This window comes from Brevibacillus sp. NPDC003359 (genome assembly GCF_042878995.1).
Lineage (GTDB): Bacteria > Bacillota > Bacilli > Brevibacillales > Brevibacillaceae > Brevibacillus.
The window spans coordinates 1-53,093 of record NZ_JBIAOR010000024.1 but is presented as its reverse complement, the minus strand read 5'-3'; the positions used below and the strand labels follow the sequence as shown (position 1 = coordinate 53,093).

Genomic DNA, 53,093 nt, shown 5'->3' with positions numbered 1-53,093 from the left:
GATCAAACTCTCCAATAAAGTTTGTTACTGGTTCAAAGCTGGCAAATCATTTAATGATAGACTCATTAACGCTTTCGCTGTTCAGTTTTCAAAGAACATTTTCACTAGCACTTCAAAAGTGCCGGAATCACAATATACCATGCACGATTGTTTCAAGTCAAGCGGTAATAATCGGATTGCATCATAATTTCAATTTTGTTTCGCCCTTTTTCAAAGGCGGATCACTAATATAACACGAGCTGTTCGCCTCATCAAATGAAATAATTGGAAATAACGTTTCAATCGTCATCTCCCTCGATCGCTAATCGCTGAAAACGACGAAAAACGCCCGAATTTGGACATTTGGACGTTAATTTAAATAAAATATGTTATCGGGCCCCACTCTAGTATAAAGTGATTAGCTCAAATTCATTAGTGTCGAATATTTCTTCAAGAGATTTCTCATTAATCTTGACTTGTTCCAAGAGCTCGATTGGGTTTCAGCCATTTCGTAAAAAGTAGACCAAATTCCGCCCCGAACCGCAACCAGCATCGAGTATCCTCATGTCCTTCGTAACCCGTCCCTTTAACAACTGATCAAACAAGTAAATATCCATATCGCCAAACTGCTCGGCCAGATTCATGTTTATCACATCCTTTATCCGCTTTTTCTCCAGAGTACCAATTCGCTTGTCATCTTCCAATGATGCCCACTTGGAATGGATGTACAAAAATGATAGTTGACACCTATCGACTACAAGCGTAATCTTTGAAGCATAACCAACGACTACAAATGTAATCGAAGGAGGAGTCTAACTTGGACGAGCAACCGCGAATCTCGGATGCCGAGTGGGAGATTATGAAGGTCATCTGGGCAAAGTCACCCGCTACAGCAGCCGATGTCATTCATGCCCTGCGAGACAATAAGACGTGGAAAGACAAAACAATCAAAACCTTGCTCAGCCGCCTCTTGCAAAAGGGCATTCTCACCTATGAGCAGGTCAATCGAGTCTACTATTACTCTCCTGTTCTTACGGAAGAAGAGTGCAAACGCCAAGAGCGCCAATCCTTTTTGCAGCGCGTGTACGGCGGAGCCTTAAAGCCCATGCTGATTCACTTTTTAAAAGAAGAAAAGCTCTCCTCCCAAGAGATTGACGAGTTGAAAAAAATCCTTTCGGAAAGGGAGAAATAAGCTGGTGGACTGGCAATGGCTCACACTCACCCTCAATCAAGCGTTTGCGTGGACACTGTATAACTCCATCGAGGCCAGTCTTCTTGTGATCCTGATCCTTCTCTGCCAGCAGTTAGGCAAAAATCATTTCCCCATCCGCTGGCACTACGCCGTATGGTTCCTTCTTCTCTGGAAGCTCGCGGTTCCTTGGTCGCTAGACAGCTCTATCAGTTTGTATAACTGGCTGCCTGCTTCGTCCTGGATATCCATGCAGGAGCTCCGACCACCAGCGGAAGCCATTGGTTTCACTACAGAGGCTTTGAATCCGCCTCACGCTACCCTTCTACCAGATATCTCTCTAGCAAACGAAGCAAGCTTTTCCTGGATCAGCCTGCTTTCCCTCGTCTGGATCGGCGGTGTCGTTATTTTCGCTATCACCATGACTCTCAGTACATACCGATTGCTCTCTCAGCTAAAAAACGATGCGTTTTTACAGGATGAAGCCATTTTGCGCGTCTTTTCCCAATGTAAAAAACAGATGGGCATCACCAAATCGATTCCCTTACGCATGAGTCATCGCATGACAAGTCCTGCCTTGATGGGGATCTGGCGACCGCAAATCTGGCTTCCGGAAAATCTTTTGGACCAGTTCGATGAGCATGAGCTGCGCCACATCTTTTTGCATGAGCTGGCGCATTGGAAAAGACAAGATATTCCTGTGAACAGCATCATGAGCGTGCTTCTGATCCTCAACTGGTTCAACCCGCTGTTATGGTACGCTGCTTCCCGCATGCGTAAGGATCAGGAAATGGCTTGTGATGCCTTGGCTTTGACTTATTTGCAGGAGACAGAGGTACCTCGCTACGGATACACCATGATCAAAATGCTCGAGCTGTATGCCTGTCCCAAACAGATTCGCTTCACAGCCGGGTTCTCCAGCTCCAAAAAACAAGTGAAAAGGAGAATAGAAATGATTCGTCACTTTAAAAAACGGGCTTATACGTGGACAGTATCTGGAATCGTGGTCGTCTTAGCTTTAGGTGTCTTCACTTTGACCGATGCAAAAAAAGTACTAGGGAATGAGGTCACCTTCGCCGTACCAGCGGAAGGGGAAATGCGAAGCGCAACTGATCATGCCAGCCTCTCAATCATCAACACCCTGAACACTCCTGTAAAAGCAGCCGGGTCTGGTAAGGTGGTCAAGGCTGAATACGATACAAAAACGGGGAAAGGCAACCAGGTCATTCTGGAGCATGAAGGCGGGTATCAAACGGTTTATTCCCACTTGGAAAAGCTGGAGGTCACCGCTGGAGCTACTGTGACCCAAGGTCAGCTCATTGGTCTGTTAGGAAGTACGGGACGCAGCACAGGACCGCATCTTTCTTTTCAGGTTATCGAAAATGGTATACCTGTTGATCCTATGAAGCACTTAGAGGATGTAAGGACACAATAGTAGAACTAATAAACCCCATCAGGACAAAAGCTCCTAATGGGGTTATATTTTGAAATAAAAATAAGGAGTCTCGTCATGTCGAATCTTTTCAGGTTTCTATTAGAGTTGATCCGAGTCATCATCATCTTGTTTGCAGGCTTATGGTTGCTGTTTTTTGTTGAATCGAAACTGTTCTTGATAACACTAGAGGGAACTCCGTTTTTCCTGTTGTTTTTTGCGAATTTGTTGCTGATCCTTGTGCTCTACAGAAACAAGCTCCAGTTTAGCGGCTGGTATAAAGGCAAGGAGGTAAAGCGTCTATCGCCCCAAACAACCAACGTCTTGATCGTACTGGCACTCCTTGCATTTGTATCGTCTCTTTTTCTCAAGAGCAGCTGGTAGGAAATTTAAATCATTACAAACCAAAATGCTGTTTCGCCAGCTCTTTATATCGTTCATCGTCAATTGTCTCTTTTGTCATGACCCCATCCGCCCATTGCGTAAAAGAACTGTTCGTCAACGTAACATTGCCTCTCTCCGTCAACTGTGTAAGCAAAGGGCTTTTGTTAAAGGGAGACTGCTCATGCTCCGCGATAATCGTCTGAATCTCGTTTAATTCCGTTTCATCCGTTACCAGCTTCTGCGAATCAAACGTATAACCGATCCTCCAGTCCGTATCCTTGTGCCGCAGCTTCATTTCGAGTACATAATCCCCATGCTCCGTCTGCTCTTTCTTGATCTGAAACTCACCATTGCGCGAAGAGACGGTCTCTCCGGTTAACGGAACAGGCTTCAACGGCAGGTTCGAACCAAAGCCCGTATCGAGCAAATACGTTTGTCCCTCATAGGTAAGCAAAATCGTGGCATGCGTTCGGCCAATGGTGTAATATGCGCCAACGTCATGCCTGTAAACAACTCCCCGTATCAGCTTGGCGTCAAAGCCATTTTCCAGCAAGAAGAAATACAGCATCGCATTGAGTTCGTAGCAAAGACCACCTTCATTTCTGACCAGTATCTTTTCCATGACGGACTGTTTCGAGATTACGTATGTTCCCTCTTCCACAATGCACAGGTTTTCAAAAGGAATCGCCAATGCTGTCAGATCAAGCAGTCGATCCAATGTATCGAAGGTAATCGTTTCACTTTCTGACATGCCGATTCTTTTCCGAAATAAGGCATTCAGCTCACTCATGCTTCTTCCCCCCAATAGGTTCTCCCACAAATATTCGCCAGGCTCCTGCCCGAATCCTTATATACCGAGCAGCTTCAGCTTCCGATACAAGGTGCGCAGCCCGATCCCGAGTTCTTCCGCCACTCGCTGCTTTCCTTTCAAATCGCTGCCGTGCTTTTGCAGCGAAGCGCGAATCGCGTCCGCTTGTACATCCGCGACCCTCGCTTTGATATCTGGCCCTGCATGTGAAAGCGCCACTGGAGCACGGGCACGAAGTCGCGGCGGCAAGCTGTCGACAGTCAGTACCGTGTCTTGCTCCATGTTCATGGCGTATTCGATGGCGTTTTCCAGCTCGCGCACATTGCCTGGCCAGTGATAGTGCGTGAGAAGGTTGATCGCCTCTCTTGCTATCCCGAAGAAGGTACGCCCTGCTTGCTCCCCGTACTTTTCCATAAACGAAACGGCCAAGAGCTCGATGTCTTCCTTTCGCTCTGCGAGTGATGGGACGTGGATCGGAATGACGTTCAACCGATAGTACAAGTCGGCACGAAATGCTTTTTTCTCCACGAGCTCCTCCAGGTTTTGGTTGGTCGCCGCGATGATTCGCACATTGATTGGAAACGACCGCGTGCCTCCAATGCGTTCCACGACCTTTTCCTGCAGGACACGCAGCAGCTTCGTTTGCAAGGAGAGCGGCATATCGCCGATTTCATCCAGAAAAAGCGTACCTCCCTCGGCCATTTCGAACCGCCCGGGCTTTCCTCCCTTTTTGGCTCCAGTAAACGCACCGTCCTCGTAACCAAACAATTCGCTTTCGAACAGATTTTCCGGAATGCTGGCACAATTGATTGCGACAAACGGATAGTAGGCTCGCATGCTTGCCTCATGAATCGCTTTTGCCAGATGGCCTTTGCCTGTCCCTGTTTCGCCGGTAATCAGTACTGTAGAGCTGCTGTTACTGATTTTCCTCGCCATTTCTTTGACCTGTTTGATGGCTGGACTATTTCCTATGATTTGAGCCAGGCTATCTGCTTTGCCAGATAAACGGCTCCCTTCAAGATCCATCAAACGCGGAACCGTCAGCGATCCCCTCTGCACGCGAAGCACGCCGCCAATGAGCTGATTGTTGACGATGATCGGCGTGGCCTCGGTCGGAGCATCCAGCTTGTCTACGAGACAATTGGCGATTGGCAAGGAATGCGCGGCCATCCCGGATAATGACGGCAGCAACATCCGTGAAACCTCCGCTGGTAGCAGTTCATGCTGGGACAGCAGTCTACGAGCGCTGGCGTTCGTGTGAATGACATTGCCACTTCGGTCAAATGTGAAATACGCATCGGCTACGGTATCCAGCGCTCCCTCTAACAGCCGCATGGAATCATCAGATGATTCGATCTGTCTCGTCGCATGGGACTGTACAATCGCCGTAATCATCTCGCTTACTTCTGTTAGGATTTGTTTGTATTTCTCTGTATGCTTGGACAGGCGATTTTGACCTTCCTTCGTAAAGGATGTGAGGGAAACGACCCCGATTGCATGATTGGCTACCTTAATAGAAGAGAGTAGCTCTACTTTGGCGGGGCAACTGTCGAGAAATCGGCATCCTTTGCACATCTCCATAGAGCCTGGTTTGTCTACCACATACTGTCCTTTTGCCAACACGAATTCAATCGAGGGCACATGCACATTTTCGCCTTTTTGTTTCAAGTAGCGTTCCGTACTTACGACCAATAGACCGCGCTCGTCAATCACCGCAGCATCCACGTTCAATATATCTGAAATGCCTGTAATAACCTTTTCGATGGCTGGTTTGCACAGATCCAACGAAACCATGGATTTCCTCCCTGCTTAATGTCCTTGCTCTCTATTTTATGAAATATTTAGATAGTTCACAAACATTTTACCACTGATAGTTGCCAATAATGACAACTCGTTGCCACTTTTGTCACCGCCATGACGGCACGACACACAATCGGAACCTCGTAAAATCAGCTTTTTTGCGAGTAAACAAGGAGCATGTAAACTCAGCCGAGTCCATTCCGCACTTGGCACAGTGATTGCATTATAAACGTTTCATCTAGGGGGAGTGATCAACCATGGTAAACACGAACGAAGTATTCCATTTGCAAGGAAAGGTAGCCTTGGTGACAGGTGCTGCTTCCGGTATCGGACTTGCAACAGCGAAAAGACTGGCACAATTCGGGGTAAACGTCATGCTGCTTGATATTAACGAAGAGCTCGGAGAAAAGGCAGCCCAAGAAATTGTAGCGGAGGGCGGCTCTGCCCGTTATTTTACATGCAATGTAGTTTCCCAACAGGACTGTCGTGAAGTAACGAAAGCGATCGAGGAGGCTTATGGTCGCATCGATATTTTATTCAACAATGCAGGCGTGATCAGAAGAAAGACAGTCGTCGAGCTGGAAGAGGACGATTGGGATCTGGTCGTCGATGTATCCTTGAAGGGGGCTTACAACCTCTCGAAATTCGTCATTCCTGTCATGGCGAAAACAGGCGGAGGCAGCATCATTAACACAGGCTCTGGCTGGGGCATCAAGGGCGGTGACAAGGCTGCGGCCTACTGCGCGGCAAAAGCAGGCGTCGTCAACCTGACGCGGGCAATGGCGATAGACCACGGTCCGGAAAACATCCGTGTGAATTGCGTATCACCCGGCGATACCGACACACCTCTGTTGCGTGAAGAAGCGCGCCAGCTGGAAAAAGAAGAAGGAGCATTCCTCGTCTCCTCCGCCCAAGGGCGTCCGCTGGAGCGTCTCGGTTCTCCGCAAGATATTGCCAATGCTGTTCTGTTCTTTGCCAGCGACCTGTCATCCTGGGTGACGGGTTCCGTACTGGTCGTCGACGGCGGCGGTTTGGCTTAAATTATCGCAATTCAGACTGAATATTCCAACGAAGAGATGGAGGAACCATGAGATGAGCGTACAGCGTTATGCCCACCCGTATATTCCGAATTCTGCACCTGAAGTCAAAAAGAAAATGCTTGCTGAAATCGGCTTTGCCAGCATCGAGGATATCTATGCCGATATTCCCGGAGAGCTGCGCCTAAAAGAAAAAATGAACATCCCGAAAGCAATGACCGAATACGAGCTGGAGCGCCACGTCAACAAGCTGATGAATAAAAACCAAACCACGCAGGAGAATATCAGCTTCCTCGGCGCAGGCTGCTGGCCGCATTTTGTTCCGGCTGTCTGTGATGAAATCAACTCCCGCGCGGAATTTGTGACGGCGTATGCTGGAGAGCCTTATGAAGACAAGGGGCGCTTTCAGGCGTTGTTCGAGTACCAAAGCCTCGTAGCAGAGCTAGTCGATATGGATGTCGTGAACGTTCCGACCTTTGACTGGGCACAGGCTGCTTCTACTGCTCTGCGCATGGCAGCACGCATAACCAAACGCACGGAGCTTCTGATCTCGAAAAACATCCATCCTGACAAGCTCTTGATCATCAAAAACTATACGTCTCCTGATCTTACCGTCACCTTGATCGATTTTGAGAACGAAACAGGCACGCTCGACCTCACTGATCTAAAAGCAAAGCTCGGTGTAGATACAGCAGCGGTTTACTTCGAAAACCCGACCTTCCTCGGCTCCGTGGAAGTAAATGGACAAATGATCGCAGACTTGGCTCATGCAGCCGGTGCCATTTGTGTAGTCGGCGTCGATCCCATTTCGCTCGGCGTTATGGAATCTCCGGCGAATTACGGCGCGGACATCGTGTGCGGAGATTTGCAGCCGCTTGGCGTACACATGCATTACGGCGGCGGGCAATCCGGCTTTATCGCGACGCATGACGATCCGACCTTCGTCATGGAATATCCGTCCCGCTTGTTCGGAATCGCTCCGACAGAAGTCGAAGGCGAGTACGGCTTCGGAGACGTCGCGTACGACCGCACTTCTTTTGCCAAACGTGAAAAAGGCAAGGAATCCGTCGGAACGCAAACCGCGCTATGGGGTATTACCGCAGGCGTGTACTTGGCGACGATGGGACCTGTGGGCATGGAAGAAGTCGGCCAAGGAATCATGCAGCGCTCCCAATACGCAGCCAAGCAGCTCTCTTCCATTCCCGGCATCGAGGTCAAATTCGCAGCTCCTTTCTTCAAGGAGTTCGTGATCGACTTCACGCAAACAGGTAAAACCATCAAAGACATCAACGCTGTCCTTCTCGCCAAAGGAATTTTCGGCGGAGTTGACTTGACTGAACACTACCCGGAATTGGGTCAATGTGCGCTCTACTGCGTCACGGAGGTTCATACCCAGGAGGATATTGATACGCTCGTTGCTGCCGTAAAAAGCATCTTGTAAAAAGACCATTGAAAAAGGAGGAAACCGACCATGAAAACATCCGAAGGAACCATCGACAAAATGAAACGGATTCCGAGAAACCATAAGGTGCGCCGCTTCCACCAAGCAAAATGGGATGAGCCTGTCATTTTCGAGCTGAGCCAGCCCGGCGAGCGTGGCGTCGAGGTACCACCCGTCGAACCACAAATCGTGGAGACCGTAGGCGATGGCATCTCTTCGCTGCCAGACAGCCTCCGTCGGAAAAAACGTCCGAATCTGCCTGAGATCAGCCAATACCGTATCATCCGCCATTACTCCCGCATTTCGCAGGAGGTGCTGGGGTCCGATTTCAACGTAGAGATTGGGCAAGGCACCTGCACGATGAAATACTCTCCGAAAATCAATGAACGCTTCGTGCGCTCGCCGAAAATGGCGGAGCTGCATCCACTGCAAGACGAGTCCACTGTACAAGGGATGCTGGAGATGACGTATCAGCTCGATCTGTACTTGCGCGAGATTTCGGGAATGAACAAATTCTCGTTCCAACCGGGCAGTGGCACACAGGCGTTGTTTACCCAAGCCTCTATCGTGCGCAAATACCATGAATCTCGCGGCGAAGGGGAGCAGCGCAACGAGTTTATTACCACCCATTTTTCCCACCCGTCCCAAGCAGCGACCGCCGCAGTCAAAGGCTTCAAAATCATTTATGTACCTGCCGACGAAAACGGCTACCCTGATCTGGAAGCATTAAAGGGACTTGTATCGGAGCGAACCGCTGCCTTTGCCGTAGCAAATCCTGAGGATACAGGCATTTACAACTCCCGCATCAAGGAGTTCACAGACGTCGTCCACGCAGCAGGAGGGCTGTGCTGCTACGACCAAGCGAACGCCAACGGCTTGCTCGGCATTACACGCGCGCTGGAAGCTGGCTTTGACATGTGCTTCTTCAACCTGCACAAAACCTTCTCTGTCCCACACGCTTGCGGTGGACCTGCAACAGGAGCCATCGGTGTCACTGCCGAGCTGGAGCAATTCCTACCAGGCCCGATCGTAGACTTCGACGGAGAGCGTTACTTCTACAAGCGTGATCTGAAAAACAGCATCGGGAAAGTCCGCAGCTTTTACGGCGTACCACCCGCTGTCCTGCGCTCCTACGCTTGGGTCCGTGCGCTTGGCGCTGACGGCTTGAAGGAAGTTGCCGAAATCGCTTGCCTCAACAACAACTATCTCTATCACAAAATCCTGCAAATTCGCGGTGCGAGCGCGCCCTATATTCAAGGCCGACGTCTGGAGCAGGTTCGCTACAGCTGGCAGCAGCTAAAAGAAGACACGGGCGTCACCACGTACGATGTTCAGCGCCGCATGGTCGACTTTGCCCACCATTACTGGACCAGTCACCACCCATACGTCGTACCGGAGCCGTTTACGCTGGAACCGACCGAGTCCTACTCCATGGCAGAGCTCGACGAATACATCGCAGCACTGACCCATATTTCGCAGGAAGCCTATGAGAATCCGGAGATTGTAAAAACAGCGCCGCACAATAGTACAGGTCACCGTGTCCTAGAATCCGTGCTCGATGATCCTGATCAATGGTGCATCACCTGGAGAGCATATTTGAAAAAGACGGCACAAAATTAGTTCACGCAGGGGCAAGGGCGACACGTACGCCCTCTCAGACGATGAGGAAGGCATTCTCGCGATCGAAGAGAACAATCCGAGCTGGGGCAGCAAGCATTACGTCGAGTACCAGGACATTCGCGACATCAATGTACCGTGCATCAACATCGGCCCGTATGGGTACGATGCGCATAACCGTTTTGAACGGATGGAGATCACGTATTCTACCGAGGTTGTCCCTTCTGTGACGAACGAGATTATCAAGCGGCTATTGAAATAAGGAAAACGCCAGCACCGAATGAAGCGGGTGCTGGCGTACTTTTTTTGTATTAGAACTGATTCGGGAACTGCTTAATGATGCCCGCCGTCAGCACATCCGCCAACGAGATGATGTGATCCTCACCTTGGTCAAAAGTAACAATGTCTGCTTCCCAGTCCTTTTTCAATCTCGCCTGGAGATTTCCAGTGAGCAGCTCCAAATGTTTGTACAGCAAATCTTTTAGTTCCTTTTCGGTCCAATTGGGATTGGCGCTGCTTAAAAACTTGGCGATATCATCTGCATTCCGGTACCATTCTTTATTTAATTTTGCCACGCTTGCCTGATCGCCATTTTTTGCTGCATCGATAATTTTGCCTGCAAGGACGATATGCTCAGTGAGAAGCTTGCCGAGCTTATTGCCCGCTTCCTCTCCATAGAAAGGCTTGATCGCATTTCCGATATCCGTCTGTTTTTTCAAAAGCCGTGCCAGTACCTTGTCTTTGTCTTCCAGCCCTGCTAAAGCACTGACCAGATAACTCCTCGTCCATAGTACATGGTCGATCCAAAGCTTTCTCATATCGCCCTGCAACTTAACTTCTTTTGGCTTTATGCACTCCCCTTGCTGACCGTTTCTTTGTGCTTCCTTGGCTACAGCCATGATCGGTACGCCTAGCAAGGTAAGGCAAATCATCAACAGTGTTACTTTCCTGAGTATTGGAGTCATTTATTCCTTCTCCTTTTCTGGTATGTAATGAATCCCGCTGTTATTTTGAGCAAATTTGGCTTTTTCATGCGTTCAACATATCAGCCCTGCAAATTGACACTTGTACGAGGCATCCTTATAGTTGTCATTAGCAACAGTTGCTCTGACTACCTAACGTAGGAGGTTTCGCAATGAAATTGGATGAATATATCGGCGTCATCGTGAAACGTACAGATTTAAAACTGAACAACTATTATCAAAAAGTATGCAATCCGTATAACATCACCATCGATCAGTGGATGATTTTTGTCGTGTTATGGGAAGAAGAAGGTCTGACCCAGAACGAGTTGGCAGAACGCACCTATAAGGATAAAACGAATATCGCGCGGATGCTCTTTCTCATAGAAGAAAGAGGGTTCATTCATCGCGAAACAGATAAAAAGGATCGCCGCTCCCTTCGTGTCTATCTGACGGAAAAAGGGCGACTTTTAAAAGACGAGGTCCTTCCTCCCTCCATTGAAGCATATGAGAAAACCATTGCAGGATTGACCGAAGAAGAAGTGAACCAATTTCGAAGAACACTCAATATCATTTATCAGAACGTGAAAAACTTGTAAAACAAAACATATTGCAGGATATATTCTTTTGTATATAATTAGTTGTTGTAACAACAGTTTTTATGACAACTTTCTAGACAAGATATATACAAAAAGGAGTGAAAATGATGAGCACAGAAGGCATATGGAGCACGCATTACCGAGCTTTGACGATCGGTATTATTCTGGTGGTGACAGCTACAGCATTTGAAGGCTTGGCTGTCACGACAATCGCCCCCGGTCTTTCCCGAGAGCTACAGGGTGAGGATCTGTATGGGTGGGTATTCAGCGCTTATTTGTTGGCTCAGCTGATTGGAACCGTGGTCACAGGTCAATTCGTCGATAGAAAAGGACCTGCCCAGCCTTTCATTGTCACAATCGTGCTCTTTGCTGTTGGCATTGTAGTTGCTGCAATTGCGCCAGATATGCTTACTTTACTGCTTGGGCGAGTGATGCAAGGATTCGGAGCCGGTGCCTTGGTCAATTGCGTGTATACCATGATTACTTTGCGTTACCCCGATTCCCTGCGCCCGCAAATTCTTGCTGTATTCTCCAGCGCTTATATCCTTCCAGGCCTGTTTGGACCGTATGTCGCCGGAATTATTGCTGAACAGTTGTCGTGGAGATATGTCTTCTGGTTGATCCTTCCCTTTATCTTTCTGTCTGCACTCTTAACCACCCCCTCTTTCCGAGGCTTACAACCATCAAAAGCAAGCGTGGCAAACAATCGTAGTCTTCTTCTGCCTTTTTTCTTGGCCATAGGGACTGGAGCCTTGCTTTTTGGACTCGGCAAAATTCCCTCCATCTACGGTTTTCTGCTATCCATCGCGGGTTTGCTCACCCTGAGTGTCCCATTGTATAAGCTGATACCTAAAGGAACGCTCCTCGCACGCTCAGGCTTACCTGCTGTCATCGCGTCTCGGGGTCTTTTTGTCGCTGCCTATTACGGCACACAAACGTATCTCGTCCTTGGACTCACTTCGATTTTAGGATTAACTGCCGACAAAGCTGGTTTAGCTGTTGCCTCCGCAGCAATCAGTTGGTCGCTGGCAGCCAATGTACAAGCAAAGCTGGACAAAAGAGACCAAGGAGCAGGTCGAAAAAAACGAATTATCACTGGTCTCGTCATTATGCTTATTGGAGTCGCCTGCACCGTACCACTGCCATTGATTCAACAAGACCTTTTCGGTATCGTGCTCGCGATTTTTAGCCAGATCATTATGGGTTTCGGAATCGGTTTGGCTCACCCGACAAGCGGCGCCATTGCGTTTTCGCTTGCAAAACCTGGTGAAGAAGGAAAAGTATCTGCTGAAATATCTATCGCTGATACGTTTACGCCTGCGATTGTCATTGGGATGGGAGGAGCCATCGTATCTGTGATGACTACATTTGAATTCTCACTTTCTGTTGGCATTACCGCTTCCCTGCTCCTTCAAACGTTCATTGTCATACTAGGGCTGGTATCTGCTGCCCGACTGGCAACACGTTCCGTACCTGTTCAAGAAAAAAGGACACCTTGGGGTAACTTCACGAAAAGGGAAAAATCGTAGGCTAAGGATTAAGTCATTTTCGATAGACTCCATTGACCAGTGGTGCCTCACGCTCTGGATCAGGCGGGTAGCTTCGGCAGTGCTTAACCGTAAACACGATTTATGCTGGCGGTAGCCGCAAATAAACTGGTAATATATGTTAAAATCCTTATTGAAATTTCATAAAATATACAGGGGGAGAAAATGAATATTAAGAAACCTTCGATTGTTGAACGATCTCTTCATACGCTTCTCCTTCTGTTCATCGTTCTCCTTAGTGGGTGTAGCGCGGGTAGTTCATCAGAAACAGTGAAAGTTTCTAAAGAGAAGTCATATGTCAGCGTCTACGACTATTTCGAGGAAATTACAGGGGAGAATTTGAAAACATCCGTGCTTCAAATAACAAAAAACAGTAATACCGCAGAACTCACGTTACGAATCTCAATTTCGGACGATTTGAAAGAAAAAATGATGCATACGGAAAAACCCTTTTACTTTTCGTTTGCAGATATGCCAGGTAACGAGACCATTAAAAATTTGCTTGCTGAGACTCCTTCACACGTTCAAATTGAGTTAAACAGTAAAGAGAATCGGTATACGATTTCGCAACAGCTAAAGCTAAAAGAAAATTTGACAGAAGCTGATACCCAGGCGCTATTGTCTCCTGCTAATTACCGATTTCAGGTCATAAACGAAGAAAAGCTCTCTGTAGCTAGTTTTATGGGCTTAGAATATTCGCTACTTCCTGAAGATAATCAGAAGTAGTAAAATCGCTTGTTACGAATTGTACCTCTTGTGGCAAACGTAGCCACACCCCGCATGTATTTTTTTGGAGGGACCGCCAACATTGTAACAATTTTGTACGCTAAGCCCTGGATGACAGAAAAAACGCCGGTATCCTGTACGCTAAGGATTGCCGGCACTATCAATTGGGGGATTCTTTTTGGGCTACAGCCGAAATACGTATAAAAATGGGTAACTCTATGACCCTGTTTTTAATGGTGCGCGCCCAGCAGGATGACCTACACAAAGATGGTAATACAAACGGGAGTAATGGTTGCCAGACAGCAAGTTCACTCTTTTGGAGAATTAGAAATCGAATAAATACTTACAGTTTCAAAATACAAATTCTTCATCTCATCCTCTTGTATACTTGGTTTAAGTTCTTTAAACCAATCTGCTTCTAAATCCTCATCATTAAGTACGGTTCCTCTCCAAAGGGACAATCCCAATTGCGGAAAGGTATATGAGTAGCCTAATGAAGCATCTTCATTTCTATCGAACGGTGAAATCTTATCTAGTATTTCTACGAGCTTGCTTGCTTTCGTATTAAACACATCAATACCTCTAAACAAACAATAGTAATAGTCTTTCAATGAATTGGAGATATGAATATGGGACACTTTTATACCTGCACCATATTCGCATTGAACATCTTCATAAAAATACGGTTCAATAGATTCATTCTTACTCAACTGAACATATCTCTCGACTTCTTCTTTAGTCATTCCAAGCTTAATTACATCTATTGAGTGCCCTTCCTCAATAATTAAATTTTTCATATTATCCCCCTAGTATCTTGGTAACGGAAAATCTGAACACAACCTTAAACTATTAGATGAGTAAGGTTGTGTTCAGATTAATGTTACTTTTATGTTACTTTACACCCCAAAATTGTAGTGCCAAGTAGGATGACGCAACAATATAATCGTTATACTTATCTGTTAAGTTATTATATTTCCCTTCTCGGTCTCTTACTCCTTTTAGACCATCCACTTCTAGCACACACCGCCTATCAAAATCGTCAGTAGAATGTATCCAAACCATATCCCCATGGTTCACTCCCCCTTTACGATTCACTGATCCTCCATATTTTACTAAACCATAAAATCACTTGTCCTTAAAAAAAGGTGCCCTCAAGTAGTGATATCTACGTGAGGACACCCTGCTCTATTCAAATCAACTTCCGTATAACCTTTACCCAATGATCTTGGTCTTCTTCGCATTCTCCATCGACTTTTCAATGAGTCCGCTCAACGGACGCTTCAGTGCGAGCGCCACAAACAGGCTGATACCGATAAAGCCGGATAAGACGAGTATATCCCGAATCGCCGTTTGCCAGAGAATGCCGCCCACCCCTTCACGCAAAAGGCTAATTGCATACGTGAAGGGCATGTATGGGTTCAGCGCTTGGAAAAACGGTGAAGTCATGCTGATCGGGAACGTACCGCCCGAGCTGGAGAATTGAAACACCATGAAGATGATCGCAATGCCTTTGCCCACGTTGCCGAAAACGGATACCAGCGTGTACGTAATCGTGACGAACACCAGGCTGACCAGCATACCGAATAACACAAACGGAGCTTTATCCGCTACATAGGCCCCGAGGATGTAAATATCACCGAGCGTGACAAACAACGCCTGAAGTAGCCCGATTGTCACAAACGTTCCCAAGCGGCCCAGGTACAACTGATACGGCTTGTATACTCCGCCTGGATTTTCCGCATTCGGCTTCAGCAGGGAAATCAACAAGGTTGCGCCTACCCAGAGAGACAACACACCATAAAACGGCGACATGGCCGAACCGTAATTCGGTATCGGGTATAGGCGGTTTTCCTTGATCTGCACGGGGCTTGCGAGGAATTCGCTCTCTTTTTTAATGTCGCCGCGCAATAGCTTGGCAAGATCGGCGAAGTTGTTGTTCGCCTCGACCTCTCTCAGCTTGTCGGCCGCCTGTCCAATGGCACTCTCCAGCTTGGGCAAATCATCGCGAACCAATGTGGCAACTCTGTGGACTCCTGTCTCCACCTCCGGGAGCTTGTAGCGTACAAAATCAGCCAGCTTGGTCAAATCCGCCTCCGCTTTGGGCAGATCGTTCTGGACGAATGCCGCTGCCTCGTCGAGCTTTTTCCCGATGGCAGGAAGATTACTCTTCAGGAATGGAGCTGCTACGCGAATGGCATTTGCAAAAGCATCCGACTTGCTTCTGAGCGTCTGCGCGAGCTCGTGGACTTGCTTCTGTATCTGCGGCATTTCCTGCTGGATTCGCTTCAATTCTGCCAACCCCAGCTCCAAGCCCGTCTTTGTCTCTTGGAGAATCGATTCAATATCCGGAAGTTTTTCTTGGGCCTTATGCAGTAGATCGGCGGATTCTCCCGTGATCACCTTCAGCTTTTCAATGCCCTCGGATATTTTCGGGACGATTTCGCTATCGTAACGGGACAGGATATCTCCCAATTCCGCGCTGGTGTTTTTCGATAGCTGATTCAGACTCTCGACCAAGTCCTTCGCGGGCTGCTTGCCGTTTTCCAGCGCGCTAGATATCATGCCGAGAATCTCAATTTGTCGGTTCATTCTGTTTTCAATCGTGCGCAGCCTCTCTGCGAAATGACTCAGTGGCTGTCCGGGAATATAGCTGTTTACTTTCTCTACAAGCGATGCGGTATGCCCCAAAACATTTGCGGCTCTGGCTAACCTGTCTTTCACGGCATTTACTTCACTCGCAGTAGGCAAGCGATCCGGATTGATTTGCAACAGTCTGTCTGTGAGTTGTGTGAGCGCGTCCGTGGCTTGCTGGGCTAACATGAGATTTTGCTTGATCACCGGTGCAATCGTTTCAAAGGCACCATCATGCTTCGCAAAAAAGTCATTTAGCTGATCGGCAACAGCCGCACCCTTATCAGTCAGATCAGCGATACGCGGCAACGCATCTTGAGCAGCTGAAACGATCTCAATGGCCTGACTCGCCTTTTCTGTAGCCGTAGTCACAGCGTTTGCGACTTTATCAAAATTTTGATCCAGCTCTTCAATTCGTCCGACGGCTTGCTCAATCACCGGCAGTTTGTCTTCCATCGCGATAATGACCGACGACGCCTCATTGATCTTCGGCCAGTTTTGCTGAATTTTGAGCACTGCCTGCCCAGCTTGATTGATCTCCGGGATTCTTTTTTCCACTTCCAGAATGATCTGCGCTTTCTCGTGAATCTCGGGAAGCTTCTTCTCAATCTCCAATACTTTTTGCCCTGCAGCACGAATCTCAGGCAGGCTTTTTTCCAGTTGGAAAACGCCACTCTCGATTTTGCGGATGGTCGGCAATTGCTCTTCGATTTTTATGCCGATCTCTGTAAGCTTCGTCAACAAGGCTTCACTGACACTTTCGGTAAAACTCTCGTTGATCTGCTTGGCAATCGCTGAAACACCTGACGAGGTGATTTTGGGTGCGACGGCGTTCACTTTTTCATTGACCGTATAGATCACTTCGGGCTTGTTCAGGTTGCCATGGACAATTCCCGTGATTTTTGTGGAAAAGTCCGCCGGGATCAAGATGCTGGCATAATAATCGCCTCGCTCTACGCCCCGCCTGGCCTCTTCTTTGTCCACAAAGGTCCACCCTAGTTTCTTGTTGTTCTGCAAGCTCTTCAAGAGCTCGTCTCCGATGTTGACCTTTTGATCGCCAACCGTGGCTCCCTGATCCTCGCTCGTCACCGCCACCTTGACACCTTGCGTATTGGCGTAAGGGTCCCAGACCGATTTGATGTTGATCCAATCGTATAAACAAGGAAGGAGAATGATGGCGATGATCAGAAAAATCCCAGTCGGGACCTTGAAAATGTTAATCCAGTCCGTTTTGTAAATCTTCCATATAGACCGCATGTATGTACCACCTAGTAAGAAAGAATGGATGAATCTTTACACTCACATGACAGTTTACCATGGAAGGAAATGATCGGGAATGAGCTGTCAGTAGTATCATGAGCTGCTGCACGCCAATTTATGAAGGACAATCTTCACCGCGCTGGACTCACCCTATCTGCACTTTTTTGATCCTCCTAAGATGACGGACGATTTCAAATTGACAGTCTCTCATGTAGAATAACCCTAATGAGCAAAGGGAGGCGACATCTGTGAACGATCAAGATTGGTCTTTGCTGGAAGCGATCTATGACGAAAAAAACCTGACGAGAGCGGCTGAAAAGCTGTTCATTTCCCAGCCTGCTCTCACCTATCGGATTCAACAGATTGAGCAGGAATTCGGGGTAAAGGTCATTTTTCGCAGTAACAAAAAAATTAGCTTCACTCCGGAAGGCGAGCACCTGGTGAAGTACGCCAAGAAAATGCTGCTGGAAAAACGCAAAGTGAAGGATTATGTCCTGAATATGAGCAACGATGTTCAAGGATCGCTTCGGATTGGTTGTTCGAGTAACTTTGCCCTCTACAAATTGCCTCCCCTTATCAAGCAATTCCTCGTCCTGTACCCAAAGGTAGAAATCAATGTAAATACAGGATGGAGTTCAGAAATCGTCAAGTTGCTGCAAAACGAGGATGTCCATGTCGGCATCGTAACTGGCGATTACAAATGGATGGAAGAGAAAGCCCTGATAACAGAAGAGACCCTGTGCGTCATCTCCAAACAGGAAATCCGTTTGGAGGATCTCCCGAGATTGGCTCGCATCAGTTATGTGCCAGCCAAAAGCCGTTTACATCCAACCAATCCGCTCATATCCAAAACGATTGATAACTGGTGGCTGGATCGTTTCAGTGAGCCTCCCTTCATTATTATGAACGTGGACAAGGTGGAGACCTGCAAGGAAATGGTCGCAAATGGCTTGGGCTACTCGATCGTTCCAGGTGGCGCCATCACCGACAAAGATGATTTCTACACCATTAACCTGCATTTCAACAATGGCGAAGCGCTTTTGAGGAGAACGTGGATGCTTTACAGGGAGTCTTCCCTGGAGCTTTCTACTGTTAAGCACTTTGTTGATTATGTGAAAGCACAGCACATCAAAAAGACCGAGTAGCCTCTCCATCCGGCAAACTCGGTCTTTTTTCGTCGATCCCTTATTGATATAAATGACAGGCTACATAATGCCCGTTCACATTCGTCCATTTTGGTCTTTCCGTACGGCAGATTTCCATGCATTCTGCACAACGCGGATGAAACGTGCATCCCATGGGGGGATTGGCTGGACTCGGGACATCTCCCTGCAAGACAATTCTCTCTCGTTTGACCAATGGGTCCGGAACGGGAACAGCAGACAGAAGTGCTTTTGTATACGGATGCAGAGGAGAATCGTACAGCTCATGCTTGCTGGCCAATTCCACCATTCGGCCCAAATACATGACGCCGACGCGGTCACTAATATGCTTGACGACACTCAAGTCGTGGGCAATAAACAAGTACGTCAGGCCAAACTGTCCTTGCAAATCCTGAAGAAGATTAATCACCTGCGACTGGATGGAAACATCGAGGGCCGAGACAGGCTCGTCCGCCACGATCAGTTTCGGTTCCAATGCCAATGCTCTGGCGATTCCGATACGCTGCCGTTGACCGCCACTGAATTCATGGGGATGTCTCTTGGCATGGTAGCTGCTCAACCCGACAACCTGCAAAAGCTCATCGACGCGCCGATCCTTCTCCTTTCCTGAATAGAGACGATGAATTTCCATGGGCTCCGCAATAATTTGACCGACAGTCAAGCGCGGATCAAGTGATGCATACGGGTCTTGAAATACCATTTGCATATTTTTACGCAATGAACGTAGTTCGCTCGGACGCATGCTCACCAGGTTTTTTCCTTCGTAGATCACTTCGCCTTCTGTAGGCTTTAACAATTGCAGCAGCGTCCGACCTGTCGTTGATTTGCCGCATCCGCTCTCCCCTACCAGTCCTAGCGTCTCTCCCTGATAGATTGTAAAATCCAAACCATCAACGGCCTTGACCTGATGGACTACCCGCTTGAGCATGCCTTTTCTGATCGGATAGTACTTTTTCAGATTCCGAACCTCGATAAATGGTGTTTGCTGCATTACTGTTCCCCCTTCGACTCATAGAGCCAGCATCTGCAAAAGTGCCTTTCTCCGATCTCAGCCAGCTCCGGCATGCCCTCTCTGCAAAGTTCCATCGCGAATTCGCAGCGAGGAGCAAATGTACAGCCTTTGCGCAGGCTTCCCGGTATGGGGACGCTTCCCTTAATCGAATACAATCGCTGCTCTTGACCATCCAATCGGGGAATCGACTTCATCAACCCTTGCGTGTACGGATGCTTGGGGTTGGTAAACAAGGTCACGACATCTGCTTCCTCCACCACTTTTCCCGCATACATGACAATGACACGGTCACACATCTCCGCGACCACACCCAAATCGTGGGTAATCATCATGATCGCAGTGCTGTGCTTGTCCTTTAGCTCCCGCATTAAATCGAGAATCTGCGCTTGAATGGTCACATCCAGAGCCGTTGTCGGTTCGTCGGCAATCAGCAGCTTGGGATTGCAGGACATTGCCATCGCAATCATGACCCGCTGCCTCATTCCTCCGGATAATTGATGAGGATATTCATCGACGATTTGTTCAGCGCGGGGAATACCGACCAGCTTTAACATCTCAATCGTTCTCGCTTTAGCTTGCTGTCTATTGTATTGCATATGGATTTCGATCGCCTCACCGATTTGCTGTCCGATGGTAAACACCGGATTAAGTGAGGTCATCGGTTCCTGAAAAATCATCGCCATGTCGTTGCCCCGGACCTTTCTGATGTCCTCATCGGACAAGGCGAGAAGGTCCTTTCCTTGAAAGGTAATGGAGCCAGCCACTACTTTTCCCGGCGTAAGCCTCATAGCTGTCAGGGACGTTACACTTTTGCCGCAGCCTGATTCTCCGACGATGCCGACGGTCTCCCCTTCGCAAACCGTGATGTCCACACCGTCTACCGCAGGCACTGTCCCTTCCTCGGTTTGAAAGTATGTCTTTAATCCCTTGATTTCCAGCAATTTTGGTTTCAACGCTAGCCCTCCCCTGCACAGATGTTTACAGCTTCATTTTGGGGTCGAGCGCATCGCGTAATCCGTCCCCCAGCATATTGAATCCCAGTACCAGGAACATGATGGCCAACCCCGGCATGGTACTTACATGGGGCGCTACCCGCAAATATTCTCTTCCTGTGCTGAGCATGGCGCCCCATTCCGGTGTCGGAGGCTGAGCCCCCATCCCGAGAAAGCTCAGGCCTGCTGCCGTAATGATCGCGGTGGCAATACGCATCGTAGACAAGACGATAATCGGTGAGATGCTGTTGGGAATGATGTGCTTCATAATAATGTGCAAATGGCTCCCGCCCATTGATTTGACTGCTTCAATGTATTCCTTGTCTTTAATCGCAATGACAGAACTGCGGGAAAGTCGGGCAAAGGTCGGCACAGAAAAAATACCGATGGCGATCATCACGTTCACCATCCCAGGTCCCAGCACACTGACAATCGCCAAAGCCAGCAAGAAGCTCGGAAAGGCCATAAATATATCCATCAGGCGCATGATCAACGAATCTGCCCATCCTCCGAAATAACCGGAAATGGTACCAAGTGCAACACCCAATACAACCGCGATGAGCACGCCCACAATTCCTGTCATCAACGAAATCTGGGTACCGTGAATGATCCGCGAAAGAATATCCCGTCCAAACTCGTCCGTACCCAGCGGATGACTCCAGCTAGGCCCCGCAAGCATAATCTCCATGTTTTGCTCGATGGGGTCATACGGGGCAACCCACTGGGCAAACAAGGCAACCACCACACAAAATACAACCATCCAAAACCCGACCAACGCGCGTTTGTTTTTCTTGAAGCGGCTTAGCATCAGCTTCCACTGTGACCGGCTGGCATAGGTCTGCTCTACCTTGCCTTCTTCCGGTTGAAGTGCCAAATCCATCTGACTCATGGTGTGCTCCTCTCTAGTCGTATTTCACTCGCGGATCAACCAAGCTATAGCAAAGATCCACAATCAGATTGACCACCACAAAAATGGCTGCGACAAACAAAATGCTTCCCTGGATTGCCGGATAATCCCTGAATTGAATGGATTGAATAATAAAGCGTCCCAGTCCGTTAATCGAAAACACCGTCTCGGTCAGTACCGCCCCGCCCAGCAGAGTTCCGAATTCCAACCCAATTATTGTAATAATGGGGATCAGTGCATTTTTCAGCGTGTGCTTGTAAACGACGAGCTTTTCCTTTACTCCTTTTGCCCTCGCTGTGCGAACGAAATCCTGATTGATCACTTCGAGCATGCTGGAGCGGGTCAAGCGTGCCAAAATAGCAGAGGAGGACAGCCCCAATGCGACGGCAGGCAAAATAAAGTGACTGAACCCGTCATTCCCGCCAGAGGGGAGCCAGTTCAAATAATAGGCAAACAATAGAATCAGCATCAGGCCAAGCCAAAAGACAGGCAAAGAGATGCCAAAGAGAGAAATCATCATGGTCGTATTATCAATCAGGCTATTCGGTCTCGTTGCAGAGAAAATCCCTGCAAACAAACCAATAACGACCATGACAACAATCGCCATGACAGTCAATGTAATCGTCGAGGGGAAGCGACCCAGTATCTCATCTAGAACAGGACGTTCAGAACGTAGCGAGGTACCCAAATCTCCCTGCAAAAGATTGTAGACGTACTTGCCGTATTGAACATACAAGGGTTGGTCAAGACCCAGACTTTCCCGTACAACAGCCACCTCTTCGGAGGATGCTTCTGGCCCCGCAAGCATGCGGGCCGGATCACCTGGCACAGCATGAACCATCAGAAAGGTAAGAATCGAAACCCCGATTAAAGTCGGTATCATTTGCAATAACCGTTTGATTACGTAATGAAACAACTGGATGCCTCCTCATCTAAGAGGAAGAGGATGGTTGTCCATCCCCCGCCTCATCCATTCGTTATTTTTTGTCTGCTTGGCGCAAAATCAGCCGCTCTGTGTTGGAGCCATAGACACCTTCTACATTTTTGCGGACACCAATGAACTGATTCATCTCTACCAGGAATATCCACGGAGCCTCTTCCTTGATAATCTGCAACGCTTGTGCGTACAGTTTTTTGCGCTCTTCTTCATTGGTAGTCTTCATCCCTTTGTCCAGCAAAGCGTCAAGCTCTGTATTCTTGAACAAGGTTCTGTTGTTCGTCCCCTCCGAAGAGAAGTTCGGACGCAATCCCCAGTCCGCATCGTTTGTTGGGACAGCCCAGCTTAGCAGGAATAAGTCGTAGCCTGACTTCGGATCGTCAATGGCATCCTGATAGGCGCCCCATTCCCATTTGCGGAATTCTACATTGAATCCGACTGCTTGCAAATTCGCCTGGACAAACTCGGATAGCTGTCGATCCATCAGATAGCGCCCTTCCGGAGTCCAGAGCTTGATCGTCGTACCCGGCTTGACTCCAGCCTCCGCCAACAGTTGCTTGGCCTTTTCCGGATTGTATTCATACGTTCCAGCAGGTGAGAAGCCCCAGGTGAGTTCGGAAATCGCTGCTTGTGTCGGCTTGGCATTGCCCATCATGATTTTATTGACAATTGTTTCCTTGTCGACTGCATAGTTCAGCGCTTGTCGTACTTTTACATTGTCAAAGGGGGCCTTTTGTGTGTTCATCCCCATGTACAAATTGCGATTGCTCGGATACATGTTCACTGTGAGCTGATCGTTGCTCTTCAGCCGTTCGATATCAGTTGCAGGAATTGGGAGAATGACATCTGCTTCGCCTGTTTCCAGCATCAATGTACGTGCTGCATTTTCCACCACCGGCTTGATCGTGATCGATTTGAGCTTTGGCTTCTCTCCCCAAAAATCCGGGTTAGCCTCCAGAACGAGCTTTTCTCCCGAAACCCATTCCTTGAATTTGTAAGGGCCGGAACCGACTGGCGCTTTACTGACCCCTTTGCCCTTTTCTGCAATATTTTTGGGACTGTGAATCCCTCCATTTGGATGAGCCAGCGTAGCTAAAATCGGTGCATACGGGAATTTCAGATGAAACGTTACTTTATTCTCGCTCTCCACTGTTACCTTGTCGATGAAGTCGGCAAAAAGGGAGCGCCTTTTCAGTCTATTGTCTTTATTCAGTATTCTCTCGAAGCTCGTTTTCACTGCTTCTGCATTTACCGGCGCCCCATCCTGGAATTTGGCTCCTTCGATCAGAGTGAACGTCCATACTTTTCCGTCCTCCGAAGAGCTCCATTCCTTTGCCAGCTCGGGGACGATTTTCATGTCCTTGTCAAAGGTAACCAGCTTGTCGTAAATCAGTTCAGTCGCATGCAGGGATATCCCATCTGACGCATCCTGCGGGTCCAGGCTGAGCGGTTCTGATCCCAAAGCGACCACCAGATCCTTTGGCCCTTCCGCTGCTTGTTCTGTTCCCCCAGAAGCATTGTTCCCACAAGCGGAAAGCACCACCATGAGTGAAGCAATCATGAATGAAATCAGTTTTTTCAAACAAATCTCCCCCTGTTTTATTTCTCAAGCACAACCTGTTGCCCCTTGGCTACCTGGAACTCGTCCTGAATTTCCTTCAGTATTTCTGGATGGGTAATCAAATCGTAGCTTGCTCCCGCTATTGCTTTTGCAGCGGCGATAATGGCTGCATATCCATCTGGACTCTTGCCTGCCTCTACCCACTCCCTGGTATGATTCGATACACCGAATGGAACAAAAGAAACGCGCAGGCATGCACCCGGAACACGATGAGTCACTGTACTGAAATCGGTAGATCCCGTGCTTTGACGCGGCGGTGTAATTTCTCTGGCTCCCGCCTGCCGTGCATGATCCAAAAGAAGGTCATTCAGACGCTGCACATTCAGCTTGTTGTCCAGTGCTTTTCCTTCGTGAATCGTCAGTTTGGCTCCGGTTGCAAGAGCCGCTCCGCGGGCAACATTGTAGACCCGTTCCACGACGGAGTTCAGGTAGGCCCGATCAGCAGCTCGAATAAGAAATTTGGATGCAGCCCGCTCTGGAACAATGTTCGGCGCCGTTCCGCCATCGGTAATTATACCATGCATTTTTACATCAGAACGTACGTGCTCCCGCAAATATTCAATTCCATTAAAAGTAAGCAGCACGGCATCCAAGGCGCTAATTCCCTGCTCCGGGGCGACTGCAGCGTGAGACGGCTTTCCTTCGAAAACAAACTCCACAGCGTTAATGGCGAGCGACTTTCCGTCCACTGTTGTCCGGTCTCCACCGTGCATCATCATGGCGACATCCAGACCGTCGAACAAGCCGGCTTCCGCCATAGGCACTTTGCCGCTAGTCGTTTCTTCCGCAGGCGTACCGTAAACGATGATCGTTGCGGGGAGGTCACCGAGATTGTTCCGAAGCGCGATAGCTGCTCCCGTAATGGACGCGGCTTGCAGATTATGACCACAACCATGCCCCAGCCCTTCCAGAGCGTCGTATTCACATATCAAACCGATCACTGGCCCGCCTTCTTGATTCGTGTATCTCGCCGTAAAAGCAGTTGGCAAACCGGCAACACCTTTTTCGATCTGGAATCCACACTCTGCCAGCGTACTGGTCAAAAGGTCAACAGCCTTAAACTCTTGATGCCCCAGCTCAGGGTTGTCATGGATATAATCATTGATGCTGATCAAAAGCTCTCGCAAATGATCGACTGTTTTGTAAATGCTCTCTTTTGCTGGAATCACACTATCCCTCCATTGCTTTTGTTCCTCTTTGATAACGTTTTCAATCCGGTTTATGTTAAAACTACTACGACTGGTGAGCAGCCGTACAATAGAACGCCTTTATGGCTGTCTTTTAAAAATTTTATGGTTTGCCAAAGTCCGATCTACAAAAAAAAGCCCAACCATCACTGGTCAGGCTCTTCCTAGTAAATCGGTAAAACTATTTTCTCACTTTCAACGTGTACTCGCTCGTATGACCATCGTTTTCGGCAACAATCGTCACTGTGGTTTTGTCCGGCGTATCCTCATGGACGGTTACCAGACCATCCTCGCTAATCTCAGCATATTCTGCTTCCACGACACTGTAAGTGGTTCCTGTGCTTTCTTTGGTCATATCGCGTCGACTGCGGTCCGTCATGGTAGCCGACACGCTCATTTGAACCGTACTACCAGGCTTTACTGTACTCTTTTTGGCGGACAGGTTGATACTCTTGACCTCTGCAATCGTGAACGTCACTTTGGTCGATTTTTCTCCGTTGCTCACCTTGATTGTAACTTTCTTACCAGGTCGCGCATCCTCGGAAATTTCGATCAAGCCGTTTTCATCAACGTTGACGCTGCTATTGTCAGATTCATAGACAGTACCGCTCTCTTCATCGGTCAGATCCTGCTCAGTGCGGTTCGAGAACCATCCGGTTACCTGGAGCTGGAGACTCTCACCCGGCAACAAGGATGCCCGGCTTGGTGTCACGTTCACTCTTTGCAGACCTGTATTTGCTACCATGTAGATGCCCGGCTTCTCGATTTCGAAGCTTGCGCGGTCACCCGTTTTGATGACATCTACTGATTTGCCTTTGGAGGTCTCGAGGACGTTCCATACTCGCTTCGATTGATCATAGTACTGAGCCGTCAAATATTTTTCCTTATGCTCGTACGGCAAAATCATGCGGACAGTCTCGCTGTCAAAGCGTTTCAATTCCTTGTTGTCTGCTTCCAGGCGAACTTCGTACATATCGCTGACATTGCCCGTCTTCGAAGGCTTTTTGATGTCGTCCGGTTTCGAGAGCTCGACGTTGATATCCGCAGCTTCATACTCTTCGAGAAGCTTGCTTGACAGCCAAACACCTGCGTCTTCCTTGTTCACCAGCGCTACATTGATTTGCTTTTGTGCCAATGCATGTACGATATCACTGTTCAGTGTCATCGAAGATTTTTCTTCTTCCTTCGATTTTTTCGCTGCACGCACTTCATGACGGTCGCGATCCATGCGAATCTCGATTGTCTTCTCCAAGTCAAACAGTGATGCCTGCTTGTCCAGTGCTGTCCCGATAGCCTCTACTGCTTGGGCAAAGCGTTCGATCTGAGCGACTACCTTTTCCGTATCTTCACTATCGTCTGCTTCGATTGTACTGACTTGTGTCAAAAGTTCCGCGATCGGTTCTTTCAGCTTTTTCACCCCTTTTTCGGAGAGATCGTCTTTATCCAGCTTGGCAATCGTCGTCTCCACTACATGAGCCATGACTTTTACTGCTTGCTCCCATTGTTCTTGATCGTTTTTCTCGATCTCATCTACAACTGGCAAGAAAGCGTCCTTCAACAGAGAGTAAGTCTGTTCTAACACTTGATCCTCATCGACGATATCCTCTTTCCATTTGGAAACCATCGCCATAAGCACGGTATCCGTTGCATCGGAAACCAAAGCAAGATGCGTAGAATCACTGAGCTTGTCGTCCTTGATCAGCTTGGTCAATTGCTTGATCGCATTCTTTGCCTGCTCCTCTACCACATCCTCATCCGTTGCGTTCTTAATGGCTTCAGCAGCGGCACGATTGGCTTGGCGCAACTCCTCATCTGGCGTGAGTACAGGCGGATCTACCGGTGGTGTGACTGGTGGCACTTCGGTAAACGCATCCTTCAGTGCTGTTTGAGCAAAGTCCTCTGACTCTGTGTCCTTTTGCTTGGAGAAAGCGAGAACTTTCGTCGCGCCATTCGGGATCGCCGTACCATTCGGGATCGCGTAGACGACCTTATCGCCAGTCTTGGCTACAGATGCAATGGCAGACTGCCCGGACAGCTTACCCTCGTCGTTCCCCCAGTAGAGTACATACTCGTCAATGTTCGTTTCGTTTGCCGCAGGAGTGATCGTGACGTCACCGCCAATCACACCCTTATTTGTGTCCGCATCGGTAAAAGATACAGCCTGTGGTGCTTGTGCCTGCGTTTCATCGACAATCGTAAAGGTCACGCGGCCAAGCTCCAGATTATCGTTATCTGTGCGATATTCTGCTTCCCCGACATAAACCGCATCGTACTTGCCCGGAGCGAGCTTCAAATCCTTAAAGGAGACCGTTCCGTTTGGTTGCTTCACGCCGCTCGTTTTTTGCTGGGCGATTGCTTTTACATTTTTGCCCAACTTCGTGCCTGTAGGGAAAATACCGATCCAGTCTTCTCTTACCGAGCTCGTGTAGGCAACCTCAATCGCTTCTGACGACAGGTACTTCTCTTTCACCATATGAACCTTAGGATTGCTCAGGGTCAAATCTGGATCGGAAGAAGGGTCTACCACTGGAATTTTCTCTGAAAGATCAATTTCATATTGTGCGTTGGCGATCCATGTGTCGTCTTTAAAATCTCTACCTTTTACCAGGACTTTATCTCCGTAGACTTCCACGAAAAAGCCTTGGCTTCCGTCCTTGCCTGTATTCGCATCTGTCCACAAATAGGAGGTCGCACCTGCATTAAACATCGTGGCGTATTTGGCGTTGTACATCGTATCCTTCGCACCCAACTCCCAGTGTGTATGTCCACTGAACAGGAAGGCTCCAGGATGCTTAGCCAAGATCGTTTTCAATTCCGTATCTTGTCTGACACCATACCAGTAATTGCTTTTGAGATAGCCATCATTGGCACCGGCTACCGTATTCTTCAGCGGCTGGTGATGGAAGATGAACGTCGGCTTGCCCCCAGACTCAGCCAGCTTCTCGTCCAGCCATTTCAACTGCGTTTCCGACAGGTAGGAGAAGTCCTTCAGCCCTTTTTCCGTGCCAAGGAAAATGAACTGGTAGCCGTTAATCCACACATTGTAGTAGCTGGACTTCATGTTGGTGTACTTGTGGAACAGCTCCGAAAATTGCGTCCAGTCCCCCCAACGAACATCGTGGTTCCCTTGAACAAAATACGTTTCCGGGAGTTGGTCCTTGTACATGTTAAAAATCCGGGCCAGCTCCATATATTGCGTTTCGGTTCCGTTCTCGGTATTGTCCCCGATGGTCATGATTCCGTCACTGTCCGGATTCAGCGCAATCATATCTTTGAAGGCATCTTCGAGGTTTTTGTTATGAACGTGATCCTTGCTGGTTTGTACGTGCATGTCGGTGATGACCTCGAAGCTGACCATTGGCTTCTCTTTCACCATTCCTGGAATCGCAAATTCAGTGCTGGCAGTCGTTTCACCCGCTGTTGAGTCAGAGTAAGCGAGGAGCTTCGTCGCACCCTTCGGAATGACGGTGTTTGCTGGGATTGTATAAGTGGCATACGTTTCACCTGGCGTAGTTGGAGGCTCTACTTGTGCGATGATCGGCTCTCCTGCCAGCTTTCCGACGTCATTTCCCCAGTACAGATTGTAATGAGTCACATTCGCGGGATCAGCAGGGATTTTGATTTTTACATCGCCTGCGATCTGGTCAGCATCCTCATCCGTATCGACAAATGTAATACCCGCAGGAGGATTCAATGTAATGATTGAAAAGGGAGCACGCTGAAAAATGTTGTAGCCGTCATTTTGCATATACAGAGCCTCGTATTCACCTGCTGGCAATGACTTCGTCAAGCTCATCGCACCATTTGGCTGACCGGCTGCACTCGTGTATTGCCAGGTAAGTGAAGGGTTGCTGCCCTGTGGAATCGCACCTGCTTTATACAGTCCGATCCAATCCTTGAGCGAAGCTCCCGTATAAGACAAAGTAATCGGCTGACCGTACAAGAAAGCTTGCTTGTCCATCGTCACGCTTTGCGCTCCAGCTGCCTGAACACCTTGGACCATAAAAGGTTGGGTCATTCCCATGAAGGCAACCGTAACACCCAGTACCATTGACATCGTTTTGTTTATCACTTTCATAATAAACGCGCACCTCATTTCGATCAGATTGATAGAGTCCGACTGATGATTTTTACACGACCTTGCTGCTGACTTTCAGACCAATGACACCAATCACAATGAGTGACATCCAAAGCATTTGCTGAAGATTGATCATTTCTTGGAATAAGAAAATACCGACGAATGTAATCAGAACAATCCCGACACCAGACCAGATCGCATAAGCGACACCGACCTGTATATAGCTGAGTGCAAAATTAAGCAGGGTAAAGCTGGCACCGTACAACAAAAACATCAGGATGGATGGCCACAGCTTGGTAAAGCCCGCAGATAGTTTCATCGAAGTCGTACCTGCTAGCTCCAAAAGAATAGCGAATGCGAGGAGAATCCATCCCCACCCGATTCCCTCATTCATGCCGTGATGCCTCCACCTTCAGCTGCGCGTAGGAGGAAATCACCGCCTCTGCATCCTCCAGGATTTGTATCCGGTCGGACGAGTCTTCCTTGCTCACAATGCCAATGGTCACAGTGACCCCTGCGCTTTTCCCCATGCGTATGTCACCGCTCGTATCGCCGATGACAGCAACCTCTCTCGGCTTCAAGCCCAATTGGGTACAAGCTTTTACCACCATGTCGGGATAAGGCTTGCCACGCTCTACCTGATCATTCCCGATAATGACTGGAAAATAAGAGCGAATGCCCATCCATTCCATATGCTTGATCGCTTCCTCTGTTTCGTCTGCGGTTACAATCCCCATAAACATTCCGAGGTCACGACATTGTTCGAGAAACGGGATCAGCCCTGGGATGGGATAGGCAGGACGAGCCTGGTCCATATCCTGATACGCTTGCTCCTTGCTCTCTCGGGCGAGTCGAATGGATTCTCCCCACGATAGCCCCTGGCGATATCCCTGCCATGCCAGGATCGCAAGCAAATCGCCAGTCGAGCCCATCGCTAACGGACCATTGATGCTGTAATCGCATACGTGCCCGTCTTCGTCGTGAACAGTCCCCCACAGCTCTGCGAGAGGAGCGATCTGGGCCGGAAACGGAAGCTGGCTGGCAAAATGACGATGTACGGATTCGCTCCAGTAACCCCAGAGCCGAACAAACTCCAGTAAAGTACCATCCTTATCGAACAAAATCGCTTTGACCGTATATCTCTTGTTGTTCACAATTAAATCCGGCATCTTTCTCCCACCTGTATGTCAATTGGATTCGGATTGCTAATTATTCTTTTGTGAATCTTGCCTGAGATCCACATGATCCCGGTGCGAACCAACAAATTCGCCACGATGATTAACGTAGACATCGCAGCAGCTTGCGCGATATCTCCCGAGTCCTCCTTATTCACAATCGCAACCGCAGCCGGTTTCAGGTCCGGTGCATACAAGAAAATAATGGCCGAGACCGTCACCATGCTGTTGATGAAATAGTAGAGGAATACTTCCAAAATCGTCGGCAATGACAGCGGAACCGTGACCCGCAGCAATGTCCGATACCACGGTACGTTCATCGATTCCGAGGCAGCCTCGAACTCGCTATCGAGCTTCTTCAGACCGGACGTCATCGTCAGGAAAGAAACCGAGTAGAAGTGAACGATGTTACATAAAATGACGATCCAAATCGTGCCGTAAATGCCGTGCAGTGGCTGATTCGGATTGTTGAAAAAGAACACATAGATCAAACCGAGCACAAGTCCTGGCAATGCGAGCGGCAGCATGGATAGAAAATACGCTGATTGACGCAATAGACGATTCCCGCGTGACTTCTCGATGAGATACGCGAACAAAAAGGTAGCGACTGTGCCAATCAATGCCGTAGCAAACGCGATAAGCAAGCTCGTCATAAACGGTCCTTGGCCATCCAGAAAGCCTTCGTAGTGCGCAAAGGAAATGGACAGATTGTACGGCCATACTTTTACAAGGGAGCCGTAGATAGCAACCAGGATAATTCCGATGATCACAGCGGAAACGGCGGAGCATAGCACGTAGAACAACCCATCCCGCAGTTTGTTGCGTCCTATTCGGTAAGGGGTAGACTTCGCGCTCAACCAACCGCTTTGTTTGCGCTGGGAGATGCGATCGATCACAAAAGAAATGACGGCTGGTATCAGCAGCAGCACCCCAACGGCCGCACCCATTTGCATGTTTTGTTGCCCGATGACCTGTTTGTACAAGTCTGTTGCCAGCACGTTGTACTGCCCGCCGACTACTTTCGGAGCCCCGAAATCGGTAAAGGTCAAGACGAAGCAGACAAAAATGGCACTGATCAACGCAAATCTCGTACCCGGTACCGTGACCGTCCAAAACATGCGCCACTTGGATGACCCAAGCGTCTCTGCCGCTTCATACATCCGGTAATCTGCACTTGCGAGTGCCACCGATAGCATCAGAAACGCTTGCGGAAACGTATAGAGCACCTCCGCCATCACAATCCCGATGGGCCCGTAGAGCTCGATGCGGAGTTCCGGCAGCAGCCCGAAAAATCCGGTAGAAATCAGCCCTTGATTGCCAAACAAGTAGATCAACGCCAAGCCGTGTAGCATGGAGGGTGCAAATAGTGGCAAGAGCGCAACAGACCGATAAAACCATTTGCCACGGATTGCGCTTCTCTCCAGTGCGTAAGCAAATCCGAAGCCTAGCGTAACGGCAATGATCGTCGTGACAGCCGACACCTTAATGGAATTCCACAATGACATCACGAGAGCCGGCGTCGAGAAGTAATTGGCAAAGTGCATGAGTCCGATGAAATTCCCGTCCTGATCTGTAACTGCCTTGATCACCAGCTCACCAAGCGGCAGCAGGATGGCGAACAACAACGCGATGGTCATGCAGACAATGATCGCGTTTTGGCTCCATTGGTTGGCATCTGGGCGTATTCGTTTTAACCAGGTGTCCATATCGTGTGCGCTCCTTAGCCAACAGCTAGGTCTGCCGTATCATCAAAACGGATGACATGCTCTGGCGGCAGAGTGAAGGCAATTTTTTGATCCGGCCAAACATGATGAGATACCATAGCATGTGCCGGGACATCAATCGTGACAAACTGTTGCAACAAATTACCTTGTGGACCGAGCAACTCTGCCACAATCCGATAATGCGTACCGCGATATTCCAGCTCGCGCACGATTCCTTGTCTGCCTTTTTCATGGCCGTCACGCAGCAGTTGGACATGCTCCGGACGGATGGCGAGCATAGCCTGTTCCGAGTGCTTATCCGACTGGATAAAGCTGATGGCTCCGATAAAATCAGCGACAAATGGCGTTTTGGGACGCTCGTACACTTCTTTTGGCGTACCGACCTGAATGATGCGCGACTGGTTCATAACCACGATGCGATCCGCCATTGTCAACGCTTCCTCCTGATCGTGCGTCACCATAATCGTCGTCATCCCGAATTGATGATGGAGCCGACGAATTTCGTTTCTGAGTTTGGCACGAACCTTGGCGTCTAGCGCAGATAATGGCTCGTCCAAGAGCAAGCAGTCCGGCGAAAACGCCAAGGCCCTCGCCAGAGCGACCCGCTGCTGCTGCCCTCCTGATAATTGAGCCGGGACTTTGTTGCGGTGTTCTCCCAGCTCAACCAGATGAAGCATTTCCTCTACCCGATCAGCAATTTGTGCCCTGGAGAAGCGATGACGCAATCCGTAAGCAATGTTTTCACTGACCGTCAAATTCGGAAACAAAGCGTACGATTGAAACATCATGCCAAAATTCCGTTTCCCTGCTGGCAGCGAGGTAATGTCTTTCCCGGCAATGACGACGCTCCCATGATCCGCTTTTTCCAGTCCTGCAAGGATACGAAGCAACGTTGTTTTACCGCAACCGCTCGGTCCGAGCAGACAGATGAATTCATTCTTGGCAATGTCCAGTTGAATGTCCTGAAGCGCTGTGTGCTTCCCGAATCGCTTATCGAGATTGCGTAATGATAAATAGCCTTGCTCCATCACAAATGCTCCTTTGTTTTTTACTTTTTCGGTTCAGCTTTGGAGCCGTACTTCTGCTCCCACTCTTTCAGAATGCCTTCGCGGTCTCTTGCAGCTTGATACAAGTCCAGCTTGGTCAGCTGTGATACAGGATCTTGTTTGTAGCCTTCCGGAATTTGACTTCCTTCTTGCTTGATGCTCAAAATCGCGTAGTTCTTGTTGTATTCCTTCATCGGCTCATCGCTGATCGTCCAGTCGAGGAACAATTTTGCTTCCGGCTTGATGTCCTTTTTCTTTACGAGCGCGCTCGCTTCCATATCCCAACCCGAGCCTTCTTTCGGGAAAATGACTTCGACTGGAGCTCCTTTTTTCTGTTCCTGAATGCCGCTGTATCCATAAGAGATACCGATTGGCGCTTCACCTGAGGACGCCATCTTCGCCGGCTTGGAACCAGAATGCGTGTAGACCATCATGTTTTCATGTAGCTTGTCCATGTAAGCCCATGCCTTGTCCTTGCCATACAACTGATGCAGAGCGTTGACGGTCAAGTAGCCCGTTCCAGAAGAGGCCGGGTGAGGCATCGCAATCAAGCCTTTGTATTCTGGCTTGACCAAATCTTCGTACGACTGTGGGATTGCCAGATTGCGTTTTTCCATCTCTGCTTTGTTGACAATAATGGCTGTCTCCCAAATATCCATGCCGACCCATTTCGGCGGGTTGGCTTTGTCCTTGAATTCAGGCAGTACACGATCTACGCCTTTGGGAGCATATGACTCCAGCATTTCCATATCATCCATCACTAGCAAACTAGTGGCAGCCAGACCCCAGATCACATCAGCCTGCGGGTTGTCCTTCTCGGCAATCAGCTTGGCTGTCATGATGCCAGTGGAGTCACGAACGATGTTTACTTTGATATCCGGATACTGCTCTTTGAAAGAAGTCAGGTACGTCTTGATCTGTTCGTCTTCAATTGCCGTGTACACATTGATTTCTCCAGAAGCGTTAGACACAGCAGCCTCCGAGCCAGTTTGCCCACTGCTCGATGCTGTTCCCTCTGTCTTCGGTGTTCCGCAGCCTGCCAACAAACTCGTAACGACCAACGTTGCTGCCATCACATTCCACTTGATTTTCACTGTGATTCTCCTTTTCTGAAAGAAAGTATCGGATAAAAACCATCTGTGTTCAAAAATTATTGTACATTCGCATTGTGTTTCGCCCATGAAACCACTGTTAATTGAGCATTAAGATTACGTAAATGCTCATAACAATAGCTTTATCACCGTGCAGAAAAACTTTTTGCTATAATGGAAGTATCATACAAAAAGAATTGAACGAAATAATGATGACGGTGGCACGAGAGGGAAGTGAATAATCGCATGTCTTTGAACGAGGAAAATGTACCAGAAGAAAAACACCTCCAAATCCGTAAGCAAATGATCGAAGCCATGGCGGAAACGATGGACTTGTATGGCGCTACTCATTCTTCGGGTCAGCTTTACGGTGTCATGTTCTTCGAGAATCGTCCGATGACGCTCGACGAGATGAAAATACAGATGAATATGAGCAAAAGTAACATGAGCTATGCGGTAAGATCCTTAATGGAATCCCGCATGGTCAAAAAGCTCGAGGAAAAGCAGGAACGAAAAGAGCTGTATGCCGCAGAAACGGATTTTTTCACAGCGTTCCAAAACTTCTTCTCATACAAGCTACAGCGTGAAGTCGATGTAATGACCGGTGCCATTGACCGAGCAATGCCAGAATTAACCGAGCTGATTCTTCAGGAAAGTACCTCTGATGAGGAACGAAAGCTCGCCCTCCAAGATTTGCACAAGCTCAGACATGCCAAAAAGTATTACGAATGGTTGCAAAATTTTGTGTATGCCTTGGAACAAGGTGATTTTTTCGAAGAAGAGTCCGAATAGCAAAAAGCCACCTTTCCCTCCTAAGCTAGAGGAAAAGATGGCTTTTCTTTTTACTTTTTCTTCTCTTGACGCACCAAATACAAGAAGTAAGGAACACCGATGACCGCAGTCACAATTCCCGCAGGAATCTCGATCGGAGGATTCAGTCCCCTCCCCAATGCATCTGCGATTACGAGAATCAACGCTCCCAATACCGCCGCACCTGGCAACAGATACCGATGCTGATGACCGAACAGCTTTCTCGCCATATGCGGCGCAATTAATCCCACAAAGCCGATCGAGCCAATCGCCGCTACACATGCGCCTGCCAATGCAACGGCGAGCAGCAAGAGCACATAGCGTGTCCGCACGACATTCAGTCCAAGCCCCGTGGAGCTTCCTTCATCCAGACTGATAATATCCAGCTTTCGATGCAGGGCAAGGCTAATGGGAATGAATACGAGCAGCCACGGCAGCAAAGCGTAAATCTCATCCCAGCCTTTTCCCCACAAGCTCCCTGCCAGCCAGACAAGAGAATCATTGGCTTGCATCGGATACTTCACCATAATGAATTCCGTCAACGCTTGGCAGATCGCCCCTACTCCCATGCCGCCCAAGGCAAACGTCGTTGGCTGTGCACCGCTTTTCCGAGCGAAATAGATGAGGGCAATCGCTACCGCCAGCGCTCCCAAAAACGCGACAATCGGGAGAAGAAGCGGTGAAGCGGTCGGAAACAGAATGATGACAACAACCGCGAACAAGCCCGCGCCTTTGGTTACACCTACGACATCCGGTGATGCCAGCGGATTACGGATCATTCCTTGCAAAATAACACCTGAGATCGCAAAGCCTGCTCCGGCAAGAATCGCGAGCAATGCCCGCGGCACTCGATAGTTTTCAATCATAAAAGTAAGCGACGAAGGTTCGCCCATGATCACCCGAACGATTTGATCAGGGCCGATAAAGATCGGGCCGACCCCCATGCTAAGCAATGCTACCATGATGACTAAGGCACCGAGACCAATCAGGAGCAGGGTGTTTTTCCGCGAAGTCATACCATTTCCCTCCCCTTTTTTCTCGCCAAGTAAAGAAAGAACGGGGTTCCCAAGAGAGCCGTTACAATCCCTACTGGAGACTCAAACGGATAGGAAATCAAGCGAGCCAGGACATCGGAATAGGTGACCAAGACAGCGCCGCCAAGCGCAGACACAGGGATAACGACCCGATAATCCGTACCCACGAGCCTCCTTGCGATATGCGGAATCATCAGCCCGACGAATCCGACAGCTCCGGCGACAGCGACAGAGGCGCCTGCCAAAATAACGACCACAACATAAGATAGCAGTCGGACGCGGGCAATTTTTTGCCCCAACCCCATCGCAACTTCCTCCCCCAGTCGAAACACAGACAAAGAACCGGACAGCCAGATCGCCAGCAGGAGTCCCGCCATCGACCATGGCAAAATCAATTGCACATCCGTCCAAGCGGCTCCACTAATGGAGCCAGACAACCAGTACAATACATTCGAAATGTGTTCGTTAAAAATGATGATTCCCTTCGTAATGGAGGTGAGCAGCAGGTGGATGGCCATTCCTACCAAAGCGATCTTGAGATTGGTCATCCCGCGGGAAGCTGCAAATCCAAAAACAGTAAGTCCCCCGAGAATTGCTCCAGCAAATGCAAAATAGATGAGATTGGCTTTCCCGATATCCGGTAAACACACAATCGCAAGTACGACCACCAGACAAGCCCCCGCATTCACGCCAAATACTTGCGGGGATGCCAGTGGATTGCGGGTAACGGCTTGCATCACGGCTCCTGCCACAGCCAAATTCGCCCCGATGATGGCTCCCAGTACTGCTCTCGGAACTCGGATGGTTTGGAAAATAAGCAGCTCCTTGGAGTATTCACCCGATAGCCAATGCGCCAATAACGATCGGATCTGAAGCGACGCTACTCCGGTAAACAAGCTCAGCAACAAACCAATGAACAAGAGTATCGCCAAGCTGATCGCAATGAGCACAAAGGTAACTTTCGGTTGTCGTGTCGTTGTTTTCTGCAATACAAGCCACCTCGATCAACTACTACGTGCATGAACACCGAAAAGACCAGATCAGGTGATCGGTCTTTCCAGCTTTTGCATCGCATGTATTTATTTATCCTTGCTGTACAATACGGTCACTGCCTCTTCCACAATTCGTTCTGCGGATTTCAGTCCGCGATAGCGTGTCCAGAGGTCACGATTTACTTTGTGTACTTCCTGATTTTTAACTGCGGTGATATTGTTCCAGAGCGGGTTTTGCTTCCATTCGTTCAACAGCGCGTCGTCGGCCTCCGCCAAGAAAATCACATCCGGGTCCCACTGCACCATTTGCTCCAGACTAATTTTTACCGTTGGTTCTGCCGCTTCTTGAATCGTATTTTTGATTCCAATCATTTCGAGCAATTCGCCATCAAACGATTTCGCGCCATGTGCGGACAACGAATCTGAGCGGAATACACCCAGCATGACATTGCGGGAATCCCCAGCTGGCACCTTCTTCTTAAACTCTGCGATGATCTCCTTGTGCTTGATCAGGCGTTGTTCTGCTTCTTTTTGCTTGTTCAGCGCTTCCCCAATCGATGCAAACGAGCTCAAGTTTTCCTGATACGTCGAGTTGCGGCTTTTCAAAATAATCGTCGGAGCGATTTTTTGCAAATCCTTGTAAATGTCCTTGTGGCGATTCAAATCACCGATAATCAAATCCGGCTGCAATGAGCTGATGACTTCCAGACTCGGCTGTTGGCGTGTCCCAACAGGGGTATACTCAATTTTTTTGCCGACCAGTCCTTCTACGTCCTTATCCTTCTCCTGCGCGATTCCTACAGGCGTCACTCCCAGCTCCCATAGCCCGTCTACAAAGGAATACTCCAACGCGACGACTCGTTTCGGGTCTCCGGTAATTTCCGTTTCGCCCAACTCGTGTTTCACGATGCGATTTTGAGCGGTTTGCGTGCTATCTTGACCTGCTGCTGGCTGTTTTTGCTCTGCGCTGCCGCACCCAGTCAGTAATACCGTGCCTGCCAGTGCAAGCGTCCAAATCATGTAGCCGAGACGTTTCATTCCGTTTGTTCGCTTCATCTTTTGTCCCTCACTTGATGTAATTGATAATGATTATTATTACCGATGAAATGCGTTTTTTATTGTAACAATCCGCTGCCGCAAATGAAACATTGTGCTGATTAAACCTTTTACCGCAATAAAGGTTATTAACGTCATTTTGTTCACGCCTCGCCATTACGCAAAAAAAGCCGTTACGCCTGAACAAGCGACGTAAACGACTTTTCACCATAATCCTATTTGCTGTTTTGCGTATGACTTACTTCAGACATTGGGCTGAGCTTCTCTAATGCTTCCTGGGCAGGTGCATAATTCCCCGCCATCGCCAATGACGTCTGATAAGCTGTCACAGCTTCATCCACTTGACCCAATCCTTCGTAGCAAAGCCCTTTGTAATACCAGGCGTGAAAACTTCCCGAACCCTTCAAGGTCAGATGACGAATGTTGCTCTCCCCTAGCTCCAAGCAGTGATCGAACGTCATCAATGCTCGTTTATAGTCCTTTTTCAAATACTGAATGATCCCTTTGTACAAATGCAAATCAACGTAGTCAGGATATATCTCGATTGCCTTTTCAATCCCTGGCCACGATCCCTCCGCACTGCCAATCGAGATCAACGTAGAGTATTTGAGCTTATAGAGAAGCGAAGGAGGCATCCTATGTTTTTCGAGAAACCCGATAATAGACAGATTCACGAACTTGAACGTTTTCTCATGCTCCTGGATACGTGAGAATTCACTGGCAAGATGGTACTCAATCCATGGAGAGTGGTCCTCTTTATCCAATTCCTTCATTAGCAGCTGAATATTGCGCTCGAATTTGTTCTTTCTACCCGTGCATTCATTCATGTAACCGTAATGGTATATCCGTACAGGCAAGATTTGAATGTGGAGGTCTTTGGTCAGATTGGGAAGAACCTCTTCTACGTTGAGCGTTTCATGAATGGGAAAATGGAAGCGAAAACCGATGCCATTGCGAAATAAACGTGAGTGAGCGATATGAAAAGCATCGTCTTCATTTATTTCATCTCCAATGTAATTTATTAGATGGATATAAAAAAGAGAATCCTCTTGATCGCGGAGCAGCTCTTTCAATTTCTTGCTGTCTTCCTTATTCATTTCCTCATCGGCATCCATCCACAAAATCCAGTCGCCTGTTGCTTTTTCCAGCCCAAAGTTGCGTGCTTCTGCGAAGTTATCCTGCCACTCATACGAATGCACGACCGCTCCGAATGACTTGCATATCTCTACCGTTTTGTCGGTACTCCCCGTGTCAACGATGATCATTTCATCCACAAGATCTTTTACACTTTCCAAACACTTATGAAGGCACTCTTCTTCGTTTTTTACAATCATACATAAGGAAATTTTCGGTGCCTCAGACATGCTGCTCATCTCCTTTTACACACATCACTGAGATCGTAGTATATCCCCCCTTTACTATATGAGCGGACTGCTCCTTCCAGAACAGCGCCATTTCCTTGGTTTCCGAACCTTTTGTTGGAACAGCGCATAGGTAGTGGTAGGCAAATATTACATAGAAAGCAGGGATCGTATCCATGCATGACTCATGTCCTTTGTGCAACAGTTCTCAGGTTGCGCTTTTCCACCAGTACGCTACCTTTTCGCTCCTTACGTGCAAAGATTGTGATCTCATTTTTCAACCTCACCTCGATCAAGTCAACGTGACACAGCTGGTTGCAGACATTTATGATGCGAGTTGGGTTTCCATGCGAGATCAATACGCCAAAAATACATTTACAGAACATGCGATTTTCAATACATTACTGCTCGATATGTGGTTTTCGGAAAAAGGAAAGCTGCTCGAAATTGGTCCAGGAACAGGAGAGTTATTATTCCTCGCTCGTGAGGCTGGGTGGGAGGTTATTGGGGTAGAGCCGTCACACCAATCATGCGCATACGCCCAAGAGCGGTATGGATTACAACTGGTTCATTCGTTATGGAACTCCTCCTCGCTCGCCCCAGAACACATGGGTACTTTTGATGCCATCGTTTTTTGTCACGTCCTTGAGCATATTTCGCATCCGAAGCAATACCTTGAAGAATTGATGGGGTTTCTTAAACCAGGAGGAAAAATCATTTTTAGCGTGCCAAATAAAAACTCGTTCACCAATAAGCTGTTTGGGGTGTATTCCCCGCTGTATACCGAGAATGACCACCTCTTTCATTACTCCCGTGACAATCTCATCTCACTGCTTCATCAAGGTGGCTGGGAGGTTCTCTCGATCTTTTCTCGAGAAGAAACGAACCGATTGGAAAACCATCTGCGCAAAACCACCCAAACCCCTTTACCAATCAAGGACATCATGAAGCTAGCCGTGAATCTCCAGTCGACATTCCAAGGCCATGAGATCTTCTGCATCGCAACACGACAAGCCTAACTTGCCATCCGTAATAAATATTCATATGGGCAGGAGGTGCAGCACGTAGATGACCAGAGCCAAACTGACTCTTTCCATGATTGTGAAAAACGAAGGCAATCGCTATTTGAGACGAGCGCTGGAAGCACATAAAGACTTTATTGACGCAGCCGTCATCATCGACGATGGCAGTATCGATCATACGGTGGATCTCTGTAGAGAGGTTCTCCAAGACATTCCTCTTCATCTGGTACAAAACGCTACCTCTCAGTTTTCCAACGAAGTCACCTTGCGCAAACAACAATGGGAAGAAACGATCCAGACTGATCCGGGATGGATTTTGAATCTGGACGCCGATGAAATCATGGATAGCTCCTTTCCTTCGAAAGTTTCCGAGATTTTGGAACAGCAAGCATGCGAGGCGATCTATTTTCGTTTGTACGATATGTGGAGTGAGACGCATTATCGCGAAGATGCGTATTGGAATGCCCATCATTACTACCGTCCTTTTATGATCAAGTACCGCCCTGACTTCCCTTATATATGGAAGGAAACCCCTCAGCATTGCGGCAGATTCCCTCTCTCGATCAACCAGTTCCCTTATCTTTGCCATCCATCACGCGTGAAACATTTCGGCTGGGCCCGATCAGAAGACAGGCAGAGCAAATACAACCGATATCAGCTCCTCGACCCCGACGCCAGATATGGCTGGAAGGAACAATATGAATCGATCTTGGATCAACATCCCAATCTGATGGAATGGGTGGAATCAAGATGATCATTCGCGATATAGAAAAGGCCTTACAGCAGTCCAATTGCAATCACTGGCGATACAACTCTCTCACGTTGAGCAAACAAGCCCTCGTACATGTATGCCGTCATATCAAGAAAGAAAAGGAGGAGTGTCAGGTGCTTCAGTTGGGTGGAGGTGACTCCGCTCTGTTTTGGAAATCGATTGGCGAGCTTGAGCTGCTCCCGATTCAAGCAACCATTGTGGAGCATCATCCGATTCGTGCAAAGGAAATCAAGGAGAGCCTGGTGGATGACCCGCATGTCGCCCTGGTGACCAGCTCTTTGAAGCAACTATCCGAAGAAGAATGGAACAAGATCTTCGACAATCCAGCAGAGAGCAGGAGCTTATGGCCTGCCATCGGACAGCATGTTCCCGAGAATCAATTTGATCATTTTTCCATTCAAAATGCATTTTACGCGGATTTGGACCAACTATCGCTTTCCGTTCAATCAGTAGATGTCATGGTTGTGGACGGCCCGCATGGCAACGGCCGCTCTCTTGCCTATCCACTATTTAGTGACACTCTCAAACCAGATGCGCTTATTCTCATAGATGATTTTGATCACTATCCTTTTCTAGCTCATCTCGGAAAAATCTATCACTACGAAGAACTTTTTCGAGAGATTGCTGGAAATCGTCGCTGGGTATTGGTAAGGCTACAGGGCAACAAAAATTAATGGGCGGCCATCCATTCAGACAAACACCGCCATAGGCACCTGTACATATCCTACTCTCGAGAAAGTTTGAAAGGGTGGTTACATACGCAGTTTTTTAACAGGATACAAGAAACGTTTGATTAATAAATTCATGAGGTGATGATCATGTCCCAAGCATTCGTCAATTCAAGCTGGAGAACATCATTGATAATCTGATCACTCCAAGCTAACCAGCTTGTTTCATTCATAGAATCATGATATCGGCTTTCCACACATGGTCCAGGTCGCGCACCTCGGACCATTCGCTTTTCCCCCGTTCACACATGCACCTTGGTAGGCTCACCTGCATACCTTGATTTCGACAAAGACAGAAAAGGGTACATCGTATGTTTGATGGTTCATCGCTCCCACAAGCGTGTGCTAATCAACTGAATCCATGAGGTGATGATTATGTCCCAAGCATCCATTCCAAATATTACACCGGCTATATCGATTACGATCGATCAAACCGTTGCCCTCTTGCTAGCTTCCATCGCTTTAGAAGAACTGGCTTTGGCTCGCATTTTGAACGCAGAGGCTGAAAAACTCCAATATTCGTTAGGTACTCTTGGGGGCGGCTTAGCGCTCACACCCGCACCTTCCCTCTCCGACCTCCTCCTCGTCAATGACAGTGTCCGCCAAACCATGCAGGATGCCATCAAAAAGGAAATGCTCCTGCAATTCAAATTGGAAAATATCGTGGATAATCTTCTTCCACAGATTCCTTCGTCTTAATAGGCCTCATTCGTATGGAAACTATCACAATCCCACTAGTCCGGGTCAATCGATCCGGGCTTTTCCTTTTCTCCTCTTCCTTACGCATGTGTACAAATAAACAGTTCAGTGGGACACACACCTATGCATACACTTACCATAGTTAAAACGAAGGGAGGAATAGCTAGCGCTCACAGTTTAGAAGGAAGCGATAGGCTTAAACGAGTAAAACAGTTATCCATTACTTCAAAGAGGTGATCTCATGTCTCAACCTACCATCCCTAACATTACCCCAACGATTTCCGTTACGATTGGGCAATCCGTATCTTTACTGCTGGCATCCATTGCTCTGGAAGAATTGGCTTTGGCGCATATTATGAATGCAGAGGCAGAAAAGATCCAGTTTGTGGTAGGTACATTGGGGATTACACATGGAGTTGTCCCCACCATCTCTGACATTCTTGCTGTTAACAACAGTGTTCGCAGAACGCTGCAAGATGTCATCAAAAAAGAAATGCTCTTGCAATTCAAGCTAGAAAATGTGGTTAGTATTATCCCACGCACCTCTACTTCGTTATCGCATGAATACGATTAAGTTGTCATATTAAGATCGCGGTTACATAACATGTACTGCGAGGAAGTTTCCATTTATTCACTATCAATTACGCGATCCTATGGCGATCCTATCGTTTTTAAGTACGTTGTAAGAAACTTGCCCGAAGGCGTTCTGTGCAAATAAAGGAAAGCAGATCGCCTTCCTCTTCAGGCAAGTCTTATTTGTATACAAAATCATACAAACAAAGGATGTAGATAAAGATGTCAATGCCCACGGTCCCCAATATAACACCGGAAATCATATTGAAACGCAACGAAGTATTAAATCTGCTTCTCACCTCCATTGCGCTGGAGGAAATCGGACTTTCTCACATTATTAACGCGGAGGGGGAAAAGATCCAAAAGATCGTGAAGGAGCAAGGCCTCACGCTCAATGATGCGCTTGCCCTAAACAATAGCGTAGAACGAATGCTGCGCAATGTCATCAAGACCGAGATGCTCTTGCAATTCAAGCTGGAGGACATTATCAAGCTGGAGCAGATGCATGATCATCATCATCACGATAACTTACCTGACTTGCCCAACCTTCCAAGCTTCGAAGAATAACCTTCACTACTCACACTGCTATTCATGGGATCCTAATTTTATTGAAGAGGGATGATGATGACCTTACAGGATAAAGTTCCATCATATGATGTGCCTTCGCGCCAAGAAGCTTTGAGTCATTTGCTGCAATCGATTGCCCTAGAGGAAGAAGCCTTGTCCAGATTGCTAAACGCTGAAGCTGACAAAGCCCTTGCTTTCGTTGGAAAAAATCTGGACTTCCCCAACAAACCCTCCAATGATGAGATCATCACCTTTAATCGTACAGTCATTTCGATTCTGGATTCGGTATTGATGGCTGAGTGGCTTTTGTTTAAAAAGCTGGATGCAGCCATTCACATGTACCCTGTGGCGCTTAAAGCAAATTTTGAGATGGAAGAATCCAATTCCGGGGATGAATTGGATGACATCACCATCGACTATTAACGATTGTTCATTTCAGGAATTCGAGGTCAATTGCCATGAAGAACAGAGGTATCGATGACCAAACCGTTCTAAAGCTGACCTATTCCATCGTCCAATTGATCAAAGGATTGGAATCCCGCTTTCATCATGCCAAAGATTATGAGCTTATGCTGTTTGGCTACCAAATATCAACGATGATCAATCTGCTCGTCAGACTGCATACTCAACTACATAATAAGCAGATTGCTCACAGCTTTCTTTTTGAATCGCGTAACCCTCTCCATCCCACAAGCGAAACATACACACATGTCCTTGCTTCGATTGCCCAGTTATTAGAATCGGTAAAGACATGGAGGTTTCCACATAAACAAATCGCAACATTCATTGAAGATCATTTGCGGCAATTACAAGCTTTTTACTTGATAGAAGACCATTCCCACCATCAAGCAAAGTCTATGGAACCGGAAGAGGCTTCCTCCTGCGACGAGCCGATGCAATTGGAGCTGGAAGGAGATTTCCCAAATGACGAACCAATACAGTTGGAGCCGGGTGAACAAACGAAAACTACAGACGTTCCACCTCCGCCTCCCCCAACTCCTCCATTGCTCACAAACAACGCACGCATTGATACAGCCAACAATCGAAAATCAGTACGTCCAAAACCCCCATTATTAGCACAAGGTACGAATATCCCTACTCCCAATAAAAACAAATCCGTGCGTTCCAAGCCTGCAGAAAGCGCGGTAAAAATGCGCGGCAGGAAAAAAATGCTCGCTACGCGAGTGTCTGCACATACACGACCTCCCTTTGTACCAAACTCCGTAAAGGTACGCATCGGCAATGTCACCAAGGTCATCCACATATGAACCTGAATCTAATGAAGGAGTAAGGTATATGGATCGTTTGGAATTGATCGAAGTGGCCGGCAACAGTTATGTGGTCTCCGGTAAATACGGGATCGGTGTCTATTTGGATAGGTCCAGCAAAACGGCTGTATGCATTGACAGCGGACCGAATGCCACTGTCATCGAGAAAGTATGCACGAGAATCAGTGATCGAGGGTATCAAATCCTTGCCATTGTTCATACACATGGTCACGCTGTTAATCACGGTGGCGATCTCTATTTGAAAAAGAGGTTCCCCAACCTTCGCATCTATGCGACACATCTGGCATCCTATCTCATTGAAAATCCGCATCTCGAGCCTTTGGTTTTCGACGCAGGTGGAGAGTCTGATACGAAGCCTGATCAAAACAAAGAGAATGCACATGCGCTCGTAACGGATTATCTTCCATCCACCGATGGTATTTTTCACGTCCATACCATTCCTTTCAAAATCGTCTCCTTACCTGGACATTCGCCGGGAATGGTCGGCATTGTGACCCCTGATCATGTCCTTTACTGCGGAGATGCCTTGTTTGGTCCCAAAACATTGAACAAGCAGGATCTCCTTTTTTTTAACGATCTGAGGGCTGCAAGAAGAAGCTTCAAGAAGCTCTCGATGATGAAATTGAACGCTTACGTGCTTTACCATGGTGGAGCCTTTAAGACAGTAACCGATTTAATTAACAAGCATCTCACCCTTATGAAAGACACCTCTGCTTTTCTTGAAGCGTTGATTCATGAGCAGCCAAGCACTCTCGAACAAGTAGTCCAAACAGTCATGAAAAAGTATAAGTTTGAAGATGACTTACACCGCTACGGTTTGACTACTTCGATCATCCGCTCTTATTTAAAAGAGCTGCAGCAAGAGAAACGAATTGTCGCAAAAGTGGACAATGGTCTACTGCTATTCAGTAAATCTGCGGCAACCATTTGAACAAAGGTGATATATGGGGGTGTACCATGGGTAAAAAACGTATTTTGATCGGTAGTCCCATTCAACAATTCCCGATCATTCTGGAGGAATTCCTTCAATCCCTCACGGAGCTGACTACCAAAAACGAACTGGTTCATTACATGTTCATTGACGATAACAAAGACCCACTATCCAGTACACTCTTAGCTGATTTCGAGAAGGCGAACAAACGAACAGTCGTCCTCAAAAACACAGACGATGACACGTATGTCCGAAATGAAATGACCCATTATTGGACGGAACGGAATATTTGGAAAGTAGCGCAAATGAAAGATACGATTATCTCCTATGCGCTCAAGGAAGGTTTCGATTACTTGTTTTTGATCGATTCCGATCTCGTTTTACACCCTCACACACTTCAACAATTACTTCAAGCCAATCAAGATATTATCTCCAACATTTACTGGACGCGTTGGCAGCCTGATTCGATTGAGCTTCCTCAAGTTTGGCTGATGGATCAATACACGCTGACACGCGAAGGCGCGTCCGAATCGGCGGAGAACCAAGACTTTTTAGAGATGCTGCACAAACCGGGTGTGTATGAGGTAGGAGGCCTCGGTGCATGCACGTTAATCCATCGAAAGGTTTTGGAGGCAGGGGTCAGCTTTAAACGAATAGCTAACTTGTCGTTCTGGGGAGAAGATCGGCATTTTTGCGTTCGGGCAGTAGCTATGGGCTTTTCTTTGCATGTGGATACGCACCTTCCCGGGTACCACATCTACCGTCAGTCGGATCTGGCAGGAGTAAGCGAGTATCGCAAAAAAAATGGCATGACCGCGGGGAAAGCGAATCAGATTTCAATCAGTTTATGCATGATCGTCAAAAATGAAGAAGATGCTCTGGAGCGTTGTCTATCCACAGTTGCGGACCTCGTCGATGAAATCATTATCGTCGACACGGGTTCAACAGACCGGACGAAAGAAATTGCGTCTAACTATGGCTGCACCATCTATGATTTCGAGTGGATTGATGATTTTTCAGCTGCACGAAACTACGCATTCAGCAAAGCAACATGCCCCTATATTTTGTGGCTGGATGCAGACGATATCCTTCTGAAAAAAGACCGTCAGCTCTTCCGCGAGTTGAAGCTTACTTTGAATTACAGCATCGATAGTGTCACGATGAACTACAACCTTTCTGTGGACAGCAATGGGAATGTGGCATACAGTATTCGCCGCAATCGCCTCGTAAAACGCGACCGAGGTTTTCGCTGGATCGGACCCGTCCATGAGTATTTGGAAGTGAGCGGAAACGTCATCAACAGTGATATATCCATCACGCATAGCAAGCAGAAGAAATACACGGACCGCAATCTACAAATCTATCGACGCAGGGATGCCAAAGGGGAAGAATTCTCTCCACGGGACTTGTACTATTATGCGAATGAATTGCGCGACAATCAGTATCATGAAGAGGCCATTACTTTTTACACGAAGTTCCTGAACACCCAACAAGGCTGGGTAGAAGACAACATGAACGCTTGCTTGAAGTTGGCGAATTGCTATTCTCATCTATACGAGAGACAAAATGTTTTGTCATCGCTATATCGTACGTTCCACTACGATCGCCCACGGGCTGAAGCGTGCTGCCAGATCGGAGCTTTTCATGTCGAAGATAAAAATTGGCTACTCGCCATTTTTTGGTATGATCTCGCAACAAAAGTGGAGAAACCTGCTGAAAAGCTCGCACACATCGACCACGTTTCCTGGACGTGGCTACCTCATCTTCAACTCTGCTTATGCTATTCTCAAATGGGGGATAACGAGAAATCACGTCACCACAATGATATCGCCAACTCATACAACCCAACCCACCCTAGCATCCTCTACAACAAAAGGTATTTTGACTCTCTGACCTGACTTCCCTCGTGATCATGAAAAAGTTACCCACCCTGTGGGTGAATGTAAACATGCCATAAGCAATGGTGGTCTATTTTTTGATGAGCACGGAGCTTACCGGTTTTTGGCAGGCGTACACTGCTACTTGGTGAACGCCATCATGCATACTGCCCCTTTGACTAGCCATTGTCATTACAGAAATTTGTTAGCTGTAAACAAACCTCACTCACTCCTGAGAATGGCATTGGATCACTCTCTAGTAGATTCCAAGCTGGCGGCGGCGAGGGCATCGTCTGGTCCATTCATCGCCTCAGCTAACACCACGCTCCTTACAAAAAAAGCTGACTGCAATCTAACATGCAGTCAGCTTTTTCTTGTGCGTTACATTCCCAGCTTACACCTTTTTCACAAACTCCGATTTTAACTTCATCGCGCCAAAACCATCGATTTTACAATCAATATCATGGTCCCCATCAATCAGGCGAATGTTTTTTACTTTTGTTCCTATTTTTACAACTAATGAAGTTCCTTTTACCTTGAGGTCTTTAATGACCGTTACTGTGTCGCCATCATTAAGAACATTTCCATTTGCATCTTTGATGACTTTATCCTCTTCACCATTATCGTTGCCTGCTTGGAGCGTCCACTCATGACTGCATTCCGGGCAAATCAAGGAGCTTCCATCTTCGTACGTGTATTCCGAATGACATTTTGGGCAATTTGGTAATTGACTCATCTTTGATATAACCTCCATTCGATACTGTCCATTCTATCATAACTCGCCTGAAAACCTGGCTACCTAACCAGTAAGCCCTTCGTCCCGTGCTTTTTTTACTGCCTCTTCGCGATTCTTCACACCCAGTTTTGCATAAATCACTGTGGTGCAATTGCGTACCGTTCCTTCCGAAAGAAAGATTTTCTCCGCGATTGTTTTCATGCGAAGCCCCTCTACTAACGATGCCAGTATGCCTCTTTCCCGTTCCGTCAGCCCATAGGGACACTCGCGCCCTTGCTTTTTGCGAAGTCCATTCAGCTCTTCTTGCTGCAAGCGCATTTCTTTGAAAAGGACATCAGCAATCTTATGGTTAATCAACGCTTCACCCTGATGAACAATTCGTATCACCTCTACGAGCTCGACCGGACTAACTGATTTTAACAAGTAGCCATTCGCGCCTCTCCCTAGCGTTTCTGTCGCAAGGGCTGTTTCTTCGAAGGTCGTCAACATAATGACACGCATATCCGGCCACCGCTCACGTATCGCTTGTAGCGTCTTCGCTCCGTCCATGACAGGCATTTGAACGTCCAAAAGTACGACGTCGGGCTTTTCTTTTGGAATGATGTCCAGTGCCTCCAAGCCGTTCTCTGCGACCCCGACCACCTGCAAATCTTGCTGATTATGTAAAACGAGTTGCAAGCTTTCCCTCGCAAAGGGCTGATCATCGACGATCAGGATACGTATGCCTGCACTTTGTACAGCCTGCATAGCTGGCAGACAACAAATGACCGTCACGCCTCCTTCTTCCATACAATGGATCGATAATCGTCCCTGAAGTGCTTCCAGCCTTTCCTTCATCGATTGCAAACCAAATCCGAATTCGATCGTCCCATTTCCTTCCCCATTATCTTCGACCTGCAAACGGATTTGGACTTCTTCAAAGTAAAGCCCCACTTGAATTTGTGATGCTTTTCCGTGGCGCACAGCATTGGTCAGTGATTCTTGCAAGCAGCGGTACAAAGTCAGCTTCATGGAACGACTCAACGCATACTCAGCGCCGTACATACGCAGCTTGACGGACAGCCCTGTAGCCACTTGAAATTGCCCGATCAGTTCAACGAAGGCGGACTCCATGGTCGTAGCAGATTCATAGCCATTATGAGCCCACTTGTGGAAAATCCCTCTGGACTCGTCCAAACCTTGTCGGGCCATCTGCAAAAGCATGTCCAGCCGACTAGCCTCCGCATCTGGTATTTTAGACCGAAGCATCTCCATACCCATAATGAGCGATGTCATCGTGTGTCCGATCGTGTCATGCAGCTCTCTGGACATTTTGTTCCGTTCTTCCAGCAGCGTGATTTCCTCCACCTGGGAAGTGTATTGCTCCAATATCTGGTTCTGGTGTTGAATAATCAGGCCTTGCTTGTGCATACGGCTAAGCAATTGAAAGGCAAAACCAAGCGCATATGCCGCGAAATGGTACACAATTAGATCGCTTACGACTATAGGCTCGAAATCAAACCCAATTGCCTCGCCCACAAGAAATGGCATCGCCGGAATCACCAAAATCGCCAATGGTCCCGTCCAGCGATAAGATCGTTCCACACTGTGATATCCGATGAGAAAAGCGATGGGGATAAACTGCCACCTTACTCCTTCAAAAAAGAAGTTCAAGGCAATGCACAAGCCTCCACTCAAAATAATCTCAGCGAACAAATATAAGTTACGAGAGTATCGACGCAAACAACTGGGGACGACAAGCACTAAGAACGAAACGATCACTGTAATCACTATCGGATAAGGCAATTGATCTTGATGGCGGACAAAGCCGAGAATAATCGTCAATCCCCACATAAAGTGGATGGTGAAGATCATCCAGTCGACCCATAACCATCGTTTAACAAATGCAAGCAATTGGCACACCTCATCTACACCCAAACTTTTCCCCATTATATTATCAGATGACAACCAGCTACTATCACGATAAACAATGACATTCTGTTACTTCTCTCCGTGATACTCATCGTCCTATACTCATCCCTATCGCTGGCTTACAACAACTGACTGACGATAATCGCGAAATGCGAAAGGTGATGAACATGACATTATTTGCTCTGCGAAATTGGTTTGCCGTTCTTCTCGTATCCTGCCTCATGCTGATACAGCCCCTATCTGTGGTCAATGCTCGCTCGCCACTTACGGCTCCTTCCATCGAACAAGTAGTTGATCCCCTCATGAAAAGTGAAATGAACAACTTGCATATCCCGGGAGCAGCCATTGTCATTACCCAGGGTGATCGCATCATTTTCAGCAAAGGCTATGGTTTAGCCGACGTCGAACAGCAAATCCCCGTTGATCCTGAGCATACGGTGTTTCGAATCGGTTCCGTGACCAAGTCGCTTACTGCTACTGCAGCGATGCAACTAGTGGAAAAAGGCAAGCTTTCCTTACACGACGATTTGAATACCGTAGTAAAAGACTACAAAATTTCCAATAGTCGTTACGGCCCGATCACACTCCACCACCTGCTCACACATACAGCCGGCTTAGATGAAAAGATTTATAAAAGAGACAACCGCCAGACTGTGATACCGGAATTCTCGACCGAGACCGTAAATGAAACGCTTCAGTCGCAGGAGACGATTTTCACGCCAGGCAGCAAATTTCAATACAGTAATGCCGGCACCGGATTGTTAGGAAGTGTAGTCGAGCAAGCTTCCGGTCAATCATTGCATGACTATATGCGGGAGAATATCTTCCGCCCGCTAGGTATGGATTCCGCCGAGTTGTATCTCCCACAGGACAGGAGCAATCTGGCCAAAAGCTATTATTACGACGGAAACAGCTATCAAACGATTCCTTACTCGGGGATTATTTTTCCGGGGAGTGGCGCGGCTAATATGGCACCCGTCGACTTCGCTCCCTATATGATCGCTCATCTTTCAGGCGGCAGCTATAACGGCACATCTCTGCTCAAACCAGAAACTGCCGAGCTTATGCATGCCCAACAATTCGCGGCCCATAAACGCATGTACGGGATCGGCTACGGCTTTTTTAAAGGAGAGACGAAAAACGGCATTCCTACCCTATGGGCAAACGGTGGGATTGATGGCTTTATCTCGAAAATGGTGCTGATTCCCTCAGAATCAATCGGCATCTTTGTTACGGTGAACGCCACGCATCCGGGCTTGGAGCTGCACGGCAAGGTCGTGAACGCGTTTACCGACAAGCTACTGACAGAGCAAGTACGCAAGCCCCTCACTCCTGTTGATGGCACCATAGACGAAATGAAAAAGCTGGAAGGTCAATATCTGCTTACCCTGACGCCCGAGAATGGCTGGGGCAAAGGGCTTCGGCTACTCAGTAGCTACCCTTACACAGTGAAGGCATTGAATGGACAGACGATATCCGTGACTGGTTTGTTCCAGAATGAAGGACAACAATCCCTTGAGAAAAAATTTGTGCAGGTAGACGATCATTTCTTTCAAGAGATCGACGGTGAGGAACAGCTATATTTTCACGAGGAACAAGGGAAATTCTATATGACAGGACCGATGAACTTTTCACTCCCTCGTATCTCCTTCATCGAAAGTCCGCCTGTTCTACTGGCTCTATATGTGATTCCCGGAATCGCGTTCATCCTTCTTTCGCTCGTCTGGATCGCTCGTTTCGGGCTACGCAAATGGCGCAAACAATCGTACACCATTTCGAAGATCGTTCCGATTATGGCTCTGCTTCATAGCTTATTTTTTATCATCCAATTCACCTATGCGAACGAAGCACTGGTATACGGCTACCCGGCCTTCTACCAAGTGGTTATCGCATCCCTTCCGATTGTTTCGTTGGCCGTCTCCGCTTATTTACTACTGCGAATCGGAACAGCCAAGGAGCGCGATCGCTGGAAGGTAGCGAATGGCACAGCAGCGGTACTCTCCATCCTGTATACTGGCTATTTATTTTACTGGAACTTTCTTTCGATTCATTACACATAACGCTTTACAGTTGCGCCATTTTTTTAAGCATAATGTTTGATCCAAGGAACTACCATTAAACTAAGCCGCATAAGGAGGTGATCAACAAAAATATATAACATTAAACAACTTTATACAAAAATCGACCTGTAGTACAATGTAATCAGGTGATGAAAAATGTACTCCATAGGGAAGTTTGCAAAGATGATCGGTGTTACGCCAATTTTAGTAAAAGAAAATGGGTATCGTTATTACTCGGATGAACAGTTGTATGAGTATCTGCGAAGACCTGCTGTCGAGCAGGAAAGAATAACAATTGGCTACTGCCGAGTATCAAGTAACAAGCAGAAA

At 47.8% G+C, this 53,093-nt stretch carries 46 protein-coding genes; 22 read left to right on the top strand and 24 right to left on the bottom strand.

Annotated features, from left to right (window positions below; all coding sequences use genetic code 11):
* Positions 1 to 479 precede the first annotated feature (479 nt).
* Positions 480 to 623: a class I SAM-dependent methyltransferase gene (locus ACFYU8_RS29590; protein WP_390306458.1), complete on the bottom strand. Its 144-nt coding sequence runs from the start codon at positions 621 to 623 to the stop codon at positions 480 to 482.
* A gap of 173 nt (positions 624 to 796) precedes the next feature.
* Here ACFYU8_RS29590 and ACFYU8_RS29585 point away from each other — a divergent pair, with 173 nt between their 5' ends.
* The 3 genes from ACFYU8_RS29585 to ACFYU8_RS29575 all read left to right on the top strand — a co-directional run bounded on the left by ACFYU8_RS29585 (position 797) and on the right by ACFYU8_RS29575 (position 2,984).
* Positions 797 to 1,171 (top strand): BlaI/MecI/CopY family transcriptional regulator, encoded by a 375-nt coding sequence (locus ACFYU8_RS29585; protein ID WP_390306460.1) that lies wholly within the window; start codon positions 797 to 799, stop codon positions 1,169 to 1,171.
* Positions 1,172 to 1,175: 4 nt separating this feature from the next.
* A complete protein-coding gene (locus ACFYU8_RS29580; RefSeq protein ID WP_390306463.1) occupies positions 1,176 to 2,603 on the top strand; it encodes a M56 family metallopeptidase in 1,428 nt (475 codons plus the stop codon).
* A 75-nt stretch (positions 2,604 to 2,678) separates the two neighbouring features.
* Positions 2,679 to 2,984, top strand: a complete 306-nt coding sequence (locus tag ACFYU8_RS29575) for a hypothetical protein (protein WP_390306465.1) — start codon at positions 2,679 to 2,681, stop codon at positions 2,982 to 2,984.
* Between the two features lie 13 nt (positions 2,985 to 2,997).
* On the opposite strand, the gene ACFYU8_RS29570 is transcribed toward ACFYU8_RS29575, so the two are convergent.
* Together ACFYU8_RS29570 and ACFYU8_RS29565 are read right to left on the bottom strand one after the other, a co-directional pair.
* Positions 2,998 to 3,774 (bottom strand): arylamine N-acetyltransferase family protein, encoded by a 777-nt coding sequence (locus tag ACFYU8_RS29570; RefSeq protein ID WP_390306467.1) that lies wholly within the window; start codon positions 3,772 to 3,774, stop codon positions 2,998 to 3,000.
* A 57-nt stretch (positions 3,775 to 3,831) separates the two neighbouring features.
* Entirely contained in the window at positions 3,832 to 5,586 is a 1,755-nt protein-coding gene (locus tag ACFYU8_RS29565) for a sigma-54 interaction domain-containing protein (RefSeq protein ID WP_390306469.1), read from the bottom strand.
* Positions 5,587 to 5,849: 263 nt separating this feature from the next.
* Between ACFYU8_RS29565 and ACFYU8_RS29560 the strand changes: the two genes are divergently transcribed.
* The 3 genes from ACFYU8_RS29560 to gcvPB are packed head-to-tail and all read left to right on the top strand — an operon-like array spanning position 5,850 to position 9,690.
* Complete coding sequence (locus ACFYU8_RS29560) at positions 5,850 to 6,632, top strand: SDR family NAD(P)-dependent oxidoreductase (RefSeq protein ID WP_390306471.1); 783 nt, start codon at positions 5,850 to 5,852, stop codon at positions 6,630 to 6,632.
* A gap of 52 nt (positions 6,633 to 6,684) precedes the next feature.
* The gene (gene gcvPA / locus ACFYU8_RS29555) at positions 6,685 to 8,070 is read left to right on the top strand and encodes an aminomethyl-transferring glycine dehydrogenase subunit GcvPA (RefSeq protein WP_390306473.1); all 1,386 of its coding nucleotides are present in this window, start codon (positions 6,685 to 6,687) and stop codon (positions 8,068 to 8,070) included.
* 30 nt (positions 8,071 to 8,100) lie between these two features.
* Positions 8,101 to 9,690 carry an aminomethyl-transferring glycine dehydrogenase subunit GcvPB gene (gene gcvPB, locus ACFYU8_RS29550; protein ID WP_390306475.1) on the top strand — a complete coding sequence of 530 codons (1,590 nt, stop codon included), beginning with the start codon at positions 8,101 to 8,103 and terminating at the stop codon, positions 9,688 to 9,690.
* 308 nt (positions 9,691 to 9,998) lie between these two features.
* Here gcvPB and ACFYU8_RS29545 read toward each other — a convergent pair whose 3' ends face one another.
* Positions 9,999 to 10,652 (bottom strand): glycosyltransferase, encoded by a 654-nt coding sequence (locus tag ACFYU8_RS29545; RefSeq protein ID WP_390306477.1) that lies wholly within the window; start codon positions 10,650 to 10,652, stop codon positions 9,999 to 10,001.
* Positions 10,653 to 10,822: 170 nt separating this feature from the next.
* Here ACFYU8_RS29545 and ACFYU8_RS29540 point away from each other — a divergent pair, with 170 nt between their 5' ends.
* The 3 genes from ACFYU8_RS29540 (at position 10,823) to ACFYU8_RS29530 (ending at position 13,521) form a co-directional block, all read left to right on the top strand.
* Complete coding sequence (locus tag ACFYU8_RS29540) at positions 10,823 to 11,248, top strand: MarR family winged helix-turn-helix transcriptional regulator (RefSeq protein ID WP_390306479.1); 426 nt, start codon at positions 10,823 to 10,825, stop codon at positions 11,246 to 11,248.
* A 107-nt stretch (positions 11,249 to 11,355) separates the two neighbouring features.
* Complete coding sequence (locus tag ACFYU8_RS29535) at positions 11,356 to 12,777, top strand: MFS transporter (RefSeq protein ID WP_390306548.1); 1,422 nt, start codon at positions 11,356 to 11,358, stop codon at positions 12,775 to 12,777.
* A 183-nt stretch (positions 12,778 to 12,960) separates the two neighbouring features.
* Positions 12,961 to 13,521, top strand: a complete 561-nt coding sequence (locus tag ACFYU8_RS29530) for a hypothetical protein (protein WP_390306481.1) — start codon at positions 12,961 to 12,963, stop codon at positions 13,519 to 13,521.
* A gap of 308 nt (positions 13,522 to 13,829) precedes the next feature.
* Here the strand turns inward: ACFYU8_RS29530 and ACFYU8_RS29525 are convergent, their stop codons facing one another.
* The gene (locus tag ACFYU8_RS29525; protein ID WP_390306483.1) at positions 13,830 to 14,318 is read right to left on the bottom strand and encodes a hypothetical protein; all 489 of its coding nucleotides are present in this window, start codon (positions 14,316 to 14,318) and stop codon (positions 13,830 to 13,832) included.
* A gap of 415 nt (positions 14,319 to 14,733) precedes the next feature.
* Entirely contained in the window at positions 14,734 to 17,409 is a 2,676-nt protein-coding gene (locus tag ACFYU8_RS29520; protein ID WP_390306485.1) for a YhgE/Pip family protein, read from the bottom strand.
* Positions 17,410 to 17,660: 251 nt separating this feature from the next.
* Here ACFYU8_RS29520 and ACFYU8_RS29515 point away from each other — a divergent pair, with 251 nt between their 5' ends.
* Positions 17,661 to 18,557 (top strand): LysR family transcriptional regulator, encoded by an 897-nt coding sequence (locus ACFYU8_RS29515; protein WP_390306487.1) that lies wholly within the window; start codon positions 17,661 to 17,663, stop codon positions 18,555 to 18,557.
* A 40-nt stretch (positions 18,558 to 18,597) separates the two neighbouring features.
* Here ACFYU8_RS29515 and ACFYU8_RS29510 read toward each other — a convergent pair whose 3' ends face one another.
* From ACFYU8_RS29510 to ACFYU8_RS29455, 12 genes are all read right to left on the bottom strand, one after another.
* On the bottom strand, positions 18,598 to 19,566 hold the full coding sequence (locus tag ACFYU8_RS29510; protein ID WP_390306489.1) for an ABC transporter ATP-binding protein: 969 nt from the start codon (positions 19,564 to 19,566) through the stop codon (positions 18,598 to 18,600).
* A complete protein-coding gene (locus ACFYU8_RS29505) occupies positions 19,566 to 20,540 on the bottom strand; it encodes an ABC transporter ATP-binding protein (protein WP_390306491.1) in 975 nt (324 codons plus the stop codon). The genes ACFYU8_RS29510 and ACFYU8_RS29505 overlap by 1 nt, the downstream gene beginning before the upstream one ends.
* A gap of 25 nt (positions 20,541 to 20,565) precedes the next feature.
* Positions 20,566 to 21,459 (bottom strand): nickel transporter permease, encoded by an 894-nt coding sequence (gene nikC / locus ACFYU8_RS29500; RefSeq protein ID WP_390306550.1) that lies wholly within the window; start codon positions 21,457 to 21,459, stop codon positions 20,566 to 20,568.
* Between the two features lie 22 nt (positions 21,460 to 21,481).
* The gene (gene nikB / locus ACFYU8_RS29495) at positions 21,482 to 22,402 is read right to left on the bottom strand and encodes a nickel ABC transporter permease (protein ID WP_390306493.1); all 921 of its coding nucleotides are present in this window, start codon (positions 22,400 to 22,402) and stop codon (positions 21,482 to 21,484) included.
* A 61-nt stretch (positions 22,403 to 22,463) separates the two neighbouring features.
* Positions 22,464 to 24,005, bottom strand: coding sequence for a glutathione ABC transporter substrate-binding protein (locus tag ACFYU8_RS29490; RefSeq protein WP_390306496.1), 1,542 nt, complete (start codon positions 24,003 to 24,005; stop codon positions 22,464 to 22,466).
* A 17-nt stretch (positions 24,006 to 24,022) separates the two neighbouring features.
* The gene (locus tag ACFYU8_RS29485) at positions 24,023 to 25,213 is read right to left on the bottom strand and encodes a M20 family metallopeptidase (RefSeq protein WP_390306498.1); all 1,191 of its coding nucleotides are present in this window, start codon (positions 25,211 to 25,213) and stop codon (positions 24,023 to 24,025) included.
* Positions 25,214 to 25,412: 199 nt separating this feature from the next.
* Positions 25,413 to 29,309 (bottom strand): metallophosphoesterase, encoded by a 3,897-nt coding sequence (locus ACFYU8_RS29480; RefSeq protein ID WP_390306500.1) that lies wholly within the window; start codon positions 29,307 to 29,309, stop codon positions 25,413 to 25,415.
* A gap of 52 nt (positions 29,310 to 29,361) precedes the next feature.
* A complete protein-coding gene (locus tag ACFYU8_RS29475; protein WP_390306502.1) occupies positions 29,362 to 29,703 on the bottom strand; it encodes a DMT family transporter in 342 nt (113 codons plus the stop codon).
* Positions 29,696 to 30,478, bottom strand: coding sequence for an HAD family hydrolase (locus ACFYU8_RS29470; RefSeq protein WP_390306504.1), 783 nt, complete (start codon positions 30,476 to 30,478; stop codon positions 29,696 to 29,698). Before ACFYU8_RS29470 ends, ACFYU8_RS29475 begins: the two co-directional genes overlap by 8 nt.
* Positions 30,466 to 32,190: a putative 2-aminoethylphosphonate ABC transporter permease subunit gene (locus ACFYU8_RS29465; protein WP_390306506.1), complete on the bottom strand. Its 1,725-nt coding sequence runs from the start codon at positions 32,188 to 32,190 to the stop codon at positions 30,466 to 30,468. Before ACFYU8_RS29465 ends, ACFYU8_RS29470 begins: the two co-directional genes overlap by 13 nt.
* 14 nt (positions 32,191 to 32,204) lie before the next feature.
* Positions 32,205 to 33,236, bottom strand: a complete 1,032-nt coding sequence (locus ACFYU8_RS29460; RefSeq protein ID WP_390306508.1) for an ABC transporter ATP-binding protein — start codon at positions 33,234 to 33,236, stop codon at positions 32,205 to 32,207.
* Between the two features lie 20 nt (positions 33,237 to 33,256).
* Positions 33,257 to 34,348: a putative 2-aminoethylphosphonate ABC transporter substrate-binding protein gene (locus ACFYU8_RS29455; RefSeq protein WP_390306510.1), complete on the bottom strand. Its 1,092-nt coding sequence runs from the start codon at positions 34,346 to 34,348 to the stop codon at positions 33,257 to 33,259.
* Positions 34,349 to 34,591: 243 nt separating this feature from the next.
* Here ACFYU8_RS29455 and ACFYU8_RS29450 point away from each other — a divergent pair, with 243 nt between their 5' ends.
* A complete protein-coding gene (locus ACFYU8_RS29450) occupies positions 34,592 to 35,137 on the top strand; it encodes a GbsR/MarR family transcriptional regulator (protein ID WP_390306513.1) in 546 nt (181 codons plus the stop codon).
* 50 nt (positions 35,138 to 35,187) lie between these two features.
* Here ACFYU8_RS29450 and ACFYU8_RS29445 read toward each other — a convergent pair whose 3' ends face one another.
* From ACFYU8_RS29445 to ACFYU8_RS29430, 4 genes are all read right to left on the bottom strand, one after another.
* A complete protein-coding gene (locus ACFYU8_RS29445; protein ID WP_390306515.1) occupies positions 35,188 to 36,171 on the bottom strand; it encodes a FecCD family ABC transporter permease in 984 nt (327 codons plus the stop codon).
* Positions 36,168 to 37,178 carry a FecCD family ABC transporter permease gene (locus ACFYU8_RS29440; RefSeq protein ID WP_390306517.1) on the bottom strand — a complete coding sequence of 337 codons (1,011 nt, stop codon included), beginning with the start codon at positions 37,176 to 37,178 and terminating at the stop codon, positions 36,168 to 36,170. The genes ACFYU8_RS29445 and ACFYU8_RS29440 overlap by 4 nt, the downstream gene beginning before the upstream one ends.
* Before the next feature lie 90 nt (positions 37,179 to 37,268).
* The gene (locus ACFYU8_RS29435) at positions 37,269 to 38,237 is read right to left on the bottom strand and encodes an ABC transporter substrate-binding protein (RefSeq protein ID WP_390306519.1); all 969 of its coding nucleotides are present in this window, start codon (positions 38,235 to 38,237) and stop codon (positions 37,269 to 37,271) included.
* A gap of 215 nt (positions 38,238 to 38,452) precedes the next feature.
* The gene (locus tag ACFYU8_RS29430; protein ID WP_390306521.1) at positions 38,453 to 39,601 is read right to left on the bottom strand and encodes a glycosyltransferase; all 1,149 of its coding nucleotides are present in this window, start codon (positions 39,599 to 39,601) and stop codon (positions 38,453 to 38,455) included.
* 173 nt (positions 39,602 to 39,774) lie between these two features.
* Here ACFYU8_RS29430 and ACFYU8_RS29425 point away from each other — a divergent pair, with 173 nt between their 5' ends.
* The 10 genes from ACFYU8_RS29425 to ACFYU8_RS29380 all read left to right on the top strand — a co-directional run bounded on the left by ACFYU8_RS29425 (position 39,775) and on the right by ACFYU8_RS29380 (position 48,077).
* A complete protein-coding gene (locus tag ACFYU8_RS29425; RefSeq protein ID WP_390306523.1) occupies positions 39,775 to 40,617 on the top strand; it encodes a class I SAM-dependent methyltransferase in 843 nt (280 codons plus the stop codon).
* 49 nt (positions 40,618 to 40,666) lie between these two features.
* Positions 40,667 to 41,374 (top strand): glycosyltransferase family 2 protein, encoded by a 708-nt coding sequence (locus tag ACFYU8_RS29420; RefSeq protein ID WP_390306525.1) that lies wholly within the window; start codon positions 40,667 to 40,669, stop codon positions 41,372 to 41,374.
* Entirely contained in the window at positions 41,371 to 42,066 is a 696-nt protein-coding gene (locus ACFYU8_RS29415) for a class I SAM-dependent methyltransferase (protein ID WP_390306527.1), read from the top strand. Before ACFYU8_RS29420 ends, ACFYU8_RS29415 begins: the two co-directional genes overlap by 4 nt.
* A gap of 429 nt (positions 42,067 to 42,495) precedes the next feature.
* Positions 42,496 to 42,819 carry an alpha-helical endospore appendage domain-containing protein gene (locus tag ACFYU8_RS29410; RefSeq protein WP_390306529.1) on the top strand — a complete coding sequence of 108 codons (324 nt, stop codon included), beginning with the start codon at positions 42,496 to 42,498 and terminating at the stop codon, positions 42,817 to 42,819.
* A 241-nt stretch (positions 42,820 to 43,060) separates the two neighbouring features.
* Positions 43,061 to 43,393, top strand: a complete 333-nt coding sequence (locus ACFYU8_RS29405) for an alpha-helical endospore appendage domain-containing protein (protein WP_390306532.1) — start codon at positions 43,061 to 43,063, stop codon at positions 43,391 to 43,393.
* A gap of 221 nt (positions 43,394 to 43,614) precedes the next feature.
* Complete coding sequence (locus ACFYU8_RS29400) at positions 43,615 to 43,959, top strand: alpha-helical endospore appendage domain-containing protein (protein WP_390306534.1); 345 nt, start codon at positions 43,615 to 43,617, stop codon at positions 43,957 to 43,959.
* A 51-nt stretch (positions 43,960 to 44,010) separates the two neighbouring features.
* Positions 44,011 to 44,382: an alpha-helical endospore appendage domain-containing protein gene (locus tag ACFYU8_RS29395; RefSeq protein WP_390306536.1), complete on the top strand. Its 372-nt coding sequence runs from the start codon at positions 44,011 to 44,013 to the stop codon at positions 44,380 to 44,382.
* A gap of 35 nt (positions 44,383 to 44,417) precedes the next feature.
* Positions 44,418 to 45,227 (top strand): hypothetical protein, encoded by an 810-nt coding sequence (locus ACFYU8_RS29390; RefSeq protein WP_390306538.1) that lies wholly within the window; start codon positions 44,418 to 44,420, stop codon positions 45,225 to 45,227.
* Positions 45,228 to 45,255: 28 nt separating this feature from the next.
* Entirely contained in the window at positions 45,256 to 46,179 is a 924-nt protein-coding gene (locus ACFYU8_RS29385; protein ID WP_390306540.1) for an MBL fold metallo-hydrolase, read from the top strand.
* 26 nt (positions 46,180 to 46,205) lie between these two features.
* Positions 46,206 to 48,077 (top strand): glycosyltransferase, encoded by a 1,872-nt coding sequence (locus ACFYU8_RS29380; protein WP_390306542.1) that lies wholly within the window; start codon positions 46,206 to 46,208, stop codon positions 48,075 to 48,077.
* A gap of 373 nt (positions 48,078 to 48,450) precedes the next feature.
* On the opposite strand, the gene ACFYU8_RS29375 is transcribed toward ACFYU8_RS29380, so the two are convergent.
* Positions 48,451 to 48,792, bottom strand: a complete 342-nt coding sequence (locus ACFYU8_RS29375) for a zinc ribbon domain-containing protein YjdM (protein WP_390306544.1) — start codon at positions 48,790 to 48,792, stop codon at positions 48,451 to 48,453.
* 63 nt (positions 48,793 to 48,855) lie between these two features.
* Positions 48,856 to 50,694 carry a hybrid sensor histidine kinase/response regulator transcription factor gene (locus tag ACFYU8_RS29370; RefSeq protein ID WP_390306552.1) on the bottom strand — a complete coding sequence of 613 codons (1,839 nt, stop codon included), beginning with the start codon at positions 50,692 to 50,694 and terminating at the stop codon, positions 48,856 to 48,858.
* A gap of 176 nt (positions 50,695 to 50,870) precedes the next feature.
* Here ACFYU8_RS29370 and ACFYU8_RS29365 point away from each other — a divergent pair, with 176 nt between their 5' ends.
* Entirely contained in the window at positions 50,871 to 52,763 is a 1,893-nt protein-coding gene (locus tag ACFYU8_RS29365) for a serine hydrolase domain-containing protein (protein WP_390306546.1), read from the top strand.
* The last annotated feature ends 330 nt before the right edge of the window (positions 52,764 to 53,093 follow it).

Bases quoted from the DNA above. Each gene is read 5' to 3' on its own strand.
- ACFYU8_RS29575 (WP_390306465.1), top strand. From the start codon at position 2,679: ATGTCGAATCTTTTCAGGTTTCTATTAGAGTTGATCCGAGTCATCATC.
- ACFYU8_RS29530 (WP_390306481.1), top strand. From the start codon at position 12,961: ATGAATATTAAGAAACCTTCGATTGTTGAACGATCTCTTCATACGCTT.
- ACFYU8_RS29405 (WP_390306532.1), top strand. From the start codon at position 43,061: ATGTCTCAACCTACCATCCCTAACATTACCCCAACGATTTCCGTTACG.
- ACFYU8_RS29480 (WP_390306500.1), bottom strand. From the start codon at position 29,309: ATGAAAGTGATAAACAAAACGATGTCAATGGTACTGGGTGTTACGGTT.
- ACFYU8_RS29395 (WP_390306536.1), top strand. From the start codon at position 44,011: ATGATGATGACCTTACAGGATAAAGTTCCATCATATGATGTGCCTTCG.
- ACFYU8_RS29470 (WP_390306504.1), bottom strand. From the start codon at position 30,478: ATGCCGGATTTAATTGTGAACAACAAGAGATATACGGTCAAAGCGATT.
- ACFYU8_RS29400 (WP_390306534.1), top strand. From the start codon at position 43,615: ATGTCAATGCCCACGGTCCCCAATATAACACCGGAAATCATATTGAAA.
- ACFYU8_RS29445 (WP_390306515.1), bottom strand. From the start codon at position 36,171: ATGACTTCGCGGAAAAACACCCTGCTCCTGATTGGTCTCGGTGCCTTA.
- ACFYU8_RS29560 (WP_390306471.1), top strand. From the start codon at position 5,850: ATGGTAAACACGAACGAAGTATTCCATTTGCAAGGAAAGGTAGCCTTG.
- ACFYU8_RS29435 (WP_390306519.1), bottom strand. From the start codon at position 38,237: ATGAAGCGAACAAACGGAATGAAACGTCTCGGCTACATGATTTGGACG.
- ACFYU8_RS29535 (WP_390306548.1), top strand. From the start codon at position 11,356: ATGAGCACAGAAGGCATATGGAGCACGCATTACCGAGCTTTGACGATC.
- ACFYU8_RS29420 (WP_390306525.1), top strand. From the start codon at position 40,667: ATGACCAGAGCCAAACTGACTCTTTCCATGATTGTGAAAAACGAAGGC.
- ACFYU8_RS29425 (WP_390306523.1), top strand. From the start codon at position 39,775: ATGCATGACTCATGTCCTTTGTGCAACAGTTCTCAGGTTGCGCTTTTC.
- ACFYU8_RS29460 (WP_390306508.1), bottom strand. From the start codon at position 33,236: ATGGAGCAAGGCTATTTATCATTACGCAATCTCGATAAGCGATTCGGG.
- ACFYU8_RS29540 (WP_390306479.1), top strand. From the start codon at position 10,823: ATGAAATTGGATGAATATATCGGCGTCATCGTGAAACGTACAGATTTA.
- ACFYU8_RS29465 (WP_390306506.1), bottom strand. From the start codon at position 32,190: ATGGACACCTGGTTAAAACGAATACGCCCAGATGCCAACCAATGGAGC.
- gcvPB (WP_390306475.1), top strand. From the start codon at position 8,101: ATGAAAACATCCGAAGGAACCATCGACAAAATGAAACGGATTCCGAGA.
- ACFYU8_RS29365 (WP_390306546.1), top strand. From the start codon at position 50,871: ATGACATTATTTGCTCTGCGAAATTGGTTTGCCGTTCTTCTCGTATCC.
- ACFYU8_RS29450 (WP_390306513.1), top strand. From the start codon at position 34,592: ATGTCTTTGAACGAGGAAAATGTACCAGAAGAAAAACACCTCCAAATC.
- ACFYU8_RS29410 (WP_390306529.1), top strand. From the start codon at position 42,496: ATGTCCCAAGCATCCATTCCAAATATTACACCGGCTATATCGATTACG.
- nikC (WP_390306550.1), bottom strand. From the start codon at position 21,459: ATGGATTTGGCACTTCAACCGGAAGAAGGCAAGGTAGAGCAGACCTAT.
- ACFYU8_RS29545 (WP_390306477.1), bottom strand. From the start codon at position 10,652: ATGACTCCAATACTCAGGAAAGTAACACTGTTGATGATTTGCCTTACC.
- ACFYU8_RS29520 (WP_390306485.1), bottom strand. From the start codon at position 17,409: ATGCGGTCTATATGGAAGATTTACAAAACGGACTGGATTAACATTTTC.
- ACFYU8_RS29510 (WP_390306489.1), bottom strand. From the start codon at position 19,566: ATGCAGCAAACACCATTTATCGAGGTTCGGAATCTGAAAAAGTACTAT.
- ACFYU8_RS29525 (WP_390306483.1), bottom strand. From the start codon at position 14,318: ATGAAAAATTTAATTATTGAGGAAGGGCACTCAATAGATGTAATTAAG.
- ACFYU8_RS29385 (WP_390306540.1), top strand. From the start codon at position 45,256: ATGGATCGTTTGGAATTGATCGAAGTGGCCGGCAACAGTTATGTGGTC.
- ACFYU8_RS29415 (WP_390306527.1), top strand. From the start codon at position 41,371: ATGATCATTCGCGATATAGAAAAGGCCTTACAGCAGTCCAATTGCAAT.
- ACFYU8_RS29475 (WP_390306502.1), bottom strand. From the start codon at position 29,703: ATGAATGAGGGAATCGGGTGGGGATGGATTCTCCTCGCATTCGCTATT.
- gcvPA (WP_390306473.1), top strand. From the start codon at position 6,685: ATGAGCGTACAGCGTTATGCCCACCCGTATATTCCGAATTCTGCACCT.
- ACFYU8_RS29390 (WP_390306538.1), top strand. From the start codon at position 44,418: ATGAAGAACAGAGGTATCGATGACCAAACCGTTCTAAAGCTGACCTAT.
- ACFYU8_RS29375 (WP_390306544.1), bottom strand. From the start codon at position 48,792: ATGAGTCAATTACCAAATTGCCCAAAATGTCATTCGGAATACACGTAC.
- ACFYU8_RS29380 (WP_390306542.1), top strand. From the start codon at position 46,206: ATGGGTAAAAAACGTATTTTGATCGGTAGTCCCATTCAACAATTCCCG.
- ACFYU8_RS29565 (WP_390306469.1), bottom strand. From the start codon at position 5,586: ATGGTTTCGTTGGATCTGTGCAAACCAGCCATCGAAAAGGTTATTACA.
- ACFYU8_RS29590 (WP_390306458.1), bottom strand. From the start codon at position 623: ATGAATCTGGCCGAGCAGTTTGGCGATATGGATATTTACTTGTTTGAT.
- ACFYU8_RS29570 (WP_390306467.1), bottom strand. From the start codon at position 3,774: ATGAGTGAGCTGAATGCCTTATTTCGGAAAAGAATCGGCATGTCAGAA.
- ACFYU8_RS29430 (WP_390306521.1), bottom strand. From the start codon at position 39,601: ATGTCTGAGGCACCGAAAATTTCCTTATGTATGATTGTAAAAAACGAA.